Raw genomic sequence first — 57,671 nt, forward strand, 5'->3', positions numbered from 1 at the left:
CGGGGCGGGCCTGGCCGGGCTCACCGCCGCGACCGACCTGGCCGCGCGGGGCGTCGAGGTCACCGTCGTCGAGGCACGCGAACGGGTCGGCGGCCGTGTCCACGGCATCGAGGCCGCCCCCGGCAGCTGGATCGACGCGGGCGCCGCCTACCTGGGGGAACGGCACACCGCGCTGACCGCCCTGATGGCGCAGGTGGGCCTGCGGACCACGCCGACCGCCATGACCGGCGACAGCCGCTTCGCGCTCGGCGACGACGGCGACGGCCGTACCAGGCCCGGACGGTTCCCTCCGTTGTCGGCGGTCGCGCTCGGCGAGCTGTTCGACGCGCTGGACGAGCTGACCCGCGCGGTGCGCGCCGACGCGCCCTGGCTGTCGGCGGACGCCGTACGGCTGGACGCGACGACCGCGGACGAGTGGGCGCGTGAGCACCTGCGCCACCCCGACGCGCGGCTGTTCTTCCCGCTGTTCCTCGGGGAGATGATGGCCGCCGACCCCCGGGACGTCTCGGTCCTGCACATGGGGTTCTACCTGCGCTCGGGCGGCGGGGTCCGCTATCTCAACGCCTTCGCCGGCGGCGCGCAGGAGGACCGCGTCGCCGGCGGCGCGCACCGGCTGTGCGAACTGCTGGCCGGACGGCTCGGCGACCGGGTACGGCTCGGCGAGCCGGTGCGCGCCGTCCACCAGGACGACGAGGGCGTGACGGTGACGACCACGGCCGGTTCGCTGCGGGCCCGCGCCGTGGTGGTCGCGGTGCCGCCGTCGCTCGCCGACGCCGTCGACCACCACCCCGCGCTGCCGGTCCCCCGCTCCGGCGGGCGTACGGCGCCCGGCTGCGCGGTCAAGGTGCACCTGGTCTATCCGAGCCCGGCCTGGCGCGAACGGGGCCTGTCCGGCTGGTCGGTCAACGCGCGCGGGCCGCTGCTGTCCACGGTCGACGACTCGCCGCCCGACGGCGCGATCGGCGTGCTGACCGGTTTCGTGACCGGCAGGCAGGCGCACGACTTCGCCCGGCTGTCCCCCGGCGAGCAACGCGCGCGGGCGTTCGAGCAGGCCGCGCGGCTGTTCCCCGGGCTGCCGGAGCCGACCGGCTTCCACGTGACCGACTGGGTCAACGAGGACTACAGCCGGGGGTGCTACGCGGCCCTGTTCGGGCCCGGGGACTGGACACGGCTCGGCCCGCACCTGGTCACCCCGCACGGACGGGTGCACTGGGCCGGCACCGAGACGAGCACGGAGTTCTTCGGCCTGATGGAGGGTGCCATCCGGTCGGGTCACCGCGTCGCCGCAGAAGTGATCACGACTTACGACAGGAGAGACGAGCATGTCTGAGACCACCTCGATCGCCCCCCTGGAGGTCCGGCGGAGGCTGATGACCGAGCCGGGACTCGGCGCGGGCAACTTCCTGGACCACGCCCTGGCCGCCAACCCCAACCGGGACGTCCCCTTCGTCTACAGCCACCACGACGACCACCTCGGCCGGGTCGTGTTACGCGGCCACAGCCTGACCGACCTGGCGGCGCTGCGGGACCGCTACGCCGGGTGGTACCGGGCCAACGGCGTACGGCCCGGCGAGCCGGTCGGCGTCGTGGTCGGCGAGGGGCTCCAACCCCTCATCCACTTCCTGGCGCTCACCTCCCTCGGCGCCGTCCCGGCGATGGTCAACGACGCCATGCGGCCCGACATCATGGCCGGCTACCTCGCTCACGTGGGGGCCGTCGGCGTCGTCGCCGACGACACGACCCGGCTGCAGGCCGCCTACCGGAACAACCCGCGGGAGCGGCCCCGGTTCGTCGCGCCCTCCTCCGAGGTGCGGGCCCACGACGCGGGCTCCGGCACGCCTGACGGCGAGCCCTACCGGCACGCCCCCGACGACGTCGTCGGGCTGATCCACTCCTCCGGCACCACCGGCGTCCCCAAGTCGACGATCCTGGGCCACCTGCAGTTCTGGGACGGCAAACAGCCGAGGATGGTGCGTTTCCCCGCCGAGCCGTACGACAGGCTGATGTCGCTCATGCCGCACACCCACGCGGGCGGGCTGAGCTACTTCCTCACCGCGGTGCTGCTCGGGCTGCCGACCGTCGTCATGTCGGACTGGCGGCGCGTGGCCGTCGAACCGGTCATGGAGGCCTTCCAGCCGACGATGCTGGCCTCCTTCCCCAGGACGTTCGTCGAACTGGCCACCGGCGACCTGCCCGTCAAGGGCGCCGCCAAGGTGCACTCCTGGTTCAACACCGGCGACAGCGCGCACCACGGGCACATCAGGCGCCTGGTACGGCTCGGCGAACGGCCCGCGGGCCTGATCAAGCCGTGGCTGCTGCCCGGCGGGGCCGCCTCCGACGGGCCGCTGCCCGGCTCCCAGTTCGTCGACGGCCTCGGCTCCTCGGAGATGGGGATGGCGCTGTTCGGCCAGGTCACCACGCCGGAGACGCCGAGGAACGACCGCTGCGTCGGCAAGGCGCAGGAGGCCGTGACCCGCGCGGCGGTGCTGGACGAGGACGGTGAGGAGGTGCCCGACGGCACCGTCGGCCTGCTGGCGGTCATCACCCCCTCCAGGACCCCCGGCTACTGGAACGACCCGAAGCTGACCGGAAGCTTCGAGCTCAACGGCTACTGGCTGACCGGGGACGTGGCCCGCAGGGACGGCGAGGGCAACTTCTACCACCTCGACCGGACCATGGACGTCATCGACACCGTGGACGGCCCCGTCTACAGCCTGCCGGTCGAGGAGGTCCTCATCGCCGACTGCGCCGACCTCGTCCAGGACTGCTCGGTCATCGGCGTGCCGGGACGGCCCGGCGAGGGACAGCGCCCGATCGCCGTGGTCGTCCTCCAGGCGGAGGCAGGCGACGTCACCGCCGACGAGGTGCGGGAACGCGCCAACAAGGCCCTCGCGGAGGCGGGCCTGGCCACACTCGCCGCGGTGGTCGTCGCACGGGACGAGGCGGACGTACCGCTCGGCCCGACCGGCAAGGTGCTCAAGCGCGAACTGCGCACCCGGCACGCGACGCTGCTGGCCGGGTGATCCTCCGCATGAACGGCGAGGCCTCCCGGCCGTACGTCTACACGCGGCGGCCCCTCGTGGAACCCGACTGGCGGCGGCTGCCCGGCTGGCGCGGCGTCGGCGACGACCTGTGGCGCGACGCCCAGTGGCAGCGCGCCCACTGCGTGAAGAACGCCGCGCAGCTGCGCGCGGTCGTCGGCGACCTGCTCCAGGAGTCCTTCTACGCCGACCTGGCCGCCGACGCGCAACGGTTCGCGACCATGCCGACGCTGCTCACCCCGCAGCTGCTCAACGTGATGGCGCCGGACGCCGTGACCGGCCCCGCCTCCTTCACCGAGGCGTTCCTGGCCGACCCGGTCCGCCGCTACATGCTGCCGGTCTGCTCCGACCGCCACCCCGAGTGGCCGAGCCACCCGCTCGCGCGGCGCGACTCACTGCACGAGGCGGAGATGTGGGCCGTGGAGGGCCTGACCCACCGCTACCCGACCAAGGTGCTGGCCGAGCTGCTGTCCACCTGCCCGCAGTACTGCGGGCACTGCACCCGGATGGACCTGGTCGGCACCTCGACCCCGCAGGTCGTCAAGGCCGGCCTCGCCCTCAGGCCGGTCGACCGGCAGGAGCTGATGCTGGACTACCTCAAGCGCACCCCAGGCGTGCGGGACGTGGTGGTCTCCGGCGGTGACGTGGCCAACGTGCCCTGGCCCCGGCTTGAGGCGTTCCTGCTGCGGCTGCTCGAACTGGAGTCCGTACGGGACATCCGGCTGGCGACCAAGGCGCTGGTCGGCCTGCCACAGCACTGGCTGCGGCCGGACGTGGTCGAGGGAGTCGGCCGGGTGTCCGCCGTCGCCCGCGCCCGCGGGGTGAACCTGGCCGTGCACACCCACGCCAACCACGTGCGCTCGGTGACACCGCTGGTGGCCGAGGCGGCCCGCGCCCTGCTCGACGCGGGTGTGCGGGACGTGCGCAACCAGGGCGTGCTGCTGCGCGGGGTGAACGCCACCCAGGCCGACCTGCTCGATCTGTGCTTCGCCCTGCAGGGCGAGGCGGGCATCCTGCCGTACTACTTCTACCTCTGCGACATGATCCCCAACGCCGAGCACTGGCGGACGCCGCTGCACCACGCGCAGCGGCTCCAGGAGTCCCTCATGGGCTACCTGCCCGGCTACGCGACGCCACGGATCGTGTGCGACGTGCCCTACGTCGGCAAACGCTGGGTGCACCAGGTCGCCGAGTACGACCGGGAACGCGGCGTCTCCCACTGGACCGGCAACCACGGGGTCGGCCCCGGCCGGGACGGACCCTCCGCCCCGGGAGACCGCTTCCCCTTCTACGACCCGATCGACACCTTGCCCGAGCCGGGCCGCCTCTGGTGGACCCGAGGAGAGGGACGACGATGACCCTGCCCCCCGAGAGCACACTGCGTCGTATGTGCTGGATCTTCCCCGACCGGGAGTCGTCCAGGACCGGCGCCATGTGGCGCCACTACTTCTGGGACATGTACGCCGAGGTGGCCGAGGAGCTCGGCCTGACCTGGACCAGGCACGCCCCCGAGGCGGTGACCGTGGACGGCCTCGAACCCGGCAAGCCGCGTGTCTACGTGGACGACGAGCTCGTCACCCCGCAGGACACGCTCTTCATCACCGCGCTGTACTCGCTGCCCTACCAGGACATGGACGTGTTCAACCAGTACGGCCTGTACGCCGTGCTCGAACAGGCCGGTTTCTACCTGCCGTTCCCGCCGTGGCTGTCCCCGATCGCCAACGACAAGCTCGCCACCGTCCTGCACCTGCACGACTCCCCCATCCCGCCGATCCCCACGATCCGCGTCGGCAGCGGACGGGACGTGGGCAAACACCTGTACGAGGTGGCGCTGGACGGCCTCACCTACCCGGCCATCGTCAAGCCCGCCGGGTGGTGCGGCGGCGGCGGGGTCAACCTGGCCCGCGGCTCCGAGGACGTCAGAGGCCTGGCCAGCCTGGCGCAGGGCGGCGACACCACCCTCGTGCTCCAGCCCTACCTCGGCGACGGCACGGTCGACTACCGGGTCTACGTCGTGGACGGCAGGCCGTACGCGGTGCTGAAGCGGACCCCGGAGGCCGGGTCGCCGGTCGCCAACGCCAGCCGGGGCGGCGCGATGGAGTTCGCGCCCGTCCCGCCCGAACTGGCGGAGGCGACGGCCTACTTCCACCGCAAACTGCCCATCCCGTTCTTCTGCGTCGACTTCCTCCACGACGGCGAACGGTTCTGGTTCTCCGAGCTCGAACCCGACGGGGTGATCGCCCCCGACTTCGGCGACCCGGGCCGGGCGGTGCAGCGGGACGTCACCCGGGCGCGCTGGACGGCCTACCGGGACGCCCACGCCCGCTGGATGACGCGGGGCTCCTCGACGACCCACGAAAGCCGGTGACGACATGACCGAATCGTTCTCCCTGCCGCCGGAGGCCGCCGAGCCCCGCCTCGACGTCGCACGGCGCTCCCTGGAACGGCTCAGGGACGTGCCCGCGCTGGCGCCGCGCTACGCCGGCCACGGCAAGGTGCTCACCCTCGACGACCTCGCCGCGCTGCCCCCGCTGGTCAAGGACGACCTCAACGTGGCCCTGGCGCACCTGAGGCCCCGGGCGGAGCACGGCGCGACCTGGCTCTTCCAGAGCGGCGGCAGCACCGGAGAGCCCAAGGTCGGCCACGCTCCGACCGGGTTCTACATGCGCGGCGTCCACGAGCAGTGGCGACCGCTCGGGCGCGACGACGTCTTCGTCAACGGCTGGGGCGCGGGCCGGATGTGGGGCGCCCACTTCCTGGCCGCCGCCTTCGCCGACCTGTCCGGCTGCGAGGTCATCGCGCTCGGCTCGGTCTCCGCGCCGGAGTACGGCGACTGGCTGTCGTTCTTCGCCGCCAGGGGCGTGAGCGCGTTCGGCGGCACCCCGAGCGTGCTGCGGCTGTGGTTCGCGCACGCCAGGCAGGCCGGAATCCGCCTGCCCGCGCTGCGCAAGGTGCTCTGGCTCGGCGAGGCCTGGCACCCGCAGCTCGACGAGGACCTCGCCGAGGTCGCGCCGGACGCGCGCCGCTGGGGCATGTTCGGCAGCACCGAGACCTGGGTCGCGGGCACCAACACCCCCGACTGCCCGGCGGACGTCTTCCACCTGCTGCCCGAACAGCTCGTCCACGTGGACCAGGACGAGCTGCTGGACTTCACCACCCTCAACCCGGACATGCTCAACCCGGTGCTTCGCTACCGGACCGGCGACGCCGGACGGTTCACGACGTGCGAGTGCGGCAGGCCCGACCGGGCGCTGCGCATCCTGGGCCGCCGTGACTCGGTGGTGCAGGTGCGCGGACTCGGGCTCCATGTGGACGACATCGTCGCGCGGGCGGAACGGGAGCCCGGCGTCCTGCGGGCGCAGATCCTGGTCAACGAGCGGCGGGGCCGGGTCTCCTCCGTCGAGGTGCTGCTGCTCACCGCCCCGAACGCTCCCGAGGGCCTGGCCGTACGGCTGCGCGAGGACCTCATGTCCTCGACCTTCACCATCAGCACCGCCTTCCAGCACGACCCGGGGTCCTTCCGGGTCACGGTCGCCGACGCGCTGGTCGGCAACGAACGCACCGGCAAGACCGCCTCCTTCGTGGTGCGGGAGGAGCCGTGAGGCCGAGGACCTCCCTCGGCCGGGAGTTCAACCTGTTCTGGGGCGGCCAGACGATCAGCCTCGTCGGTGACCGCATCACGGTGTTCGTCGTGCCCACCCTGATGATCTTCGCGTTGCACGCCTCGCCGTTCGAGGTCGGCGTGGTCGCCATGGCGCAGTACCTCGGCATCCCTCTGCTCGGGCCGGTCGCGGGCGTGCTCGTCGACCGCTGGGACCGGCGCAGGACCCTGGTCGCCTGTGACCTCGTACGGCTGGCCGCCGTGGCGGCCATGCCCGTCACCTACTGGCTCGGCGTGCTGTCCACCCCGGTGCTGTTCGTCTGCGTGGCGCTGGTCAGCGGGGCGACGATCTTCTTCAACGTCGGCTACCTCGTCGCGGTGCCCACCACCGTCCCCGAGGACAAGCTGGTCAGGGCCTACTCCCGGCTTGAGGGCAGCAGGACCGTCTCCGAGGTCGCGGGCCCGTCGATCGCCGCCGGCCTGTACCACGCGCTCGGGGTGGCCGCGTTGCTCGTGGACGCCGCCAGCTACCTGGTCTCGGCCGCCTGCTTCCGCACCATGCGGCCCTGGGGGGCGGGAACCGTCCAGCACGGCTCCATCTGGTCACGGCTGGTCCTGGGATTCCGGCTCAACTGGACCGACCCGGTGCTGCGCCGGGTGGTGATCGCCGCGGTGACGCTGAACTCGGGCGGCCCCATCTTCGTCACGGTGCTGCCGGTGCTGGCCTACCAGGGCCTCGGCGTCCCGGTCGGCGTGTTCGGGGCGGCGATGTCGGCCGCGGCGGTGGGCGCGGTCCTCGGCGCGCTCGTCGCGCCCAGGATCGGCGCCCGGCTCGGCCTCGGCCGTACGCTGGCCTGGGCGCTCCTGCTGCACTGCCTGGTCGGCCTGGGCATCCTCGCCGCACCCGCGCTGCCCGCCGCGCCCGTCATCGGGGTGACGTTCGGCTGCTACGGCTTCTTCATGTCGTGCATCAACGTCTGCAGCGCCCCGATCCGCCAGTCGCGGATGACGGCCGACAACCAGGGCGTCACACACGCGGCCTTCCGCACCGCGACGTGGGGGGTCATCCCGCTGGCCGCGCTCGTGGGCGGACTGGCGGTCACCCTGCTCACCGGCGACCTGGGCGTGCTCAACGCCGCCAAGGCCGTCATGGTCGGCGGCACGCTGCTGGCCGCGCTCTCCTTCGTGCCCGCCTCCGGCGTCCAGGCGCTGCTCGACCGGGCCGCCGCCGAACAGCAGGAGGAGCCTCAGCTGTCCGGGAGCGCGTCGTGACGCCCCGGCGCGGAGTCCTGCTGGTCACGGGAACCTCCTCGGGCATCGGCCTGGCGACCGCGGTGAGCGCGGCGCGGGCCGGGTTCACCGTGGTCGCCACGATGCGCGACCCGGGCCGGGCGGACGAGTTGCGCGAGGCGGCCGGCCAGGCCGGGGTCACCCTGGACGTGCGGCGCCTCGACGTCACCGACGCCGGCTCCGTCGACACCTGCCTGCGGGAGGTACGGCTGACCCACGGACGCCTCGACGCCCTGGTCAACAACGCCGGGATCTCCAACTTCGACCCCACCATGGAGATGTCCACCCTGGAGGCCCTGCGGGCCAACCTGGAGGTGAACTTCTTCGGCGTCGTCGCCGTCAGCCGGGTCGCGATGCCGCTGCTGCGCGCCAGCCGGGGCCGCCTGCTGACCGTCGGCAGCGTGCACGGCGTCGTCGGACAACCCTTCAACGAGGCCTACGCGGCGGCCAAGGCGGCCGTCGAGGGCTTCATGGAGAGCCTGGCCCCGGTCGCCGCCCGGCACGGGGTCCGCGTCGGCGTGGTCGTGCCCGGCTTCGTGCCCGGCACCCGGTTCGGGATCTTCCCCGGCGTCAACAGGGAGACCGTCCGCGCCGCCTCGGGACCGTACGCGGAGACCTTCTCCGACTACCTGGCCTGGGTGACCGGCCAGGGGTGGGAGGGGGCGGGCCAGTCCCGCTGGGAGGTGGCCGAGGTCGTGGTGCGTGCGCTGACCGCCGAGGCGCCGCCGTTCCGCATCCCCACCAGCGACTGGGTCACCGCCTACCTGTCGCACAAACTCGCCGACCCGGACGGCTCCGCCGTGCAGAAACTGGCCGGGACCTGGGTCTCCGGCTCCGACGGGGCGGCCCGGTGAACGGCGGGGCCAACGGTGGGGGCAGCTGTGGGGGCGGCGCCGGAGACGCCGTGTGCCGCTCCCTGGGCATCACCGTCGAGGAGGTCTCCGTGGGAAGGGCCCGGCTGCGGATGCGGATCTCCGAGGACATGCTGAACGGCCACGGCCTGGCCCACGGCGGCTACCTGTTCCTGCTGGCCGACGCCGCCTTCGCCTACGCCGGCAACGCCCGCGGCCCGGTCACGCTGGCGCAGAGCGCGCAGATCACGTTCCTGCGCCCGGCCGAGGCCGGTGAGGAACTGCTCGCCGAGGCCGTCGAACGCACCAGGTACGGCAGGCAGGGCGTCTACGACGTGACCGTGCGGCGCCCCTGCGGCGAGATCGTCGCGGAGTTCCGCGGCCAGAGCGTGACGGTCTCCGGCAGGCCCGGTGGAGTGTCGTGATGAGCACGAGCACCGGGACGCACTGCCCCTACTGCGCGTTGCAGTGCGGGATGACCCTGACTCCGCTTCCACCGGCGGGCACGCGGGTCGGCCCCAGGGACTTCCCGGTGAACGAGGGCGCCCTGTGCCAGAAGGGGTGGACGGCGGCGGCGCTGCTCGACACCCCCGACCGGCTCACCCACCCGCTCGTCCGCCGCCGCAGGGACGAGCCGCTCCGGCCCGCGACCTGGCCGGAGGCCCTCGACCTGATCGCCGGGCGGCTGCGGGAACTGCGTGAACGGCACGGGCCGGACGCGGTCGCCGTCTTCGGCGGTGGCGGCCTCACCAACGAGAAGGCCTACCTGCTCGGCAAGTTCGCCAGGGTCGCCCTGCGCACCTCGCAGATCGACTACAACGGCCGGTTCTGCATGTCGTCGGCCGCGGCGGCGGGCATCCGGGCCTTCGGCCTCGACCGGGGGCTGCCGTTCCCGGTCACCGACCTGCGGGAGGCGGAGACGGTCATGCTGGTCGGGGCCAACGTCGCCGAGACGATGCCGCCGTTCGTCCGGCATCTGCGCCGGGCCAGGGACCACGGCGGTCTCGTCGTGGTCGACCCCCGGCGCACCGCGACGGCCGAACTGGCCTCACTGCACCTGGCGCCCAGGCCGGGCGCGGACCTGGCGCTGGCGCTCGGCATGCTGCACGCGGCGGTCGCCGGGGGGCACCTGCGGCACGACTACGTCGGCGCGCGGACCGGCGGGTTCGCCGAGGCGTGGCGCGTCGCCGCGCGCTGGCGTCCCGAGGAGGCCGAACGGGTCACCGGGGTCGCGGGCGCCGACCAGCGGGCCGCCGTCGAGCTGCTCGCCGGGGCGCGTAACGCCTACGTCCTGACCGGCCGGGGAACCGAACAGCACTCCAACGGCGTGGACACCGTCTCCGGCTGGATCAACCTGGCACTCGCCCTCGGGCTGCCGGGGCGTACGGGCTCCGGCTACGGCTGCCTGACCGGGCAGGGCAACGGGCAGGGCGGCCGTGAGCACGGGCAGAAGGCCGACCAGCTGCCGGGTTACCGGCGCCTCGACGACGAGGCGGCGCGCCGGCACGTGGCCTCCGTGTGGGGCGTCGCCCCCGAGGAGCTTCCCGGTCCCGGCCGCTCCGCCTACGAGCTGCTGGACGCGCTGGGCACCTCGACCGGGCCGAGGGCGCTGCTGCTGTTCGGCAGCAACCCCGTGGTCTCGGCGCCCCACGCCGCGCACGTGACACGCAGGCTCGCCGCCCTCGACCTGCTGGTCGTCGCCGACGTCGTCCCGTCGGAGACCGCGCTGCTGGCCGACGTGGTGCTGCCGGTCACCCAGTGGGCCGAGGAGGAGGGCACGATGACGAACCTGGAGGGGAGGGTGCTGCTGCGGCGCAGGGCCGTACCTCCCCCCGAGGGGGTCCGCGGAGACCTGACCGTCCTGCGGGAGCTCGCCGTACGGCTCGGGCAGCCCGCCGAGCGCTTCCCCGACGATCCCGAGGAGGTGTTCGCGGAACTCGCCCTGGCCTCCCGCGGCGGCGCGGCGGACTACTCGGGGCTCAGCCACCGGCGGCTGCGAGCCGGCGAGACACCGCACTGGCCCTGCCCGGAACCCGGCCATCCGGGAACGCCCCGCCTGTTCCTGGACGGCTTCGCCCACCCCGACCGCCGGGCGCGCTTCACACCCGTCGAGCACCGGGGACCCGCCGAGTCCCCCGACGCCGTCTACCCGCTGGTCGCCACGACCGGGCGGACGCTCGCGCACTACCAGTCCGGCGCGCAGACCCGCCGGGTCGCCGAACTGGTCAGAGCGGCGCCCGCGCCGTACGTGGAGGTGCATCCCGACACGGCCCGGCGGGCCGGGCTGGCCGACGGCGACCTGGCCCGTGTCGTCTCACGGCGGGGCGCGGTCGAGGCCGAGGTGCGCTGCGCGCCGGGGATCAGGCCGGACACGGTGTTCGTGCCGTTCCACTTCCCCGGCGCGGGCCGGGCCAACCTGATCAGCAACCCGGCGCTCGACCCCGTCAGCGGGATGCCGGAGTTCAAGGCGTGCGCGGTACGGCTCACCCCCGCCCGTGAATCCTCCGCCCGTGAGATCCCCGCCCACGAGGAGGGGTCGTGAGTCCCCGCAGGGTGGTGGTCGTCGGTTACGGCATGGCCGGAGCCCGCCTGGCCGAGCTGGTCAGGGAACGCGACCCACGGGGCGAGCTGGTCGAGCTGACCGTCGTGGGTGCCGAGTCCCGTCCCGCCTACAACCGGGTGCTGCTGCCCGGCGTGCTGGACGGCACGATGACCGCCGACGGCATCGCCCTGCACGGACGGGAGTGGGCACGGGACAACCAGGTCCGGCTGCTGCTCGGGGCCGTCGCCGTACGGCTGGACCGGGCGGCGCGCGTGGTCCACCTCGCGGACGGCCCTCCGATCGGCTACGACGCCCTGGTGCTGGCGACCGGCAGCAGGCCGTGGCTGCCGCCGGTCGGCGGGCTGACCGGCGAGCGAGGTGAGCCCGCGCGGGGCGTGGCCACCCTGCGCGGCCTGGACGACTGCGCGCGGATCGCGGCCGTGACCGGCCCCGGAGTCCCGGTCGCCGTGCTCGGCGGCGGGGTGCTCGGCGTGGAGACCGCGCTCGCGCTGGGCAGGCGCGGCGCCGGGGTCACGCTGATCCATCCCGCGCCCCACCTGATGGAACGCCACCTGGACCCGACAGCCGGGATGATCCTGGCCCGGCTGTGCCACGCGGCGGGAGTACGGGTCGTGACCGGCCTGACCGCGGTCAGGCACTACCCGGACGAGGGCGTCAAGCTGGAGGACGGCGCGTTCGTCCCGGCCGCGCTGACGGTGGTGACCACCGGGGTGCGCCCCGAGACGGACCTGGCCGTCGCCGCCGGGCTGGGCTCGGCGGAGGGCGTTCCGGTCGACGACCGGCTGCGCACCGCCGACCCGTACGTCCACGCCGTCGGCGACTGCGCCCGGACCGGTGACGCGCCGTCCGGCCTGCTGCGGCCCGCCTGGGATCAGGCGGCGGTGCTGGCCGACCTGCTCACCGGCGCCGACCCCACGGCACGCTACCGCGCGAGCCCTCCGGTCACCCGGCTGCGCGCCGGGGACGTCGACCTCACCGTGTTCGGCGCCTCGCACCTCGGGCTGGACAGCCGGGAGGCCGAGGTGCTCGGCTACGCCGACCCCGCCAGGGGGACCTACGCCAAGCTGACGCTCGACGGCGACCGGGTGACCGGGGCGATCGTGCTCGGGCTGCCCGGCGTCGGGGCGACGCTGACCCAGCTGTACGACACCGGGTGGCCCGCACCCGCCGACCGGCTCGCCCTGCTGCTCGGACGAACGCCGCCACCGGCCGTCGACGACGACCCCGCCCGCCTGCCCGGCTCCACGGTGATCTGCCGGTGCAACTCGGTGACCAAGGACGACCTGACCCGCGCGGCCCGCGCCACAGGCGGCGGCGTGACCGCGCTGGTCCGCGCGACCAGGGCGAGCACGGGGTGCGGTGACTGCCTGCCAAAAGTACGACGCCTCGCCGATCCACACGAGACGACAGGAACCCCGACATGAACGACAGACGCCCCAAGACCCGCAGAACCGGACGCTGGATCGACCACTGGGAACCGGAGGACCCCGGCTTCTGGGCGGCGACCGGACGCCGCGTCGCCACCAGGAACCTCCTGTTCTCCATCGTCGTCGAGCACCTCGGCTTCACGGTGTGGCTGCTGTGGAGCGCCGTCGTCGTCCTGCTGCCCGCCGCGGGCTTCCCCTTCGACGTCAACCAGCTCTTCTGGCTGGTCGCGGTGCCCAACCTGGTGGGCGCCGCACTGCGGCTGCCGTACACCTTCGCGGTCTCGGCCTTCGGCGGGCGCAACTGGAACGTGGCCAGCGCGCTCCTGCTGCTCGTCCCCGCCGGGCTGCTGACCTGGATGGTCTCCGACCCGCGCACGCCGTACTGGATGTTCCTCGTGGCCGCGGCCACGGCCGGGCTCGGCGGCGGGAACTTCGCCTCCTCCATGGCCAACGTCTCCTACTTCTACCCGGAACGGAGTAAGGGCTTCGCGCTGGGCGTGAACGCGGCGGGCGGCAACCTCGGAGTGGCCGTGGTGCAGCTGACGGTCCCGCTCGTCGCGGCCTTCGGCCTGGCCAACGCCGGTGCGGTGTGGGTGGTGCCGATCCTGGCGGCGGCCCTGTGCGCCTACCTGTTCATGGACAACCTGGCCGTGGTGAGGGCCGACTTCGCCTCACAGAGCAGTGCCTTCCGCCGTGGACACACATGGGTCATGTCCTTCCTCTACATCGGCACCTTCGGCTCCTTCATCGGCTACTCGGCGGCGTTCCCGCTGCTGGTCAAGGCGACCTTCCCCGAGGCCGCGGCCACCTACTCCGCCTTCCTCGGCGCCCTGGTTGGCTCACTGGCCCGCCCCCTCGGCGGCTGGCTGGCCGACCGTCACGGCGGGGCCAGGGTCACCGCGTGGTCCTTCACCGCCATGGCCGCCGGCGCCACCGGTGCCCTCGCCGGACTCGGCACGCGCAGCTTCCCGCTCTTCCTCGGCGCGTTCATGGTGCTGTTCGTCGCCTCGGGGACGGGCAACGGTTCCACCTACCGCATGATCCCGGCGATCTTCACCGCCCAGGCGGAACGTGACGTCGCCGACGGCGTGGAGCGCGAGCAGGCCCGGCTGCGCGCCAGGCGGGAGGCCGCGGCCGCCATCGGCATCGCCTCCGCGGTCGGCGCCTTCGGCGGCTTCCTCATCCCGCGCGGTTTCGCCGTCTCCCTCTCGCGGACCGGCTCCGTGGACGTCGCGCTCTACCTGTTCCTGGCCGCCTACGGCGTGTTCCTGGCCACGAACTGGTGGTTCTACCGCCGCCGGGTGCTGGCCCGAATCCCCAGCCTGGCCCACGCCCTGATCTGAACCCCTCTCCCGGAAGGAGCGGCACATGCCCGCCAAACCACTGCGCGACCTGATCGACTTCGCCCGGCGCAACTCCCCCTTCTACGCCGACCTCTACCGTGACGTACCGCACGGCACCGAGGACCTCACCCTGCTGCCGATCATCGACCAGACGGCCTTCTGGGCCGCGAACACCTGGCCGGACAACCGGCTGCTGACCGGACCGCTGACCGACGCCGGGGTCTACACCTCCGGCGGCACGACCGGCGCGCCGAAGTTCTCCCCGTGGACCCGTACCGAGCACACCGACTCGGTCAGCGCCTTCGGGGCGGGCATGGTCAGGTCGGGCCTGAGACCCGGTCACCGGGTGGCGAACCTGTTCTTCGCCGGCGAACTGTACGGAGGGTTCCTCTACATCGACAACGCCCTCTACCACGCCCCTGTCGAGAACGTCCGGCTGCCCGTCGCGGGCTCCGCGCCGGACGACTACATCGCCGACCTGGTCGCGGCCTTCGACGTCGAGGTGCTGGCGGGACCGCCGATGAAGCTCAGCGGGGTCGCCGACGCGATGAACGCCAGGGGGCTGACGGCCGAGTCGGTCGAACTGCTGCTGTTCGGCGGCGACCTCCTCTTCGACGACCTGCGCCCGCACCTGGCCAAGGCCTTCCCCCGGGCGGTGATCGCCTCGCTCGGGTACGCCTCCGTCGACGCCGGGCTGGTCGGCGCCCCGGTCGTCGGTGACGACGTGCGGGTGCACGAGGCCTTTCCCAACAGGACGCTGGTCGAGCTGGTCGACGAGGTGACCGGCGAACCGATCACCACCCCCGGCGTGCCCGGCCGGGTGCTCGTCACCAACCTGTTCCGGACCCTGATGCCGATCATCCGCTACCCGGTCGGCGACCGGGCCGAGTGGATCGACGACGAGTGCCGCCGGTTCCGGCTGGTCGGCAGGACGACGGAGGGCGCCAGGGTGGCGATGGTGACGATGCGCACCGAGGACGTCCGCGAGGTGATCGTCGCGGCCGACACCGACCGGGTACTGGCCGGGATGCAGCTGGTACAGCGCCGCTGGGACAACAAGGACGGCCTGGTGCTCCGTCTCGCCTACACCGAGGAACCGTCCGAGGCCCTGACCAGGCACTTCATCGAGGCCGTGCACGAGGCCCGCCCGATGTACCCCGAGTACGCGGCCAAGGGGTTCGTCCACCCCCTGAGCATCGAGTGGGTACGGCCCGCGGACCTGGCCACCAACCCCAGAACCGGCAAACTGATCCCCCTGGTCGACGAACGCCCCCACGCCTGACGATCTCCAATCGGGCTTCGGCGTCTTCGACGCCGGGGCCCGCCCCTTTACAACGTAGATCAAGAATCGAGGACCCGGGGACCGTCTCGGCCTGCGCCCGGGACGGCTCCGCCGCGCTCCCCCTCCGCAGGGTCCGCGCAGAGGGACCGGACGTAGATTGACCCATGTTCTCATAGCCAAAATGAACCATGCGATGGGTCTTTTCGGGCCCTAGATTCGGTTGTGCCGCCACGGAGAAACGTTCCTGCGGTATCACCGAACATCGGAGAGATCATGAACTTCGCCACCGCTGACCAGCCCGTTCTCGTCCGGTCCCTCGAAGCCGAGGCCCTGCGGGACGGCGCGAGCAGCCTGATCACCCTGCTCGCCGACTCCGGGGAAACCGGCGGTGCGCTGACCGCCAACAAGGCGACGTTCCTGAAGGGGTCGCCGGGTGCGCCCGCGCATTTCCACACCCGGGCCACGGAGATGTTCTACGTCCTGCGCGGTTCGATGCGGATCCTGCTGAACGACACGGTCGTGACCCTCGGCCAGGGCGACTTCCTCACCGTTCCGCCGACCGTTCCGCACGCGTTCGCCCCGTCGGCGGGGTCCGAGGCCGAGATGCTCGTCGTCTTCACGCCCGGGATGGACCGGTTCGACTACTACCGGCTGCTTGAGCGCGTCTACCACGGCGAAGCCTCCGTTCAGGAGATCCGCGACAGCTCCGAGCGCTTCGACAACCACTACTTCGACAGCCCCGTCTGGCAGCGGGAACTCGCCCGGCGCTGAAGCCCCTCCGCGAAGAAGTACTCCATCATGACCGCTCTGACCGCACCCGGTATCGCGGCCCGCCGACGGCCGGGCCTCGCCCTGGCGCTGCTGGCGTTCGCACAGCTGATCGTCTCGATCGACTACAACATCGTGTACGTGGCTCTGCCCGAGATCGGCTCGGCTCTCGGCTTCTCCGCCCAGAGCCTGCAGTGGGTGATCAGCACCTACGCGGTGGCCTTCGGCGGCTTCCTCCTGCTCGCCGGCGGGGGTGCCGCGATCGTCGCCGTCACCCTCTCTCCGGCCGCCCCCCCACCGCCGTCACCGGCGGCCTCCAGACCGCCATCGCCGTCGCTGGCATCGCCTTCACCGCCCTCGTCGCCCTCCGGCTCTGCGGCCCTCGCTGAGAGCCCGGTCACCGCCCCGTCCCCGGACGGGGCTTTCGCCGTCCCTGCGGTTCACGGGATGGGTGGAAGGATCTCGCAGAGGGCGGCGAGGGCGGCGGCGTAGGCGTGGTCGGACGGGGTCGCGTAGCCGACGACGAGGCCCTCAAGGTCGGCGGGGGTGTCGGGGTGCCGGAATCCGGCCAGGCCGTCCAGGGACACACCGCGCCAGGCGGCGGCCCTCAAGGTGGCGGCCTCGGTGCCGTACGGCAGGCGCAGGACGGCGTGCAGGCCCGCGGCGATGCCGGCCACCTCGATGTGCGGAGCCTGGCCGGCGAGGGCCTCCACCAGCCGGTTGCGGCGTTCCCGGTAGCGCTGGCGCATGTGGCGGATGTGCCGGTCGTAGGCGCCGGAGACGATCAGGTCGGCGAAGGTGAGCTGGTCCACGACGCCGGTCCAGCGTTCGCGCTGACCCTTCACCGCCAGGACCGGGTCGACCAGACGTTCGGGGAGCACCATCCAGCCGAGCCGGAGGGCGGGCGAGATGCTCTTGCTCGCCGAACCGACGTACAGGACGTGCTCGGGATCGAGCGCCTGGACCGCGCCCACCGGTTCCCGGTCGTACCGGAACTCGCCGTCGTAGTCGTCCTCGATCACGACGCCGCCGCGCTCGCGTGCCCAGTCGACGGCGATGTTGCGGCGTGCCGGGGTGAGCGGACCGCCGATGGGGAACTGGTGGGCGGGGGTGAGCAGCACCGAGCGGACACCCCGTCGCCCGGCCAGGTCCTCGGTTCTGGTGCCGTGGTCGTCCAGGCCGAGCGCCACCGTCCTGACCCCGTCGGCGGCCAGCAGGGAACGGTGGAACGCCAGGCCGTACGCTTCGACGGCCAGCGTGCCGCGCAGCACGCCGCCGCCGAACAGCAGGCGTAGCGCGTCGGCGAAACCGGCGCAGATCACGATGCGTTCCGGAACGGCCCGCACCCCACGGACCCGGGCCAGATAGTCGACGAGCGCGGTGCGCAGCTCGATCCGCCCCTGGGGATCACCCGGCCCGAACGCGTCGTTCGGCGCGGCGGCGAGAGCACGGCGGGTCGAGGCGGACCAGGCGTTCCTGGGGAACGACGACGCGTCCGGCTGCCCCTGCGACAGGTTGTGCGCCGGGGTGGCGGGCACGGCCCGCGGCCTCCTCGGCACCCGCGCCGTCTTCGCGGGAGCCGCGCGTTCGGCGACCCGGGTTCCCGAGCCCTGCCGCGCGGTCAGCCAGCCCTCGGCGACCAGTTCGGCGTAGGTGTCGGCGACCGTGTTCCTGGCGATTCCGAGGTCGACCGCGAGCGACCGATAAGGAGGCAGCCGCACCCCCGGGGCGAGCCGCCCGTCCTGGATCGCCGCCCGCAGCGCCCGCCCGAGAGCGGCTCGCCGTGATCCGGTTCCGTCCAGCTCAAGATGCAGGTCAGAACCGATGCGTTCCGCCGAATTGACCCAAGATTCCGACAGTGGAATGCACCTCCTGAGCGGTCTATCAACTCCCTAGGTTAGTGCGCATGACGGACACCGCGCCCCGCCTCAACTTCGCCGCCGCCGCCCCGAAGGCGTTCAGATCCCTGATCGGCTTCGACGCCGCCGCCCGCGACGGCCTCGACCCCGCCCTGGCCGAGCTGATCCAGATCCGTTCCTCCCAGCTCAACGGCTGCGCCTACTGCCTGCACATGCACGTCACCGACGCCCGCAAGGCCGGTGAGGACGACCTTCGTCTCCACATGATCGGGGTCTGGCGCGAGGCGAGGCACTTCTTCTCCTCCAGGGAACAGGCCGCGCTGGCCCTGACCGAAGCGGTCACCCTGATCGCCGACGCCGGCGTCCCCGACGAGGTCTACGCCGCAGCCGCCGCCCAGTTCGAAGAGGCCGAGTTGGCCCACGTGCTCGCCGTCATCCTCACCGTCAACACCTGGAACCGCGTCGCCGTCACCACCGCCAAGATCGCCGGAACAGACGAGCGCCGATGACGATCGTCGCCTCCATCCGGATCCGCATCGCGCGCCCCTCCCTCGACCAGGCCTTGCTCGACCGGCTCCTGTCCGCGGGAGGCGTCCGCGTTCCCGCCCACAACCCCTACTGGGACGCCCACGGCGTCACCCTCACCGACCCTGACGGCCACCGCCTCGTCCTCAGCACCCGCTCCTGGAGCCCCGGCACGGTCTCACAACGGTGAACCCTTCTCGTCCTCGGGTGGTCCGCGCGCCTCCGCGACTCTGGAGGACGGCGACGGCCTCGCAGAGGTGACCGGTCTTGCCGGGGCCACGGCGTAGCTTGAGAATCCTCCAGCTCTTCAGCCGGGCGTCCGCGTGTTCGCCGAGTCCGCGTAGGCGGGCACGGCGATGCCTGCCGGAGAAGCACGGCCGGTCGGCGGCGATCCGGCCGATGTGGTCAGGTGCCGTCCAGCCCGAGGTGGCGCAGGCCGTCCTGCCTGGCCCGGCGCAGGGCCCGGCCAGGCTTGGGTGAGCGCGCCGAAGGCGGCGTCACAGCCGGCGGGTCTACTTGTGCCTGAAGTAGACGAACAGGCGGCCGTGGTTCTTGGAGTCCTTGTCGATGCGGTGGTAGAGGGCCTTGATCTCCTTCTGTTCGAGGAAACGCAGGACCTTCTTCTTGAGCTGACCTGACCCCTTGCCGGGGATGATCTCGACCTCGGTCGCCCGCTTCCTGATGGCCTCGTCGATGATGTCCCGCAGTGCCCGGTCGATCTCGCCGCCGCGGTTGAAGATCGGGTGGAGGTCCAGCTTCAGTTTCACGGTTCCAGCCTCTCATCGCACGTGCTCGCGGACGAGCCCACCCGGGACCGGGCCAGCTATCTCGATGATTGCCGAAATTTCCGTATCTAGGCAAACAAAGGGGCTCTAGCTAGGCTCCCATTCATGATCAGCCGCCCATATCGGGCGGCCGTTCCCTCGTCACCCAGCGGGGAGAGCCGAGGCCTCCTCAACCGCGCCCGGACGCGGCGGGTGACCGGGCGCCTCCTTGCGGTGTGACACGCTCACGCGTCCCCCAAGGAGGTCCCCAGTTGTCAAGCACGTCCCCCTCGCCACGGACCCGGCGCCTGGTCGCGGCCGTCGCGGGCGCCGGGCTCGTCGCGATCATGATCCCGCCGGCTCACGCGGACCCGGCTCCCTCTCCTCCCGGCCGGGGGAAGTGGACGGTGACCCCGCTGACCGGCGGCGAGCCGATGCAGGGCGCCAGGTCCGAGACCGGCAGGATCGCCAGGAGCGACCAGGCGCTGCTGCGCTCCACCTCCGACGCGACCGTCAACGTGATGGTCAAACTCGACTACGACTCCTACGCCGCCTACCGGGGCGGGCTCGACGGCCTGCCCGCGACGAGCCCCGCCGAGACGGGAAGGGCCCTCGACGTCCGCGGCGCCGAGGCCAGGAGGTACACCGGGCACATCGAGCGGGTCGAGGACGACTTCCTGACCGCGCTGGCCAGAGAGGTCCCCGGCGCCAAGGCCGGACAGCGGCTGCGGACCGTCTACGGCGGGATCGCGCTGCGCATCCCGGCCAGTAAGGCGGCCCTGGTCGCCCGGCTCCCCGGGGTCGCCGCCGTGCAGGAGGACAAACCGGAGCAACTCCTGACCGACTCAAGCGCCTCCTTCATCGGGGCGCCCACGGTCTACGGCAGGCTCGGCGGCGCCTCCTCCTCGGGCAAGGGCGTCGTCGTCGGCGTCCTCGACTCCGGCGCCTGGCCGGAACACCCCCAGTTCGCCGACCCCGGCACGCTGCCCGCGGTGCCCCCTACCAAGGACGGGACTCCGCGTGCCTGCGCCTTCGGCGACAACCCGCTGACCCCGCGGACCGACCCGTTCACCTGCAACCGCAAGCTGATCGGCGGTGCGCCCTTCCTGGAGACCTACAACTCCGCCTATCCGGGGGAGACGTACCCGGACAGTGCCCGTGACTCGAACGGCCACGGCACGCACACCGCGACCACCGCCGCGGGCGGCCCGGTCTCCGGCGCCACCCTGCTCGGTGTCGACCGGGGCCCGCTGCACGGCGTCGCCCCCGCCGCGCACGTGTCGGTCTACAAGGTCTGCGGGCAGCAGGGCTGCTTCCCCTCCGACGCCGCGCAGGCCGTCGGCCGGGCGATCCTCGACGGCGTCCAGGTGATCAACTACTCCGTCTCGGGCGGCGCCTCCCCCTACAGCGACCCGGTCGAACTTGCCTTCCTCGACGCCTACGCGGCGGGAGTGTTCGTCGCGGCCTCCGCGGGCAACACGGGGCCGAAGGCGGGAACCGTCAACCACGCAGGCCCGTGGGTGACCACGGTCGCGGCCTCGACGCAGAGCCGTACGTTCCAGTCGGCGATCACGCTGGCGGGCGCGGGCGGGGCGAGCGTGACGCTGAAGGGCCTGTCCGTCACGACGGGCGTCGTCTCCCCGCTGCCGGTGGTGCTCGCCTCCGCGGCGCCGTACTCGAACGCCTCCTGCTCGGCGCCCGCGCCCGCGGGCCTGTTCACCGGGAAGATCGTCGCCTGTGACAGCGCGGGCGACCGGATTCTCAAGGGCCACAACGTACGGCAGGGCGGCGCCGCGGGCCTGATCGTCTACGACGCCAGGCCGCTTGACCCGATGGCCGACAACCACTGGCTCCCGGCGATCCACCTCGGCAAGCCGGAGGCCGACGCGATGCTGGCCTTCCTGTCCGCGAACCCGGGGGCGACCGCGACGTTCACCCAGGGCGCCAAGGCCGCCGCGCAGGGCGACGTGATGACCTCCTTCTCCTCGCGCGGCCCCGCCGGCGACTTCCTCAAGCCCGATGTCGGCGCGCCCGGTCTGCACATCCTGGCCGGGCAGACGCCGGTCCTGGAAAGCCCGTCCGGCGGCCCGCCCGGCAACCTGTACCAGGTCATGTCGGGCTCCTCGATGGCGGCGCCGCACGTGGCGGGCGCGGCGGCCCTGCTGTTCGCGCTGCACCCGGACTGGACGCCGGGGCAGGTCAAGTCGGCGCTGGTGACCACGGCGAAGACCACGGTCACCAAGCAGGACCGCCTCACCCCGGCCGACCCCTTCGACGTCGGCGGCGGCCGTGTCGACCTGACCAGGGCGGGCGATCCCGGCCTGACCCTGAGTGAGAGCGCGCGGAACTTCGCCGCCTCGGCGGCCGACGAGCTGAACCGCGTCGACCTGAACCTGCCCTCGGTGAACGCCCCGGTCATGCCGGGTGTCCTCACGGTCAGGAGGACGGTCACCAACGTCACGAACAGGACCCTCCTCTACCGGGCCACCGGCACGACGGTGAGCGGGGCGAGCGTCACGGTGCTGCCGCCGATCCTCAGCGTCGGTCCGGGCAGGAGCGCGAAGGTCAGCGTCGTGATCGCCGCGCCCGAACTGCCGGACGGGCAGTACTTCGGCCGGGTGGACCTCAAGGAGATCGGCGGTAGCCGTGACCTGCACCTTCCCGTGGCGTTCTTCCGCAGGCAGGGGGCGGTCCCGGTCGAGCAGAACTGCGCTCCCTCGGTGATCCGGCGTGGCACCGAGGAGGCGACCTGCACGGTCACCGTGCGCAACGACACCTTCGACAAGACCGAGGTGACGGCGGTCAGCACGCTGGACGGCAGGCTCAGGCTGAACGGCGTGACCGGCGCCGTCAAGATCGGCTCGCAGCTGGCCACGACCAAGGCGACCCTGGCCCCCAGGCAGCCCGACAGGCCGGACGTCGCGCCCGGCACCGGGCCCGCGCCGTACCTCCCGCTGGACGCCTTCGGAGTCAAGCCGACGCCGATCGGCGACGAGCAGGCGCTGAACTTCACCGTCCCGGCGTTCACCTACGCGGGCAGGACCTACACCAGGATCGGCGTCGTCTCCAACGGCTACACGGTCGCGGGCGGCACCTCGGATCCGGCCGACATCAGTCCCGTCCCGCAGTCACTGCCCGACCCGGCGGCGCCGAACAACGTGATCGCCCCCTACTGGACCGATCTGGACGGCACCGACGCGCCCGGCGTCTACGTCGGCACGCTGGCCGACGGCCCCAGCAAGTGGCTGGTGATCGAATGGCGGCTCAGGGTTCGCGGCACCCCGGACACCAAGGTGTTCCAGCAGTGGGTCGGGCTCAACGGCACCGAGGACATCACCTACACCTACGATCCGGACAGACCGCCCGGCGCCCCGTCCGGGGACCTGGGCCTGACCGTGGGCGCGGAGAACGCCGACGGTACGGCGGGCGGCCGGATCTCGGGGCCGCCCACCGGGGACCTGCGGGTCACCAGTGTGCCCGGGGCCCCGGGCGGGAGCCTGACCTACACGTTGAAGGTCAGGGGGGTCAGCCCGGGAACCGGGACGGTGACGACGGGGACCTCGACACCGCAGGTCAAGGGCCTGACCGTCGAGACCGGCAAGGTGATCGTGCGATAGCGGTCCGGGTGGGGTCCGCACCGGGACCCCACCCGGAGAGGGTCAGCGGTGGAGGTAGTCGACGAGGTGGGCCCGCTCGGTCTCCAGCGTCTCGATGGAGCTCTTGACCACGTCGCCGATGCTGACGATCCCGGTGAGCCGCCCGTCGGTGACCACCGGGACGTGCCGGATGCGGTGTGTCGTCATGGTCTGGCGCAGGTCGTCGGCGTTGGCGTCCGGCGAGCAGGTACGGACCTCGGTGGTCATGATGGAGGAGACCGGGGCTCCCAGCACGCCGGGCCCGTGCTCGTGCAGCCGCCGTACGATGTCACGCTCGGACACGATGCCGACGATCGAGAAACCGTCCTCGGACACCACCGCGGCGCCGATGTTGTGCTCGGCGAGCAGCCCGAGCAGGTCTGTTACCGTCGCGTCGGGGCGGACGGTCGTCACCACGGAGCCCTTGGCCTGCAGAATCTTCCCAATCAGCATGGAAACCACCTCGGTTCGGCGTGGCTGGGGTATCCCTGGGTTTTGCCCTGGCCGGGTGCGCCCTAAGCATGAGCAGGACGGCCCCTGCGACCGTTATGTCACACATGGTGGTGGGATGCGCGTCCCGCCCCAGATTAGTAACGTGTGAAATACCACAATCTCACCACGGGGAAACGATGACCGACAAGCTCAACACCGGCAGCCACGACCTACCGGTCTCCGAGGCCCTCGCCGCGTTCATGGGCACGGGCTGGGCCGACACCCACCGGGACGACCTGGCCGCGCTGCCGCAGGCCGCCTACACCGCCAAGCGCCGTGCCGCACTGGCCGCGCGCTTTCCGGGCGAGCGGCTGGTCATCCCGTCCGGCACGCTCAAGGTCCGCAGCAACGACACCGACTACCGGTTCAGGGCGCACAGCGCCTTCGCCTACCTGACCGGGGACCAGGAGCCGGACGACGTCCTGGTCGTCGAGCCCTCGGGGACCGCGACCCTGTTCCTGCGTCCTCGTTCGCCGCGCTCGGCACCGGGACGGGCCGGGCAGGAGTTCTACCGCGACCGCCGCTACGGCGAGTTCTGGGTCGGCAGGCGCCCCGACCTGGCGGAGGCCGAGTCGCTCTACCTGATCGACTGCGCGCCGATCGATCGCCTCGGCGAAGCGCTCACCGGGCCCGCCAGGGTGCTGCGCGGGGTCGACGCCTCCGTCGACGCCCTGGTCTCCCCGCACGAGGGCGACGCGGAGCTTGAGACGTTCCTGTCCGAGATGCGGCTGATCAAGGACGAGTGGGAGGTCGCCGAGCTCCAGTTCTCCGTCGAGGCGACCGTCCGCGGCTTCGAGGACGTGGTCAGGGCGCTCCCCCAGGCGATGCGGCACCGGCGCGGCGAGCGCTACCTGGAGGGGGTCTTCGGGCTCCGCTCCCGTCTCGAAGGCAACGCCGTCGGCTACGACAGCATCGTGGCCTCCGGCGCGCACGCGTGCGTCCTGCACTGGATCCGCAACGACGGCGCCCTGAACGGCGACGACCTGCTCCTGCTGGACGCCGGCGTCGAGACCGACTCCCTCTACACCGCCGACATCACCAGGACTCTGCCGCTCTCCGGCCGCTTCAGCCCGGTCCAGCGGCAGGTCTACGAGCTGGTCCTGCAGGCGCAGGACGCGGCGATCTCCACCCTGCGTCCCGGCGCCAGGTTCCGTGACTTCCACATGGCGGCCATGCGGGTCATCGCCGAGGGGCTGCACGACTGGGGAGTGCTGAAGATCGGCGCCGACGAGGCCCTGGAACCCGGCAGCGGCCTGTACCGCCGCTACACGCTGTGCAGCAGCGGCCACATGCTCGGTATCGATCTGCACGACTGCGCCAAGGCCCGTGCCGAGACCTACCTGGACGGCGTGCTCGCGGAGGGGCAGGTGCTCACCGTCGAACCCGGCCTCTACCTCCAGCCCGACGACCTGACCCTTCCTCCCGAACTGCGCGGCATCGGCGTGCGCATCGAGGACGACCTCGTCATCACCGCCGACGGCGCCCGCCTGATGTCCTCCGGGCTGCCCCGCCGCCCGGACGAGATCGAGGAGTGGATGGCCGGGCTCCTCTCCTGACCCAGGCACCCACGACCCGCCGCCCGGACGGGCCCTAGTCTGGGCGGATGCCTGATTGCCTGGTGCTGGCCGGTCCGACCGACGAGATCTACTCCCCCGCCGCGCTGGACCTGCTCACCGAGGTGGAGCGGGAGCGGGCGGCGCGCTTCCTCAAGGAGGCCCACCGCCGCGACTTCGTGGCCGCCCACCTCCTGGTACGGCGCTGCGCCGCCCGGGTGACCGGAGTGCCCGAGGAGGAGCTGACGCTGCTGCAGCACTGCGACCGCTGTGGCCCGGGGCACGGCAGGCCGTCCCTGGCGGAGTTCCCCGAGCTCGGCGTCAGCCTCTCCCACACCGGGGGGTACGTGTGCGCGGCGGCGGGCCCGGGGCGGATCGGCGTCGACGCCGAGCGGGTGCCCGGGGGCCCGTTTGAGGAGTCCCTGGCGGCACAGGCGCTGTCCCCCGAGGAAAGGGCCCTGGTCGCCGACAACGAGTCGCTGATCCGCCTGTGGGTCCGCAAGGAGGCCCTCATCAAGCGCGGGGAGCTCGCCCTCGACGGCCTGCGCTCGGCCGACCTGTCCGCGCTTCCCCTCGACGGCGCCGGGGACGGACGGCGGCGCCTGGAGTGGGAGGGCAGGCATCTGCTGGAGTGGCGCACCGCCTCAGGCGTCGCGGTCAGCGTCGTCACCGACCGCCCGGCCACGTTTGGCCTGTTCCCCGGGAGTCGGGTCGAGGAAGACCTGTGAGATGGCCGGGAAGCGTTCGGCGAGCGTGCGCTCGACCCGGTCCGCGGCGCGTTCGAGCGCGCCCGCCGTGCTCTCGTCGACGAAGTCCACCCGGGCGGCGACCATGATCTCATCGGGGCCCAGCATCATGGTCAGCAGCTCGACCACCGCCTCGACCTTGGGCATCGCGAGCAGTTCGGCCCTGATCTCCCGCTCGACCCGTGCCGGTGCCGACTGGCCGATCAGCAGGGAGGCGTTGGCGCGGATGAGGTTGAGCGCCACGCCCAGGAGCAGCAGGCCGATCACCACGGAGGCGGCGCCGTCCCACAGGGAGGATCCGGTCACCTGGTAGCCGAGCAGTCCGGCCGCGGCGATCAGCAGGCCGACCAGCGCGGCGGCGTCCTCGAAGACGACGGCCTTGAGCGCGGTGTCCGGGGTCCTGGCGACGTAGCGCCCCGGGCTGACCCGCAGTCTCCTGGCCTGCCCGCGCACCTGCGACAGGGCCTTGAGGAGGGAGATCCCCTCGACGACGAAGGCGATCGCCAGGACCAGGTAGGAGAGCCTCAGGTCGGCCAGTTCCTCGCCGTGGGCGATCTCGTGCACGCCATGGGTGATCGAGAACCCGGCTCCGCCGATGAGGGTGGCGAAGGCGGCCATGAGCGCCCAGAAGAAGCCCGCCATGCCGTACCCGAAGGGGTGGCGGGCGTCCGCGGGGCGACCGGCCCTGCGCACCGCGATGAACAGCAGGACCTCGGTGACCGTGTCCGCGGCCGAGTGCGCGGCCTCGGACAGCATCGCCGAGGAGCCGCTGACCAGTCCCGCCACCAGCTTGGCCAGGGCGATGGCGAGGTTGGCCAGCCCCGCGACGATCACCGTGCCGAGGCTCTCCTGCTTGTCCTCCACCCTTCACCTCCTCCCCGCCGTCCGGTCGTGACGCACGTCTCCTGCCCACCGTGGAATAGTTGAATCTTCACCTATGTTGACGGCAGAGAACGCCAGAAACCGTGCATATAACCCACAAGGGGTGAAACATGTCGCTCGTGCTCTCTCCCGAGGCCCAGGACCTGCTCTTCCGTGAGGCCCGTACGGCCAACACCTTCACCACGGAACCGGTGAGCGACGAACAGGTGCGAGCGATCTACGACCTGGTCAAGTACGCCCCCACCGCGATGAACCAGCAGCCGCTGCGAGTCGTCCTGGTGCGCTCGCCGCAGGCCCGGGAACGCCTGGTCCACCTGATGGCGCCGGGCAACCAGGCCAAGACCGCGGCCGCCCCGCTGGTCGCCATCCTCGCCGCCGACCTCGACTTCCACGAGGAGCTGCCCAAGGTCTTCCCGCACCGGCCGCAGGCCAGGGACGCCTTCGCCGCCGACGAGGCGCTGCGCTCCCGCACCGCGACGTTCAACGCGGCGCTGCAGGTCGGCTACTTCATCCTGGGCGTACGCGCGGCGGGTCTCGCCGCGGGCCCGATGGCGGGCTACGACGCCGCCGGCGTCGACAAGGAGTTCCTCGACGAGGCCCACACCGTGCTGGCGGTCGTCAACATCGGCAGGCCCGGCCCTGACGCCTGGTTCGACCGCCTTCCCCGCCTGACCTACGAGGAGGTCGTAACCACCGTCTGAGGTAAGTTCTGCTCTATGAGCCAGGAGCGATCACGGCACGGCGGGCGAAACGGCCAACCCGTGGCGGCCTCCAGCACGACGAGCGAGGAACGGGTGATAGCAGCAGTGAACGACGAGGAGCCCCGCTGGCTCTCCACGATGGAGCAGCGGGCCTGGCGTGCTCATCTGGCCGCGCACAAACTACTTGAGCACCGCCTCGATCGTGACCTGCAGACCTTCGGGCTTTCGGTGAACGACTACGAGATCCTGGTCAACCTCTCGGAGAGCCCGGGCCACCGGATGCGCATGAGCGACCTCGCCGACGCCACGATCCAGTCCCGCAGCCGCCTGTCCCACCAGATCTCCCGGATGGAGGCGGCCGGACTGGTCGCCAGGGAGACCTGCGTCGACGACAGGCGCGGCACCTTCGCGGTGCTCACCGAGCACGGCTGGGCCACGATCCAGCAGGTCGCCCCGCATCACGTGGCCAGCGTACGGCAGCACTTCATCGACCTGCTGACCGACGACCAGCTGCGGGAGCTCGAAGCCGCCTACAGCCCGGTCGTGACCCACCTCAAGAGCCTGCGCTGAGCCCGTTCACCGGGTACGGCGCGCGCCGTACCCGGTGAACGGGTCACTTCTTCTTCTGGCCCTGCCGCTTCTCTCTGATCTTCATCGTGACCTCGATCGGGGAGCCCGCGAAGCCGAACTCCTCACGGATCCTGCGCTCGATGAACCGGCGGTAGGTCTCCTCAAGGAAGCCTGAGGTGAACAGCACGAACCTGGGCGGCTCGGTCGTCGCCTGGGTGGCGAAGAGGATCTTGGGCTGCTTGCCGCCCCTGACAGGGGGTGGGGTCGCCGCGACCAGCTCGGTGAGGAAGGCGTTGAGGCGGGCGGTCGGCACCCGGGTCGACCAGGACTCCAGCGCCTTCTCCAGAGCGGGGACGAGCCTGTCCACGTGCCAGCCGGTCTTGGCGGAGATGTTGACCCGCAGCGCCCACGGAACGCGGACGAGCTGACGGTCGATCTCCTTCTCCAGGTAGTAGCGGCGGTCCTCGTCGAGCAGGTCCCACTTGTTGAACGCCACGACCATGGCCCGCCCCGACTCGATCACCAGGGAGATGATCCGCAGGTCCTGCTCGGTCAGCGTCTCACTGGCGTCGATGAGCACGACCGCGATCTCGGAACGCTCCAGGGCCGACCTGGTGCGCATGCTGGCGTAGAAGTCGGCGCCCTTCAGCTCGCGGTCACGCCTGCGGATGCCCGCGGTGTCCACGAAACGCCAGGTCTTGCCGCCCAGCTGGATCAGCTCGTCGACCGGATCGCGGGTGGTGCCCGCCATCGGGTCGACCAGGACGCGCTCCTCCCCCGCCAGCTTGTTCAGCAGCGAGGACTTGCCCACGTTCGGCTTACCGAGCAGGGCCACCCTGCGCGGTCCCCGCTCCTCGCCGAAGCGCTGCGGCGGCGTCTCGGGCAGGCTGTCGAGGACCACGTCGAGCAGGTCACCGCTCGACCGGCCGTGCAGAGCCGAGACCGGGTGGGGCTCGCCCAGGCCGAGGGACCACAGCCCGGCGGCCTCAAGCTCCATCTGCTGGTTGTCGACCTTGTTCGCGGCGAGGATCACCGGCTTGCCCGAGGAGCGCAGCACGTGCCCGACGATCTCGTCGGCGTCGGTCACGCCGACCGTCGCGTCGACCACGAACAGGATCACGTCGGCCAGCTCCGCGGCCACCTGCGCCTGCTCGGCGATCCTCAGCGCCATACCGGTCGCGTCCGGGTCCCAGCCTCCGGTGTCGACGACCGTGAAGCGCCGTCCACGCCAGGTGGCGTCGTAGGTGACCCGGTCCCGGGTCACGCCCGGTACGTCCTCAACGACCGCCTCACGGCGGCCGATGATCCGGTTGACCAGCGTGGACTTGCCCACATTGGGACGCCCGACCACGGCGACGACCGGCTGAGGACCGGCGTCCCGCCAGTCCTCCTCTGAGCCTTCCCCGGTACCTGGATCGACCGGCCCCGCGTCGATCCAGCCGCTGTCTTCTTCGAATTCCCCTGTCACGTCTTTTCCTTAATCAAACGCAGGATCTCGGCGACGACCTCGTCGAGGTTGAGCGCCGTTGTGTCGAGTTCTACGGCGTCGGCCGCCATCGCGAGCGGGTCCGCCTTGCGTGTGGAGTCCAGGGTGTCGCGCCTGGCCATCGCGGCCTTCTGCGCCTGCACCGTGGTGCCCGCCAGCTCCGCCGTACGGCGCAGCGCCCTGGCGTCGGCGCTCGCGGTCAGATAGATCTTGACCGGGGCGTCCGGGACGACGACCGTGCCGATGTCGCGGCCCTCGACGACGATGCCACCCTCGCCGATGATCTCACGCTGCTCGGCCACCAGCCTGCGCCGCACCTCGGGCACCGCGCTGACCGCGGAGACGGCCGCGGTGACCTCGGCGGTGCGGATGGGAGCCGCCACGTCGGCGCCGTCCACGGCGACCGAGGGGGCGTCCGGGTCGGTGCCGAGCGTCAGCACCGGGCCGAGCGCCCTGGCGGCGATCGCCTCCTGGTCGGAGAGATCGACGCCCTGCTGGAGCATCCACCATGTGATCGCCCGGTACATCGCCCCGGTGTCGAGATAACGCAGCCCGAGCGCCCGCGCGACCCCACGCGACGCGCTCGACTTGCCCGACCCCGAAGGACCGTCCATCGCGACGACCAGTCCGGTCACGACGCCTCTCCCTTGCAGCCCGCTTCAGTTGTCCGTACGAGGCTACCGGGAACGGAGAGGCGATCGCGCATCGGACGACCCACGGCCCGCCGCGAACGGGCCGTGGGGACCGCTTCTAGGGAAGCTGCCAGCCGCCCGCCCGCAACGCCTCCGACAGGGCCGGTACGGCCTCCGGCTGGACCTGCAGTTCGGCGGCGCCCAGGGGCAGCCCCGGGGTGTGCTCAAGACGGACGTCCTCGATGTTGACACCCGCCGCCTCGGCCACCTGGAACAGCCGGGCCAGCTCTCCAGGGCGGTCGCCGATGACGACCTGGACGCTCGCGTAGGCACGCGCGGGACCGCCGTGCTTGCCGGGAATCCTGGTCGTGCCCACCACACCGCGGCGCAGCAGGCCGGTGACGCCGTCCATGCCGGCGTTCCCGTCCGCCGGGGCTGCGGCGGCGCGCAGCGCGGCGGCGGCGGTGGCCAGATCGTCCGCGATCGCCTCGAGCACGTCGGCGACCGGCAGCGCGTTGCCCGACAGGATGCCGGTCCACAGCGCCGGGTCCCCCGCCGCGATGCGGGTGACGTCACGGACCCCCTGACCGGCCAGGCCGAGCGCGGTCCCGGAGGCCTCGGCGAGCCTGGCGGCCACCGCGGAGGCGGCCACGTGCGGGGCGTGCGAGACGACCGCGACGGCCCTGTCGTGCTCGTCCGCGCCGACCTCGACGGCCTCGCCGCCGCAGAGCTTGATCAGGCCGCGCAGAGCCTCGACCGCGTCAGGCGAGGTCTCCTCCGTCGGGCACAGCGCCCACGGCCTGCCCAGGAACAGGTCGGCCCTGGCCGCCGCCGGGCCCGAGCGCTCCCTGCCCGCCAGGGGATGCCCCGGCGCGTAGGTGCTCAGGTCGCAGCCGAGCGCCGCCGCTCCCTCGATCGGCAGCCGCTTGACGCTGGCCACGTCGGTGTAGAAGCGCGCCGCGCCCTCCCGCTGCAGACGGGCGATCTGGTCGGCGACGAGGTGCGGCGGGACCGCGACGACCGCGAGCCCGACCCGCCGCCCGTCCCACTCGACGCCCGCGCCGAGTTCCCGCGCCAGCCGTACGGCTCCCGCGTCGCGGTCGGCCAGGTGGACGGGGACGTCGTGGCCGCGCAGGGCGAGGGCGACCGAGGTACCGATCAGGCCCGTGCCGACGACGAGGACGCTCTCAAGGCCGTTCACACGCACTCCTCCGGCGTGACGCTTGGACGGGGGTCACTGGGCGATGTCGACCCGCAGGGCCGCCGCGCCGTGCAGGTAGACATGGTGGATCTCCTGACGCGGCCGGTCGGTCTCCACGTGCGCCATCAGCCGTACGACGCGGGGCAGCGCGCCCGGGACGTCGATCTCCGAGGCGCAGATCAACGGGACGTCGTGAAAGCCGAGCTTGCGTGCCGCCAGGGCGGGGAACTCGGCGTTCAGGTCGGGCGTCGCGGTGAAGATCACACTGATCACGTCGTCGGTGGTGAGCCTGTTGCGTCCCATCACCTCCGTGACCAGCTCGGTCACCCCGGCCAGGATCGCGTCCCTGTCGTTCGCGTCGACCTGGACCGCCCCGCGGATCGCCCGCACCATCGTCGCTCCTTCGTGTCCTGAACGTGTATGTCGGGGAAGGTTACCGGCCTCGGGTCACAGACCCACGGCGGCGTAGAGTTCCCCGACCTCCTTGAGGGTCAGCGCGCGGATCGTCCCCGGCTTGAGCCTGCCGAGTTTGACCGGGCCGAACTCGATACGGGCCAGGTCGATGACCGGGTGCCCGACCTCCTCCAGCATGCGGCGGACGATGTGCTTGCGCCCCTCGTGCAGGACGATCTCCACCAGGGCCTGCTGGCCGTGCTCCTGGACGATGCTGAAGGAGTCGGCCTTGGCGATGCCGTCCTCAAGCTCGACGCCCTTCTTCAGGCGGTGACCCAGGTCACGCTCGATCCTGCCCGGCACCTTCGCCCAGTACTTCTTCTGCACGCCGTAGCTGGGGTGGGTGAGCCGGTTGGCCAGTTCCCCGTCGTTGGTGAGCAGGATGAGGCCCTCGGTCTCGGTGTCGAGACGGCCCACGTGGAACAGCCGCTCGGTGCGGTCGGCCACGTAGTCGGCCAGCGAGGGGCGGCCGTCGGGGTCGGACATGGTGCTGACGACGCCGAGCGGCTTGTTGATGGCGAGGTAGACGAGGTCGGGCATCGTCGGCAGACGCTTGCCGTCCACGTGGATGACCTGCTTGGCGGGGTCGACCCTGGCGCCGAAACGGCGGACGGTCTGGCCGTCGACCGTCACCCTGCCCGCGCCGATCATCTCCTCGCACGCCCTGCGGCTTGCGACGCCCGCCTGGGCGAGGACCTTCTGCAGCCGCACACCGCCGGGGACCTCGGTGGTGTCGCGCTCGTCGACGTAGTCGGAGTCGTAGAAGTCGAAGTCGCGCTTGGGCTGGCGGGCGGTCTTGAACCGGTCGTTCTCGATCCCCCCGGGCCGCAGAGCGGGCTTCTGGCCCTGCCGGTCCTTCGCCGAGGCGCCCTTGGCGGGCGCGGGACGGCGCTCGCCGTAGGAGTCGGCCCGGCCGCCGCCGATCGTACGGACCTCCGCGCCACGGCCGGTCTTGCCGTAACGACCTCGGGAGCCGCCACCGCGGTTCTCCCTCTGACCGCCCTCCGGCCTGCCGTACCGGCCGCGCGAGCCGCCGCGCTCGTCGGAGAACCCACCACGGTCATCACGACGGGGACCTTCAGAACGGAACCCACCACGGTCCTCGGAACGGAAACCGCCCCGATCATCACGACGCGAGCCCTCAGAACGGAACCCACCCCGATCGTCACGACGGGGACCCTCAGAACGGAACCCACCACGGTCCTCGGAACGGAAACCGCCCCGATCATCACGACGCGGGCCCTCGGAACGGAACCCACCACGGTCATCGCGACGAGGGGAATCCTGCCGGAAACCGCCCTCCGGCCTGCCGTACCGGCCGCGTGAGCCGCCGCGCTCGTCGGACTGGAACCCGCCGCGTGACCCGCCGCGCTCCGCGCGGAAGCCTCCACGGTCCTCGGAGCGGAAGCCACCCCGATCATCGCGACGCGGGCCCTCGGAACGGAACCCGCCGCGATCGGCGCGGAAACCACCGCGATCGTCGCTCCGGGGACCGCCACGGGAGGCGCCTCGGGAGGCGTCCGGGCGGAAGCCGCCCTGCGATCCGCCTCTGGAGTCGCCGCTCCCGCGGTAGCCGCCACCGCGCGGGGCGCCGCCACGGCCTCGACCGCGTCCATCACCGGACGGGGTACCACGCCTGCTGTTCACTGCTTCTGCTCCTCTAGGTTTTCCACGTCGTCTGGCAGGAAGGGCGCGAGTTCCGGAAGCTCTTCGAGCTCCCGCAGGCCCATCCGCTCAAGGAAATATGAAGTCGTCCGGTAGAGCAACGCCTGCCCCTCCGGATCGGTGCCGGCCTCCTCGACCAGCCCCCTGGCCACCAGCGTGCGCATGACGCCGTCGCTGTTGACCCCTCGGATGGCCGCCACCCTGGCCCGGCTGACCGGCTGGCGGTAGGCGACCACGGCCAGCGTCTCAAGCGCCGCCTGGGTGAGCCGCGCCTGCTGGCCGTCACGGACGAACCGTTCGACAAGGGCCGCGCATCCGGCCCGCGTGTAGAACCGCCAGCCGCCCGCGACCTCTCTCAGGTCAAAACCCCGGCCCTGGGCCGTGTATTCCGCCGCCAGCGCCCGAAGCGCGGCGGAGATCTCGGGAACGGGCCGTTCCAGCGCCTGGGCGAGGATCGTCTCGGCGACCGGCTCGTCGACCACGAGCAGGATCGCCTCAAGCCCGGCGCGCAGGCCGGGGCCGGACGCCTCATCGGTCATCGGAGGGCTCCTTACCCGCGCTCGCGTCGTAGTCGTCGGCGACGGTCACATCACCGTCGTCGCTGCCGGTCCAGGTCACATGCAGCTCGCCGAGGGGCTCGACCTGCTCGAAGGAGACCGCCGCCTCCCGGTAGAGCTCCAGGACGGCCAGGAAACGAGCGACAACCTCGAAGGTGCCCGTGCAGTCGGAGGTGAGAGCGCGGAAGGTCGCCCGGCGCATGCGCCGCAGCCGCTGGACAAGGATAGCCGCCTGTTCGCGGACATTGGCGAGCGGTTGGTAGATGTGGGCGACGGAGACCGCGGGGGGAACCCTGGGTGCGAAGGCGCGCCGGGCCAGCTCCGCCAGCCGTTCCGGGCCGACGCCGAGGACCAGCGTGGGCAGCAGGTTGGCGAACCTCGCCTCCATCGGCACGATCCTGGGGAAGCGCAGGGCCTCCTCCGCCATCCGGGAGGAGAAGACCTTCACGACCTCCTTGTAGGCGCGGTACTGCAGGAGGCGGGCGAACAGCAGGTCCCTGGCCTCAAGGAGCGCGAGGTCCTCCTCGTCGTCGACCTCTCCCGAGGGCAGCAGCCTCGCCGCCTTGAGGTCGAGCAGGGTCGCGGCCACGAGGAGGAAGTGGCTCGTCTGGTCGAGGTCCCATTCGGGACCCCTGGCCCGGATGTGGGCGATGAACTCGTCGGTGACCTTGCTGAGCGAGACCTCGGTGATGTCCAGCTTGTGCTTGGAGATAAGGCCGAGCAGCAGGTCGAAGGGACCCTCGAAGACCTCCAGGTGCACTCTGAAGGTGTCGTCGGCCGTCTGTGCCTGCTCGGTCATCCCGTCATTGTCCCGCACCGGGATCCCGGTCACCGCGGGTGAGGGGTGGTTACTCGGCGTTCCACCTGGCGAGGACCTCGCGGGCCAGCTCCCGGTAGGCGCTCGCGCCGAGTGAGGAGGGGTCGAAGCTGGTGATGGGCTCTCCGGCGACCGTGGCGTCGGGGAAGCGGACCGTCCGGTTGATCACCGTGTGGTAGACCTTCTCGTCGAACGCCTCGACCACCCGGGCGAGCACCTCACGGCCGTGCAGGGTACGCGCGTCGTACATGGTGGCGAGCAGGCCCTCGATGACCAGGTCCTCGTTGATGCGCTGCTGGACCTTGATGATGGTGTCCATCAGCAGCGCGACACCGCGCAGGGCGAAGAACTCGCACTCCAGCGGCACCATGACGCCGTGCGCGCAGGCCAGCGCGTTGATCGTGAGCAGGCCCAGGGACGGCTGGCAGTCGATCAGGCAGACGTCGTACTCGGGCAGCAGGGGCTTGATCACCCTGCCGAGCACCTGCTCGCGGGCGACCTCGGTGACGAGCTGGACCTCGGCCGCCGACAGGTCGATGTTGCTCGGCAGCAGGTCCATGCCCTCGACGCCGGTCTCCATCAGCACGTCCCTGGCGGTGATCTGCGGCTCCATGAGGAGGTTGTAGACCGTCAGATCGAGCTGGTGGGGGTTGATGCCGAGGCCGACGGACAGGGCGCCCTGCGGGTCGAAGTCGACCAGCAGCACCCTCAGCCCGGCCTCGGCCAGCGCCGCGCCCAGGTTGATGGTCGTGGTCGTCTTGCCGACGCCGCCCTTCTGGTTGACCATGGCCACGACGCGCGCCGGTCCGTGCACCGTACGAGGGGATGGGTCGGGGAACACCGGGCGAGGCCGCCCGGTGGGGCCGAGAACGCCCCCGCTCCGGGGGGTGCCGGTGGTCTTGGTGTCCCCCCATGGATTCTCGGGGTTTCCAGGGGCCGTCCCCCGGCCAGAACCGTCGGTGGTCACAGTCACCAGTCGAACCTCCCTGACGGCCTCGAACCGGACCGTCCGGACGGACACTATGGCGTCAACACGTATGCGGCAAGGCGGCACGCCCGGACACGACAAAGGTCAATGCCGCACGCGCGGATGCGCGGCGGCACAGGCCTCACGGAGTTTGTCGACCGTGACCAGGGTGTACACCTGGGTGGTGGTCACCGAGGCGTGGCCGAGTAGTTCCTGAACCACCCTAACGTCCGCGCCCCCGTCCAGGAGGTGTGTTGCGAACGAATGTCGCAAGATATGGGGGGAGATTCCCGCCAGCCCTCCGCGTTCGGCCGCCGCCTGCAGCACCTCCCAGGCCCCCTGCCGGGTGAGCCTTCCGCCTCTGGCGTTGAGGAAGAGCCCCGAACCACCCCTGCCGTGGGCGGCGATGCCGGGACGGGCGCGGGTGAGGTAGACCCTGAGCGCCTCCCTGGCGAAACGGCCGAGTGGCACCAAACGGGAGTGTCCGCCTTTGCCCCGCAGCCTCACCCGCTGGCTGGCCGGGCTCAGGTCGACGTCCTCGACCGCGAGCCCGACCGCCTCGGAGATGCGGGCTCCCGTGCCGTACAGCAGTTCGAGCAGCGCCCGGTTGCGCATCGTGAGCGGCGCCCCCTCCGGGCCCGAGGCCGCGATCAGACGCTCGACCTCGTCCACGCTGATCGCCTTGGGCAGGCGCCTGAGCTGGCGCGGCGGACGCACCCTGCGGGTGGGATCGTGATCGCACACGCCCTGACGCAGGGCGAAGCGGTGCAGACCCCGCACCGAGGAGACCGCGCGCGCCGTCGAGCTGTCCACGAGCGCCCGATGCTCCTCGTCTCCCTCCCGCAGCGCGGTGAGGAAGGCGGCGACGTCGGCCTCCGCGACCTCGCCGAAGGTGGCGCGGCCGCGGTTCCTCAGGTGTTCCAGGTATCGAAGGAGGTCACGACGGTAGGAGGCCAGGGTGTTGGCCGCCAGGCCCCGCTCCACCGCCAGGTGGGCGAGGTAGCTGGCCAGGACGACCTCCGTCTCGCTCAGGGCTCCTCCTGTCATGCCTCCGGTGCGTCGGCGGGCCGCAGCGAGGCGAAAGCATCCGCCGAAGCGGCGTATGCGGCGAGAATACCGGCCACGGCTTGGGAATTGTGGATCATTCCCGCCAGGGCACGGCGAACCGCGTCTGACAGGGGGATCCAGACCACCGGCATGTCGGACTCCTCGTGTCGTCCGACGAAGTCGAACTCCCCCTCGGGGATGAGGCTGAGGTCCCTGGCCAGGAAGATCCTGGTCCGCTCCCCCGTCATCCCGGGCGAGGTGAAGGCGTCGACCAGGGTGTGCCAGGTCCGTGCCCGGTAGCCCGCCTCCTCTGCCAGCTCCCTGGCTGCCGCCTCCTGCAGCGGCTCGTCCTCGACGTCCCGCAGGCCCGCGGGCAGTTCCCACAGCAGATGCCCGGCCGCGTGGCGGTACTGCCTGAGCAGCAGCACACGGTCCTGGTCGTCGAGCGCGACCACCGCGACGGAGCCGGGGTGGAGCGCGTAGTCACGGTTGACGACCTCTCCGTCCGGCATGACCACGGCGTCGGTCACCACGGTGATGACGCGCCCGCTGAAGTGCCTGACCGAGGAGACGACCTTCCACTCCTCGGGGACGTCCACGACGTCCCCGGCGTTCAGGGCCTTGACGGTGTCGCTCACTTGCTCCTGCCCGCCTTGGCCGCGGTGCCGCGGATGTCGGCGTAGGTCAGGGCCGCCCCGATCAAACCCTTGAACAGGGGGTGCGGGCGGGTGGGGCGGGAACGGAACTCGGGGTGCGCCTGGGTGCCGATGAAGAACGGGTGCACGTCGACGGGAAGCTCGGCGTACTCCACGAGACGGCCGTCCGGCGAGAGCCCGGAGAAGACCATGCCGATCTTCTCAAGCTGCTCGCGGTAGGAGTTGTTGACCTCGTAGCGGTGCCGGTGGCGCTCCTCGACCTTGGCCATGCCGTACAGCTGGCGGGCCAGGGAGCCCTCGGAGAGTTTGGCGGGGTACAGGCCGAGGCGCATGGTGCCGCCCATGTCGCGCTCGCCGGAGACGACGTCCTCCTGGTCGGCCATGGTCGAGATGACCGGGTGGGTGGTCTCGGGGTCGAACTCGGTGCTGCCCGCGTCCTCGACGCCCGCAAGGTTGCGGGCGGCCTCGATGACCATGCACTGCATGCCCAGGCAGATGCCGAGCAGCGGGATCTTGGTCTCTCTCGCGTGCCGTACGGCGCCCAGCTTGCCCTCGATGCCGCGCACACCGAATCCGCCGGGGATCAGCACACCGTCGACGCCGTCGAGCTCACGGGCCGCGCCCTCGGGGGTCTCGCAGTCGTCGCTCTTGACCCAGCGGATGTTGACGCGGGCGTCGTTGGCGAAGCCGCCCGCGCGCAGCGCCTCGGTGACCGACAGGTAGGCGTCGGGCAGGTCGATGTACTTGCCGACGAGGGCGATCGTGACCTCCTTCGCCGGGCGGTGCACCCGGCGAAGGAGCTGCTCCCACTCCTTCCAGTCGACGTCGCGGAAGGGCAGGCCGAGGCGGCGCACCACGTAGGCGTCCAGGCCCTCGGAGTGCAGCACCCTGGGGATGTCGTAGATGCTCGACGCGTCGACGGCGGAGACGACCGCGTCCTCGTCGACGTCGCACATGAGGCTGATCTTGCGCTTGAGGGAGTTGGTGATCGGCCGGTCGGAGCGGCACACGATCGCGTCGGGCTGGATGCCGATGCTGCGCAGCGCGGCGACCGAGTGCTGCGTCGGCTTGGTCTTCAGCTCGCCGCTCGGCCCGATGTACGGCAGCAGCGACACGTGCAGGAAGAAGACGTTGTCCCGGCCCACCTCGTGGCGGACCTGGCGGACCGCCTCAAGGAAGGGCAGCGACTCGATGTCGCCGACGGTGCCGCCGACCTCGGTGATGACCACGTCGACGTCGGGGCCCGCCATGGCCCGGATGCGGTCCTTGATCTCGTTGGTGATGTGCGGAATGACCTGGACGGTGTCGCCGAGGTACTCTCCACGGCGCTCCTTGGCGATGACGTTGGAGTAGACCTGGCCGGTGGTGACGTTGGCGGAGCCGTGCAGCTCGGTGTCGAGGAAGCGCTCGTAGTGGCCGACGTCGAGGTCGGTCTCGGCGCCGTCGTCGGTCACGAAGACCTCGCCGTGCTGGAACGGGTTCATCGTCCCGGGGTCCACGTTGAGGTAGGGGTCGAGCTTCTGCATGGTGACCCGCAGGCCCCGCAGCTTCAGGAGGCGGCCGAGGCTGGAGGCCGTCAGTCCCTTGCCGAGGCTGGAGGCGACGCCGCCGGTGACGAACAGATGCTTGGTGTGTGCGGCGCTGCGCAAGGAGTCTCCCGTGGTCGTCATAGATCAGTCGGCGCGTCCTGCTGACGGCCTACATGTCCACGGGCTCTCAGAATATCAAACGGTTCCCGTGATCGGCCCGTACATCCCCTGACCCGCATTTCGCCGCCATATGACCTGACGGTACCTTGGGCCGCTATGTCACTTCGTGGTGTGGTACGGCGTGCCATGGGCAGCCTTGTGCACCGTGTCTGGTCCGCGGTCCGCACCGTGGGCGCGGTGAGCGCCACCAGCCCCGCGGGCTACCGCTTCCGCCGCATCGGCGAGGGCGCGTGCCTCGCCTTCCCCATGGGGGCCGTCTTCGGCGAGGCCTGGATCGAGATCGGCGCCCACACCCTGGTCGGCGAGCGGGTGTCGATCTCCGCGGGCATGGGCCCCGGCGTCGACCTCGGCCCCGTCTCGATCGTGCGGATCGGCGAGAGCTGCTCGATCGGCAGGGGCAGCCACATCGTGGGACACCAGTCGATCGACATCGGCGACCATGTCTTCACCGGCCCCTACGTGTACATCACCGACCAGAACCACGTCTACGACGACCCGGAGACGCCGATCGGCCGTCAGTGGCCGCGCAACAACCCGGTGGTCATCGGTTCGGGCTCCTGGCTCGGCACCGGCGCGATCATCCTGCCGGGGACCAGGATCGGCAGGCAGTGCGTGGTCGCGGGCGGCGCCGTGGTCCGCGGCGAGTTCCCCGACCACAGCGTGATCGCCGGGGTGCCCGCCCGGGTCGTGCGCCACCACGTGCCGGGGCGGGGATGGTTGCCGCCCCACCTGGACGGTACCTCGGCCGGCCGTGCCGGGACCGTGGCCGCGGACCGGGCCCTCGGCGCGTCGGCCGCGCCGGCGGGCTCGACACCGCCGTGACCCCCGCGCCCGGGACCGGTCCGTCAGCCGTCGGCTGAGAGGCGCCGGCGGGGTCGTCCGCCGGGAGACGGAGGGACGGTCACCCGCCCGGGGGAAATCGCCGCACAGCAGGGTGGATTGTGGCGTTTTTTCCTTGTGAGCGACCCGAAGAAGCTCATAGCTTTCCGGGTGTTCGCCCCGGCTTGACGGATATGGCGGGGATCGTGGAGGGGATTGCGTTGAGCGGAGTTCGTATCGGCCGCAGGCTGCTCGCTGCTGCCACAGGAGGAGTCGCGGCACTGGCCGTGACGGCCGGTCCGGTGACGGCGGCACGGGCGGACGGCGGCGCGCCCGAGGTCGTCGCCAAGGGCCTCGACAGCCCGCGCGGCATCTCCTTCGGTCCCGACGGTGCCCTCTACATCGCCGAGTCCGGTCACGGCGGCAAGGTCAAGTGCGCCATGACCCCCGCCAAGAAGGGGGAGAAGGCGGAGAAGATGTGCTTCGGCCTGACCGGGCGAATCAGCGTCCTGAAGGAGGGCAAGACCTCCGTGCTGGTCGGCGGCCTGCCCTCGGCTGCCAGCGGCCCGTTCGCCCTCGGCCCGCACGACGTGGCGGTCACCCCCAAGGGCGACCTGCTGGTGACCGTCGGTTTCTCCGGCGACACCGCCTTCCGTGCCAAGCTCGGCCCCAAGGCCAGGACCCTGGGCACGCTGCTGACCCTCTCCACCAAGGGCAGGCGGCTGTCCTTCGCCGACCTGGCCGCCCACGAGACCAGGCACAACCCGGACCGCAAGGACAAGGGCAGCGCCGTGGACTCCTACCCGTTCGGCCTCGCCCCGCTGCCCGGCGGCGGCGCGCTGGTCACCGACACCGGCGGCAACTCCGTGCTGCGGGTCGACCGCAAGGGCAGGGTCAGCACCGAGGCGGTCCTGCACGCCAGGTCCGTCGCCGCTCCCCCGGCGCTCAAGATGCCCAAGGGCAGCAAGATCCCGATGCAGTCGGTGCCGATGGGCATCGCCAAGGGCCCCGACGGCGCCTACTACGTCGCCGAGCACGGCGGATTCCCCAACCCCGAGGGGGCGGCCCGGGTCCTCCGTCTCAAGGACGGCAAGGTCACCACCGCCGCACGCGGCTTCACCACGGTCGCCGACGTGGCCTTCGACGCCAAGGGGCGGCTGATCGTCCTGGGATCCGCCGGACCGCTTCCCGCCAACGGCATGAGCAAGACCACCGTCTACCGCGTCGAGGGTGACGGCACCCGTACCGAGCTTCTCAAGCCCGGCACGCTGACCACCCCCCTCGGCGTGGCCGTAGGCCCCGACGGCGCCGTCTATGTGGCCGACAAGGCCATGGCGCCCGGCAAGGGCGAAATCCTCCGGATCCCCGTTTCGGAGTAGCCCGCGGGAACAGGCGGGGGCGTGTCCATCACGGACACGCCCCCGCCGCCGTTTCGCCCGGCACCGGAACCCGGCGGGATCCACCGGTGCCCCAAGGACGTTGAATGGGAGGACCGAGACACCACGGAGGCACGATGCTCGCGGCACTGACAGGCCTTGGACTCTCCACCGCGGCGGGGCTGAACGCCTACATACCGCTGCTGGTCGTCGGCCTGCTCGCCAACCTCACCGACCAGGTGCGGCTGCAGCCGGAGTTCGCCTGGCTGGCCAACGGCTGGGTGCTCGCGATCGTCGGCGTGCTGCTGGTCGCCGAGTTCGTCCTCGACAAGGTCCCGGTGGTCGACAGCGTCAACGACATGATCCAGACCGTGATCCGCCCGCTGTCCGGCGGCGTGGTCTTCAGCGCGACCGAGGCCGCGGCCCGGCTCGACGGCTCCGACTGGATGACCCACAACCCCTGGGCCGGCTGGGTGCTCGGCATCGGCGTCGCGCTCGCGGTGCACGTGATGAAGGCGACCGCCAGACCGGTGGTCAACGCCACGACCGCCGGGGTGGGGGCACCGGTGGTGAGCACGATGGAGGACGTGGGGTCCCTCGCCATGGCCCTGGTCGCGATCTTCCTCCCGGTCCTGGTCGTGATCGCGGTTGCCGTGCTCGCGGTGTTCGCCTGGTGGACCGTCCGCCGCCTACGGCGCCGCCGCGCCCTGCGGCGAAGTCCCGTCTGAACCCCGGCACCCCGAGGCGGACACCGGCGGGGTGCACGGCGAGGTCCCTTCGGCTCCCGGCCGGACCCCGCGCACGTCGCGAACCCCCGTGTGCACGGGCAGGCGGGCTATGCTCGAAACACCTGTTTCCCCCGCCGGGAGGTGATCAAGATCACCACTTTCCTCACCATCGTGCTGGTGCTCATGGTGCTGTTCCTTCTCGCCGGAGGTGTGGGCGTCTACCTCCTGGTCAAGCTCGGCAAGAAGGCCACGAAGAAGGCCAGGAAGGTGACCGAGCGGGTGGCCTCCCAGGTGGCGGCGATGGACCCGGGCCAGGCCGGTGAGACCGAGCGGATGCGCCTGGACCTGCGCAAGGAGGTCTCCCTGACCCGGCAGGCCGTCGACCAGGCGCTCCAGGCCGGATGGGGGCTGGGTGACCTGCCGCGGCTGGTGGCCGAGATCGGCGTGCACGCCGACCAGCTGGACGGCCAGCTCGCGCTCTACGCCCGGCACAGCCGGAACTCCGCCTACGTCGACCATGCCTCCCTCGGCCGTCTGCGCGAGCACCACGCCAAGCTGACCACCTCGTGCGCCAGAATCCGGGCGGACCTGCTCAACGACCAGATGACGCACTCCGCGAACGGCATCGACGACATCCGGGACCGGACCGACCTGGAGATCGAGGCGCGCCGCCGCGCTCCCGACCCCCTGGACGAGATCGACGAGCTCTACCGCCGCACCGCGGTGCCCCGTTTCCCCGACGACGAGCGCCGCTCAGACCACCGCTGAGAGGCTCCGCCGAGGCGGGCGGGGCCGTACGGCACCCGCCCGGGTTCCGGCGGGCCGGGTCAGGAGACCCCCGCCTCGCGCATGTCGCGGACCTCGCGCTTGAGCTCCTTGATCTCGTCACGCAGCCTGGCGGCCACCTCGAACTGCAGGTCCGCCGCCGCCTGGTGCATCTGCTCGGTGAGCGACTCGACCAGGGCCTCAAGCTGCGCCCTGGGCATCTCCCCCGCGATCGCCCTGGCGTGCTGACCGGCCTGCTTGACCGCGAAGCCGGGGACCGGGGCCTTGCCGCGCGACTGCTGACGGCCGCTGCCCCCGAGGAGCTGGGCGGTGTCGGCGTCCTCCCGGTTGAGGGAGTCGAGGATGTCGGCGATCTTCTTGCGGAGCGGCTGGGGGTCGATGCCGTTGGCCTCGTTGTAGGCCGTCTGCTTGGCCCGGCGCCGGTTGGTCTCCTCGATCGCCCGCTCCATGGAGGGGGTGATCCGGTCGGCGTACATGTGGACCTGGCCGGAGACGTTACGGGCCGCGCGGCCGATGGTCTGGATCAGCGAGGTCTCCGAGCGCAGGAAGCCCTCCTTGTCGGCGTCGAGGATGGCCACCAGGGAGACCTCCGGCAGGTCCAGGCCCTCACGGAGCAGGTTGATGCCGACCAGCACGTCGTACTCGCCCAGCCGCAGCTCGCGCAGCAGCTCGATGCGGCGCAGCGTGTCGACCTCGCTGTGCAGGTAGCGGACCCTGATGCCCAGTTCGAGCAGGTAGTCGGTGAGGTCCTCCGACATCTTCTTGGTCAGCGTGGTGACCAGGACGCGCTCGTCCTTCTCCGCGCGGGTCCTGATCTCGTGGACCAGGTCGTCGATCTGCGACTTCGTGGGTTTGACGACCACCTCGGGGTCGACCAGGCCGGTCGGCCTGATCACCTGCTCGACGACGTCGCCACCGGAGCGGCCCAGCTCGTAGGAGCCGGGCGTCGCCGAGAGGTAGACCGTCTGGTCGATCCGCTCCAGGAACTCCTCCCACTTCAGCGGGCGGTTGTCCAGGGCGGAGGGCAGCCGGAAGCCGTGCTCGACGAGCGTGCGCTTACGGGAGGCGTCCCCCTCGTACATCGCGCCGATCTGCGGGACCGTCTGGTGCGACTCGTCCAGCACCAGCAGGAAGTCCTCGGGGAAGTAGTCGAGCAGGGTGTTCGGCGCGCTGCCCGGGGATCGGCCGTCCATGTGCCGCGAGTAGTTCTCGATGCCGGAGCAGGTGCCGATCTGGCGCATCATCTCCAGGTCGTAGGTGGTGCGCATGCGCAGCCGCTGGGCCTCAAGGAGCTTGCCCTGGCGCTCCATCCGCTGCAGGCTCTCTGCCAGCTCGGCCTCGATGTCCCGCACGGCCCGTTCCATCCGCTCGGGGCCCGCCACGTAGTGGGAGGCGGGGAAGATGTAGAGCTCCTCGTCCTCGGTGATCACCTCACCGGTCAGCGGGTGCATGGTGGACAGCTTCTCGATCTCGTCACCGAACATCTCGATCCGTACGGCGAGCTCCTCGTACTTCGGGATGATCTCGATCGTGTCGCCCCGCACCCGGAAGGTGCCGCGGGTGAAGGCCAGGTCGTTGCGGGTGTAGTGCATGTCGACCAGGCGCCGCAGCAGCGTGTCGCGCTCGATCTCCTGACCGACCTTCAGGGCGGTCATCCGGTCGACGTACTCCTGGGGGGTGCCCAGGCCGTAGATGCACGAGACCGAGGCGACCACGACCGTGTCGCGGCGGGTCAGCAGCGAGTTGGTCGCGGAGTGGCGCAGCCGCTCGACCTCCTCGTTGATGGAGGAGTCCTTCTCGATGTAGGTGTCGCTCTGCGGGACGTACGCCTCCGGCTGGTAGTAGTCGTAGTAGGAGACGAAGTACTCGACCGCGTTGTTGGGCAGCATCCCCCGCAGCTCGTTGGCGAACTGCGCGGCGAGCGTCTTGTTCGGCTGGATGACCAGGGTCGGCCGCTGCAGCCGCTCGATCAGCCAGGCGACCGTGGCCGTCTTGCCCGTGCCCGTCGCGCCCAGCAGGACGGTGTCCTTGTCACCCGCCCTCACCCGCCGCTCAAGCTCGGCGATCGCGGCCGGCTGGTCGCCGGAGGGGGTCATGTCGGTGACGACCTCGAAGGGGGCCACCTTGCGCTGCAAATCTGTTACCGGCCTCACCTCACCCACTGTAGGACGCCCCACCGACATTCCCGTCCCCTCTCCGGGAACCCCGTAGGACACGGCGTTCAGCACCCGTTCAATCGGCTGTCAAGCCATCCGCAAGCCACATGTTCTTTACTGGCATCCCTGCAGGCAATCACAAAGCGTGATATATCGGGCTTTCGGACAAGACCCACGGAGGTGTGATGTCGCGGCCAAAAGAGGCCATCCAGGCGGCGGTCGCGGCCGCCCAGGCGTACGGCCAGGGCGGAGACCTGCGCCAGATCGCCGGGCAGGTCGCAGGCCAGCTCACCGGTCAGGTGACGGGACAGGCAGGGGAACAGGGCTTCACGCTCAACCCCACCGACTTCCTCGCCGCGCGTGAGCAGGGCGCGTCCGTCGGCACGCTGATCGAAGCCCGCAGCGCCTCACTGAACGAGGCCGGGGAGATCGTCAACCGCAGCTTCAGCGGCAGCGGCCAGAACGGCGAGGCGGTCCACGTGATCTCCCCCGTGGTGATCCCCAAGAGCACCACGGCACGGGTCGTCATCCCTCTGGTCGTCCTGGCGGGACTCGGCCTGGTCGGCCTGATCGCCAACGGCCTGCCCGAGGGCGCGCGGGTGCTGTTCGGCCCGCACTACTGGGCCGTCCTGGTGCTGGCCGCGGCGTTCCTGTGGTGGCGGCGCAGCGTCGTCATGGTCCCCGAGGGCTGCAAGGCGCTGATCACCAAGTTCGGCAAGCTCGTCCAGATCGCCGAACCCGGGCGGGTGACGCTGCTCAACCCGTGGAAGCGGGTCAGCTACATCGTCAACACCACCCGTGAGTACCCCTTCAACGCCCCCATCCGCGAGGCCCCGACCCAGCAGGGCGTCAAGGCGAGCGTCGACCTCTTCCTGCAGTTCCGGATCGAGGACCCGGCCGAGTTCATCTTCGTCCTCGGCTCGGTCGGCGGCTTCCAGGCCAAGCTGCAGAACGCGATCAGCGAGGTGACCCGCTCCCTCATCTACGCCCAGCGCGCCGAGGACATCTACGACCTGGTCGGCGAGAGCACCCTGGGCATGCTGGACAGCCTCAACCAGCAGTTCCTGCCCGCCGTACGGCTCACCGACGTGAACATCACCCACGCCGAGCCCTCCAGCCAGGAGTACCGGATGGACCTGGCGGCTCCGGAGATGATCAGGGTCGCCAAGGAGGCCTACACCTACGAGTACGAGCTGCAGCTGCGCAAGGAGCAGAACGAGGGCGACCTGGTCAAGGAGCTCGCCGGGCTGCAGGAGCAACTCTCGGCCATCCACGCGGAGATCGCGGGCTACCAGGCCCGGATGGACACCGCTCTGGAACGCGCCTCGAACCAGGCCAAGGCCCAGGCGGGCCAGCGGCTGGTCGAGGCCGAGTCGACGGCGAAGGCCAACGCGGCTCTGCTTGAGGCCCAGGCGCTGGACATCAGGGCGCTGAGCGCGGCGCAGGCGCCGGAGATCCTGGACCACCGCTTCCAGCAGGACCTGCTCGACAGGCTCGAATCCGTCGCCGCCCACCTGCCCCGCGTGGTGCAGGTCGGTGAGACGACGGACATCGACCTGCTCGCCCTGGCCGGGCAGCTCGTCGGCGGCGGGGAGGCCCGGCTGTTCTCCGAGGCGGACACCGCCGCGATCCGGGCGCGGATCACCGAGATCAGCCGCCGTGTCGAGGACCGCGAGGCCGAGATCACCGCCCTGCTCAGCCAGGACGCGGGCCAGGAGACCGGCCAGGGCGCCGGCCGGGAAACCGCCCAGGTCACCGATGGGGAGCCCGCGCACGCCCCGCACGCCGTACCGCCCGCCGCGCAGGAAGACGCCTGAAGATGAGCAGAGAGTTCTCCAAGATCAAGGAATCGCTGGCCTCCTGGTCGGAGATCCGCCAGCTGCTGCGCGGCGGCGAGTCCGGCCAGATCGTCCCGGTCGTGATCCCCAAGGATCGCAGGGGTTTCGCCTGGGTCGCGCTGCTGATGTTCGCGCTCTACCTCGTGGGCACCGCTCTGCTCGGCGGTGGCGGCGTCCTGTCCGCCCTGGCCGCCGTGGGCGCGGTGTTCTTCCTGCTGACCGCCCTGGTCTGGCTGTGGCGCAGGGCCATCGTCGAGATCGAGGAGGGCACGACCGGCGTGCGCAGCCGGTGGGGGGCGATCGTCGGCACCCTGCCCCCCGGCCGTCACTACCTGTGGCTGCCCTGGGACCGGGTCGACGCGGTCGTGGACACCTCGACCGAGATCCCCTACTCGGCGCCGATCGCGGCCTGCCCGACGGCGGAGAACGTGCCGCTGAAGTCGATCGAGTTCTTCCTGAAGTTCCGCATCGTCGATCCGGTCGCCTTCGTCAGGACGATCGGGGCGGGCAACTTCGACCTCGTGCTCAGCAGCGCCGTACAGGACGCCATCCGCCAGCGCAGCCGCAGGGTCCACACCGAGCGGGCCTACGACCTGCGCGGCTCCGACGTGGGAGACATGCAGGAGCTGCTGACCCGCCAGCTCGGCAGGTACGGCGTGCGCATCACCGGCGCGAACATCCCCGACGTGCAGCTGCCCGACCAGTACCAGCAGCACCTGGCGACCCGGGAGAAGGTCGCCAAGGAGCTGTCGGCCTTCGAGCGTGAGTGGGAGCTGACCCGCAAGCGCCGCATCGACACCCTGCTCATGGAGATCGAGCGGGCCAAGAAGACCAGGGACGCCCGTATCGTCGAGGTCAGGGCCGCGGCCAACACCGCCCGCAAGGACGTCGCCCGCATGCTGGAGGAGCACGAGACGCAGGCCCAGCGGGTGCGCTGGGAGATCGAGGCCAGGGGCAGGGCCGAGCTGACCTCGGCGGAGAACGAGGCCAAGGGGCTGCGCAGGCTCGCCGACTCCTACCGTGACAACCGTGCCGTGCTCCAGTACGAGCTGGCCCGCCGCCGTCTCGACGTGGGCGCCAAGCTCGCCGAGAACGCCCCCCGCCCGATCGTCGTGCGCACCGGCGGCGCCTCAGGCGAGACCTCTCCGCTGGCCACCCTGCTCCTCGCCCAGCTCCTGCCGCAGCTCAGCGCGGACGGCGGCGCGGGGAACGGCCAGGCCAAACCGTCCGTTGAACCCAACTGAAACATCTCAACCCCGGGAGTCCCCCAATGGTGTTCCGTAAACTCATGGCCGCCTTCGGCGCCGGCGTCGAGGTCGACACGGTGCTGCTGAACTCCAACGTCCGCCCCGGCGAGACCCTGCGCGGACAGGTCAACTTCCGCGGCGGCGGCTCCGACTACCGGGTGGAGGGCATCTTCATCGACTTCACCGCGGTCGTCGAGGTCGAAAGCGGCGACAACGAGTACAAGACCACCTACAGCTTCCTGCGCCAGCAGATCACCGGTTCCTTCCACCTGGCCGCGGGCGCGCCGCAGTCGGCCCCGTTCGAGATCCCCGTCCCGTGGGAGACCCCGATCAGCGCCATCGGCGGCCACCCGCTGCGCGGCATGCAGCTCGGTGTCTCCACCGAGCTGTCCCTGGCCGGGGCGCTGGACAAGGGCGACCTCGACGCGCTGTTCGTCAACCCGCTGCCCGCCCAGGACCACGTGCTCGGCGCGCTCGACAACATGGGCTTCCGCTTCAAGAAGGCCGACCTGGAGCGCGGCACGCTGCACGGCTCCCGGATGCCGTTCTTCCAGGAGATCGAGTACTACGTCGGCCCCGAGTACTCCCGGCACTTCAGCGAGCTCGAACTGACCTTCATCGCGGGCCCGCGGGCGGTGGACGTCATCCTGGAGGCCGACAAGCGCGGCGGCTTCCTGACCTCAAGTCACGACACCTACAACCGGTTCACGGTCCACTACGACGACCACCCCGGCCAGGTGGAGCAGTCGCTGCGCGCGGGCCTGCACTCGATGGCCCAGCGCCGCGGCTGGTTCTGACCCGCCTTTCACGGCTGCGCCCCGGCCGCCTCCCGCCGACCGGGGCCGCTCCCCCGCCCCCCCCCCCCCCGGGCGCGCCCCCTCGCCGTGACGTCCCTCACGGCGAGGCCGCGCCGGGGCCGCGGTACATCCGCCGCAGCCAGGCGTCGTAGCGGCGGCCCGAGCCCGCCCGGTAGTCGTGTCCCCGGTAGACGGCGAAGGCCTCGCGCTTGATCTCGTGTTCGGCGGGGGTGAGGTTGGGGGGCAGGGGCAGCGTGGTGTAGCCCCGGTAGACGACCACCCTGACGCCCGGCGGGGCGGCCGCCGCCGCGAACCTCGCGGCGGCGATGTGGTCGGGGTGGTCGGCGACGCCCGGCGGCGGGTCCGGATCGAGGGTGTTCAGCACCGAAGGTCGGAAGACCCGCATCAGCCCGCGGAGCGCCTCCAGGACGTCGGAGCGGGACAGGCAGACGGAGGGCCTGGTGAAGGGGCGCACGCAGCTCAGGTCCCCTGAGGCGGCCCACAGGCGGCTCAGGGCGCTCCTTCCGCCGTCCGCCCTGGGGTCGCCGCCGTCGGGCAGGCCGGCGAAGACGAGCCGGACCTGTGGCCGGTCCGCCAGCGTGTCCACCTCGGCCCGGATCCTGCCCACGGTCATCAGGTTCCGCCGCCACCGGTCACGAACCCCGGCGGCCCAGGCGTAGGCGGCCCTGACCCCCCGCTGCCTGTCGATGCTGTACCGCCTGGGCGGGTGCCCGTCGCCGACCCCCGCCGTCCCCTCCCCCGCGGTGAGATAGACGGTGACGGTGCTCGCGCCACGCGCGAGCAGCCTCAGCAGGTCGGGGCTCATGAAGAGCAGGTCGTCGTCCGGATGGGCGGCGATCTGGAGGTGGAGGCCCTCGGGCGTCCCGCCGGGCATCAGGCTTCCCGGCCCGAGCAGGCCGGGGCTCGGCGACAGCAACGGCGCGAGGAGAAGAACGACGGCCGTCACGGCCGCCATGATCCCGCCCACGCCTCGAACGCCCCGCACGTCGCCCCCCGCCGCCGATGAAAGTAACTCGACGGTAAAGGAGCGGATCCCCCGACCACCTGAGCCGATTGGACGATTTACGGTAAGGCGTCCTCATCCAAGAGGATCGTCCTTTCTCGTCCCATAGGCGGAGCCCAGCCGTACGCCCTCGCGCTCAGGCCTTCGCGCGTGCGGCCAGATCGGCCCACAGAGCCTCCACCCGGGCCTCCAGCTCCTCCAGGGACCCCTCGTTGGGCACCACGACGTCGGCGGCCCTCAGCCGCTCCTCACGGCTCGCCTGGGCGGCGATCCTGGCCCTGACGTCGGCCTCGGTCATGCCGCGCAGCGTCAGCAGCCGTCCGGCGCGCGTCTCGTCGGCCGCGTCGACGACCACGACCACGTCGTACATCGGGGCGAGGTTGTTCTCGACCAGCAGCGGCACGTCGTAGACGACGATGGCGTCCTCGTCCGCCTGGCTCTGCAGCTCGGCGACGCGCTCCCCGACCAGCGGGTGCACGACGGCGTTGAGGGAGGCCAGTTTCTCGGAGTCGGCGAAGACGATCGAGCCGAGCCGTCCCCGGTCGAGCGAGCCGTCCTCGCGCAGGACGTCCGGCCCGAAGATTGCGACGATCCGTTCCAGCCCCTCGGTTCCCGGCTCGACCACCTCACGGGCGATCATGTCGGCGTCGATCACCATGGCGCCCCTGGCGGCCAGGCGCCGTGACACCTCGCTCTTGCCGGAACCGATCCCTCCGGTGAGCCCCACCTTCAACATGGTCCGCAGAATACGCGCCGCTACCGCTGCCTGCGCAGGTGGACCAGGGTCAGGTGGTCGCTCATCCGCTCCCGGTGGGTCTCACGGTAGCCGCGCCGGCGGTAGAGCCGCAGGTTGCCCTCCGACAGGTGCCCGGTGAACAGGTCGAACGCCAGGGCGGAGCCCATCTCCCCGTGAAGGGCGTCCAGCAGGGTGCCGCCGACACCCCCGCCCTGCAGGTCGGGCGCGACCACCAGGCGGCCGACCAGGCAGGTGGTGCCGGACATCTGCCCGCGAACCGCCCCGGCGATCCGTCCGTCCCGCCTGGCGACGAGCACGACACCGGTCCGTATCGCCCGCTCGACCTGCTCGGCGGACTCGACCAGAGGCGGGATGAACGGATCGCCGTAGAGCTGGGCCTCGCTCACGTACGCGGCCCGCTGGACCGTGAGGATCTCTCCCGCGTCCGCGGGGGCCGCCCGCCCGATCATGGTCACCCGCCAACCCTAGCGTGGCCGGCGACGGGTGAACCCGGCCCCCGGCACCGGACAGGCCGGGAGCGCGCCCCGGGCGGACCGGCGGGCACGAAAAAGGGCCCCGCCTGAGCGGGGCCCTTTCTCGGATCTTCAGATCGCCACATCAACCACTGGAAGAGGTCAGCTCTGACCGCCCGCGAGCTTCTCCCGCAGGGCGGCGAGAGCCTCGTCGGAGGCAAGAGCGCCCGCCGCCGGAGCGGAGGAGCTCGAACCGGAGGCCGGGGTCTCGCCCGAGTAGGAGGTGGGGGCTGCCTCGCCCGCCTCCGCCTCGGCCTTGCGGGCCTCCTCGATCTGACGCTTGTGCGCCTCGAAGCGGGTCTGGGCCTCGGCGTACTGCCGCTCCCACTCCTCGCGCTGGCGGTCGAAGCCCTCAAGCCACTCGCCGGTCTCGGAGTCGAAGCCCTCGGGGTAGATGTAGTTGCCCGAGTCGTCGTAGGTCGCCGCCATGCCGTACAGCGTGGGGTCGAACTCGACGTCGGCGCCCAGCGCGCTCTCGTTGGCCTGCTTGAGCGACAGCGAGATCCTGCGGCGGTCGAGGTCGATGTCGATGATCTTCACGAAGATCTCGTCGCCGACCTGGACGACCTGCTCGGGGATCTCGACGTGGCGCTCGGCCAGCTCGGAGATGTGGACCAGGCCCTCGATGCCCTCCTCAACGCGGACGAACGCGCCGAACGGCACCAGCTTGGTGACGCGGCCCGGCACGACCTGGCCGATCTGGTGGGTGCGGGCGAACTGCTGCCAGGGGTCCTCCTGCGTCGCCTTGAGCGACAGCGAGACCCGCTCGCGCTCCATGTCGACGTCGAGAACCTCGACGGTGACCTCCTGGCCGACCTCGACGACCTCGGAGGGGTGGTCGATGTGCTTCCAGGACAGCTCGGAGACGTGAACCAGTCCGTCGACGCCACCGAGGTCCACGAAGGCACCGAAGTTGACGATCGAGGACACGACGCCCTTGCGGACCTGGCCCTTCTGGAGGGTGTTGAGGAACGTCTGGCGAACCTCGGACTGGGTCTGCTCCAGCCAGGCACGGCGGGACAGGACCACGTTGTTGCGGTTCTTGTCCAGCTCGATGATCTTGGCCTCGAGCTCACGGCCCACGTAGGGCTGCAGGTCGCGGACCCGGCGCATCTCGACCAGCGAGGCGGGAAGGAAGCCGCGCAGACCGATGTCGAGGATCAGGCCGCCCTTGACGACCTCGATGACGGTGCCGGTGACGATGCCGTCCTCGTCCTTGATCTTCTCGATCGTGCCCCAGGCGCGCTCGTACTGGGCGCGCTTCTTGGACAGGATGAGACGGCCTTCCTTGTCCTCCTTCTGGAGAACAAGGGCCTCGACGTGCTCGCCAACCTCGACGACGTCCGCCGGGTCGACATCATGCTTGATCGAGAGCTCACGCGAGGGGATGACGCCCTCGGTCTTGTAGCCGATGTCGAGCAAAACTTCGTCTCGATCGACCTTGACGACGGTGCCCTCGACGATGTCGCCGTCGTTGAAGTACTTGATGGTCAGGTCGATCGCTGCGAGGAACTCTTCCTCGGAGCCGATGTCGTTGACCGCTACCTGCGGGGTGCTCGAGGTGGCCTCAGTGCTGCTCGTCATGTGTGGAATTGCTCCGAACGCGGACAGATGTCGATGTGGCGAACACGCGGCAGGCCTCTTATCGTTCAGCCGGGAATCCACCGGCCTGATCGAGCGCGAGCCCACTCGGTCCGAGACACACGCGAGCCCACAGCGCAGCGATCAGCATATGAGAACAGACGAGCCTGGTCAATCCGGTAGCACGACACACCGATGACAAAGCCATGGCTCAACGCCGTCAGTAGGCATTGATCCGCTGCTTCCACTGCGGGCTGATATTACCCCGAAGTTCCCGTGGAACGGAGATGCGTTCGGGATCCCCGTCGGCCGTGTACCGCTTGCCCGGGTGCTTGTTGAGCCACTCCAGCCAGTACTGCGAGCACCACTTACGGCATTCGCCCTTCTTGCCGTTGCTCTGGACCCGCTGGATCGCCCGCCAGTCGTAGTCCTTGGTGAACGGCGAGACCGACGGCTGCGCGCCGGCCAGGAAGACGCCCTTGAAGGCGAAGGAGGTGCCGTCCCACTTGCCCTTCTGGACGGTCGACCGTTTGCGCGGCATGGCGCCGAACGGCAGCGCCAGCGTGTCCGGGGTGCCCGCGCCGTACTTGGCCAGCATCCGCTGGACGCGGACGAGCTGCTCGGCGACCCGCTTCTTCGACAGGCCCGGCAGGTAGGGGTGGTCCCAGGTGTGGTTGGCCACCTCGAAGCCGTGCGAGGCCAGCCACCGCACCGCGTTCTCCTGGGCGCGCGCGTCCCGCAGCCCGAAGGGCTGATGATTTACCCAAAATGTCGCGACAGGCCGAAAATCTGGGTACTTCTTGGCCACCTGATAGATGATTCCGACCGCGGTGTCCTTGAGCGGCACGCCCGACTTGTCGAGCGCGAAGTGGCTCGGGTGACCGTCGTCGAAGGTCAGCACGACCGGGTGCTTGCCCGCCGGAACACGGATGTCGCCGGTGACGAACTCGTGCGCGGTGATCGGCACGTAGCCGTCCCTGGCCAGCCGCTCCATCTCCTGGCGCACCTGGGCGGGGGTCCTGTCGATGGAGGCCAGCCGCTTCTTCTGGATGCGGTGGTACATCAGCACCGGGACCACTCCGGCCTCGTTGGCCTTGACCTGCCGGGCGAACTCCGGCGAGGCCACCACCGGCGGCGGCAGCTCCGCGGAGGGCAGCGTGACCGCGGGCGAGGGGCCGGGCGACGGCGGCGGGGAGGGGGTCTGGGCGGGCGGTGTCACCGGCGGTGTGCTGAGCGGCGTCGCCGTACCCGCCAGTGAGACGGAGGTCGGCGCCGCGTCGGGGCGCACCAGGAGCACCACCACCGCGGTGATCACAACCACCACGTTGGCGAGCATGATGATCTGCGTCAGTGGCGCTGAACTCCGCACAAAACTCCCGTACCCATCGAGATCTCGACTGGATTACCACCCTAGAACAGACTCGGGCAGGCCGGGCAAACAACCAATGATCTACCTGGTCACCACTGGGTGTCCGCACGGGAACCACATCGTGACGACGCCCGCCCCGCGGAACGTCGCGGGGCGGGTGCGGAGGATCGAACCGGGAAGGCGGCCCTCAGTGGCCCGCGTCCTCCCAGGTGCGGCCGACCCCGACGGAGACCTCAAGGGGGACGCGCAGCGAGTAGGCGGCGTTCATCCGGTCGACGACCAGCTCACGCAGGGTCTCCAGCTCTCCCGGCGCCACCTCGAACACCAGCTCGTCGTGGACCTGGAGCAGCATCCGCGAGCGCAGAGCGGCCTCCTTGACCGCGTCGTGCACACCGAGCATGGCGACCTTGATGATGTCGGCCGCCGACCCCTGGATCGGCGCGTTGAGCGCCATCCGCTCGGCCATCTCCCTGCGCTGCCTGTTGTCGCTGTTGAGGTCGGGCAGGTAGCGGCGGCGGCCCATGATGGTCTCGGTGTAGCCGTCCTGCCTGGCCTGGACGACGATCGCGTTGAGGAAGTCGCGGACGCCGCCGAACTCCTCGAAGTACTCGTCCTTGAGGGCCCTGGCCTCCTGCACCGGGATGCCGAGCTGCCCGGAGAGCCCGAAGTCGGACAGTCCGTAGGCGAGGCCGTAGTTCATCGCCTTGATCTTGGCCCGCATCTCACCGGTGACCTGCTGGGGCTCGATGTCGAAGACCCGCGCGGCGGTCGCCTGGTGGAAGTCGTGCCCGGACTCGAAGGCCGCGATCAGCGACGCGTCGCCGGACAGGTGGGCCATGATCCGCAGCTCGATCTGGCTGTAGTCGGCGGTCAGCAGGGTCTCGTAGCCCTGGCCGACCACGAAGCCCTGCCGGATCCTGCGGCCCTCGGCGGTGCGGATCGGGATGTTCTGCAGGTTGGGCTTCTCCGAGCTGAGCCGCCCGGTGGCCGCCATGATCTGGTTGAACGTGGTGTGGATCCGGCCGTCGTCGGCGATCTCCTTGATCAGCCCCTCGACCGTGACGCGCAGCTTGGCCTGGTCACGGTGTCTGAGCATGATGGCCGGCAGCTCGTGGTCGGTCTGCGTGGCCAGCCAGGCCAGCTGTTCGGCGTCCGTGCTGTAGCCGGTCTTGATCTTCTTGGTCTTGGGCAGCCCGAGCTTGACGAACAGGATCTCCTGGAGCTGCTTGGGCGAGCCCAGGTTGAACTGCTCCCCGACGGCGGCGTGCGCGGCGTCGACGGCCTGCTTGACCGCGGCGCCGAACTCGGCCTCCAGGCCGCTGAGGTAGGGACCGTCCGCGGCGATCCCGGCCCGTTCGAGCTCGGCCAGGACCGTCACCAGGGGCAGCTCGACGTCGCCCATCAGGTGGGTGCCGCCCCGTGGTTCGAGGAAGTCCTCAAGGGCGTCGGCCAGCTCCCGCACGGCCATGGCCCGCAGCCCGAGGTCGTGGGCGGCGTCGGTCTCCTGGTCGTCGAACAGGCTGGCCTGGCCGCTGTTGTCCTCCTCCCCGCGCAACTCCCGGCGCAGGTAGACCCGGACGAGGTCCTCAAGCGGGAACGAGCGCTGGCCGGGCATCGCCAGGTAGGCCGCCAGCGCCGTGTCGCTGGTCAGCCCGCGCAGGTCCATCCCCTGGGCCCACAGCGCCAGGATCAGCCCCTTGGCGTCGTGCACGGCCTTGGGCCGCGACGCGTCGCACAGCCACTCGCGCAGCGCCGCCTCGTCGGCCTCGGTGAGCGTCGTCTGGTCGATGAAGGCCGCGCCGCGCCCGCCGTCGCCGGGCGCGGCGATCGCGACGCTGTCGACCCGCCCGGTGCCGCTGCCGTGGGAACCCCGGAAGGCCAGGCCCGCCCGGCCCTCCGGCATGGCCCGCAGCCAGGGCCCGACCTCGTCCGGCCCGAGCACGACCGTCTCGACCTCGAAGCCCTCGCCCGTCTCCGGCTCGGCCGAGGAGAGGGTCTTGAACAGCCGGTCGCGCAGCTCGCCTCTGAACTCCAGCGTGTCGAGGATCTTGTCGATCTCGGCGCGCTCGCCCTGGCCGACCGTCAGCGCCGTGACCTCGGCTTCGAGCGGGACGTCCCGGGTGAGCTGGGTGAGACGGCGGTTCAGCAGGACCTGGTCGAGGTGGTCGCGCAGCTTGTCCCCGACCTTGCCCTTGACCTCGTCGACCCGGTTGACCAGTTCCTCCAGCGAGCCGAACTCGCGGATCCACTTGGCCGCAGTCTTCTCGCCGACACCGGGGATGTTCCTGAGGTTGTCGCTGCTGTCGCCTCTGATGGCCGCGAAGTCGGGATACTGGGCGGGGGTGAGCTCGTACTTCTCCAGCACGGCCTCGGGCGTGAACCTGGTCATGTTGCTGATGCCGACCCTGGTCATCAGCACCGTGATGCGCTCGTCGACCAGCTGGAGCGCGTCGCGGTCACCGGTGACGACCAGCACGTTCATGTCCTGCGCGGCGGCGCGGGTGGCGAGCGTGGCGATCAGGTCGTCGGCCTCGTATCCGGCCAGCGACAGGTACGGCACGCGCAGGGCGTCGAGCATTTCGTGGATCAGGCTCATCTGGCTGCGGAAGCTGTCCGGGGCCGCGCTGCGGTTGGCCTTGTACTCCGGGTACTCCGTATGCCGGAACGTCGGCTCTGACCGGTCGAAGCAGACCGCCACGTGCGTGGGCCGCTCGTCACGGAGCACGTTGACCAGCATGGAGGTGAACCCGAAGACGGCGTTGGTCGTCTGCCCCGTCGTGGTGGAGAAGTTCTCCTCGGGCAGGGCGTAGAAGGCCCGGTATGCCAGGGAGTGTCCATCCAGCAGCAGCAGACACGGACGCGAGGGGGTCGCTTCGTTCTTCGGCACAGGGGAAGCCTAGTCTCCTGATACGACAGAAAACGCTGGTCCCGCGACAAGGAGACGCCCCCTTGACCATGACAGACCCACAGGAAGTCGCCCGGATCCTCGAAGAGACCCTCGGCGGCGCCGGTGGCGCGCTCGTCGAGCGGATGGGCATCGAGCTGACCGGGGCCTCCCCCGAGCGGGTCACGGGCCGCATGCCCGTCGAGGGCAACACCCAGCCGTACGGCCTGCTGCACGGCGGGGCCTCATGTGTGCTGGCCGAGACCCTGGGCTCGATTGGGGCGGCCCTGCACGCGGGCCAGGGGCGTGTCGCGGTCGGCATCGAGATCAGCGCCACCCACCACCGTGCCGTCAGCTCCGGCCACGTCACCGGCGTCGCGACCCGGGTGCACGGCGGCAGGAGCGTGGCGACCTACGAGATCGAGATCACCGACGAGCGGGGCCGCAGGGTGTGCAGCTCACGCCTGACCTGCATGCTGCGCGACGCCTGAACGGGAACTCACCGGTTTTCGATCATTACCCGACCTCCCCTTTTTGCACTCTTGCCACAGGAGTCGCTACGGTGGGTGACATCGATGCCCGTGGGGGAGCCGAGTAGAAAACGCGCAGGGTCGGGGAAGTCCTGCGCGGCGCCAAAGGCTCTCCCCGGGCTCGTGTTCGCTCGGCCCCGTACGGCCCGCTCCGGGCCCTTCCGGGCTCGGGCCGTACGGGGCC

Annotated in this window: 51 protein-coding genes and 1 pseudogene (1 of these 52 only partly in view); 29 read left to right on the forward strand and 23 right to left on the reverse strand. The window is 71.1% G+C overall.

Annotated features, from left to right (window positions below; genetic code table 11):
* The 14 genes from ABZ470_RS33325 to ABZ470_RS33390 all read left to right on the forward strand — a co-directional run.
* Positions 1–1,330 carry the 3' portion of an FAD-dependent oxidoreductase gene (locus ABZ470_RS33325; RefSeq protein WP_362916415.1) on the forward strand. It extends 17 nt beyond the left edge of the window, so the window shows 1,330 of its 1,347 coding nt (coding positions 18–1,347); the start codon falls outside the window, past its left edge; the stop codon is at positions 1,328–1,330.
* On the forward strand, positions 1,323–3,023 hold the full coding sequence (locus ABZ470_RS33330; RefSeq protein WP_362916417.1) for a class I adenylate-forming enzyme family protein: 1,701 nt from the start codon (positions 1,323–1,325) through the stop codon (positions 3,021–3,023). Before ABZ470_RS33325 ends, ABZ470_RS33330 begins: the two co-directional genes overlap by 8 nt.
* Positions 3,024–3,031: 8 nt before the next feature.
* Positions 3,032–4,399 carry a lysine 2,3-aminomutase gene (locus ABZ470_RS33335; RefSeq protein ID WP_362916419.1) on the forward strand — a complete coding sequence of 456 codons (1,368 nt, stop codon included), beginning with the start codon at positions 3,032–3,034 and terminating at the stop codon, positions 4,397–4,399.
* Entirely contained in the window at positions 4,396–5,409 is a 1,014-nt protein-coding gene (locus tag ABZ470_RS33340) for a hypothetical protein (protein WP_362916421.1), read from the forward strand. Before ABZ470_RS33335 ends, ABZ470_RS33340 begins: the two co-directional genes overlap by 4 nt.
* A gap of 4 nt (positions 5,410–5,413) precedes the next feature.
* On the forward strand, positions 5,414–6,643 hold the full coding sequence (locus ABZ470_RS33345; RefSeq protein ID WP_362916423.1) for an AMP-binding protein: 1,230 nt from the start codon (positions 5,414–5,416) through the stop codon (positions 6,641–6,643).
* A complete protein-coding gene (locus ABZ470_RS33350; protein ID WP_352009121.1) occupies positions 6,640–7,914 on the forward strand; it encodes an MFS transporter in 1,275 nt (424 codons plus the stop codon). Before ABZ470_RS33345 ends, ABZ470_RS33350 begins: the two co-directional genes overlap by 4 nt.
* The gene (locus ABZ470_RS33355) at positions 7,911–8,786 is read left to right on the forward strand and encodes an SDR family NAD(P)-dependent oxidoreductase (protein ID WP_352009120.1); all 876 of its coding nucleotides are present in this window, start codon (positions 7,911–7,913) and stop codon (positions 8,784–8,786) included. The genes ABZ470_RS33350 and ABZ470_RS33355 overlap by 4 nt, the downstream gene beginning before the upstream one ends.
* 50 nt (positions 8,787–8,836) lie before the next feature.
* Positions 8,837–9,208, forward strand: a complete 372-nt coding sequence (gene paaI / locus ABZ470_RS33360) for a hydroxyphenylacetyl-CoA thioesterase PaaI (RefSeq protein ID WP_352009119.1) — start codon at positions 8,837–8,839, stop codon at positions 9,206–9,208.
* Positions 9,208–11,325, forward strand: coding sequence for a molybdopterin oxidoreductase family protein (locus ABZ470_RS33365; protein ID WP_362916426.1), 2,118 nt, complete (start codon positions 9,208–9,210; stop codon positions 11,323–11,325). The genes paaI and ABZ470_RS33365 overlap by 1 nt, the downstream gene beginning before the upstream one ends.
* A complete protein-coding gene (locus ABZ470_RS33370) occupies positions 11,322–12,770 on the forward strand; it encodes an FAD-dependent oxidoreductase (RefSeq protein ID WP_362916428.1) in 1,449 nt (482 codons plus the stop codon). Before ABZ470_RS33365 ends, ABZ470_RS33370 begins: the two co-directional genes overlap by 4 nt.
* Positions 12,767–14,116 (forward strand): MFS transporter, encoded by a 1,350-nt coding sequence (locus ABZ470_RS33375; RefSeq protein ID WP_362916430.1) that lies wholly within the window; start codon positions 12,767–12,769, stop codon positions 14,114–14,116. The genes ABZ470_RS33370 and ABZ470_RS33375 overlap by 4 nt, the downstream gene beginning before the upstream one ends.
* A 25-nt stretch (positions 14,117–14,141) precedes the next feature.
* Positions 14,142–15,398 (forward strand): hypothetical protein, encoded by a 1,257-nt coding sequence (locus ABZ470_RS33380; protein WP_362916432.1) that lies wholly within the window; start codon positions 14,142–14,144, stop codon positions 15,396–15,398.
* Between the two features lie 273 nt (positions 15,399–15,671).
* Positions 15,672–16,169 carry a cupin domain-containing protein gene (locus tag ABZ470_RS33385; protein WP_362916434.1) on the forward strand — a complete coding sequence of 166 codons (498 nt, stop codon included), beginning with the start codon at positions 15,672–15,674 and terminating at the stop codon, positions 16,167–16,169.
* A gap of 27 nt (positions 16,170–16,196) precedes the next feature.
* Positions 16,197–16,658: a hypothetical protein gene (locus ABZ470_RS33390; RefSeq protein ID WP_362916436.1), complete on the forward strand. Its 462-nt coding sequence runs from the start codon at positions 16,197–16,199 to the stop codon at positions 16,656–16,658.
* Here ABZ470_RS33390 and ABZ470_RS33395 read toward each other — a convergent pair.
* Positions 16,607–18,031: a PLP-dependent aminotransferase family protein gene (locus ABZ470_RS33395; protein ID WP_362916584.1), complete on the reverse strand. Its 1,425-nt coding sequence runs from the start codon at positions 18,029–18,031 to the stop codon at positions 16,607–16,609. The genes ABZ470_RS33390 and ABZ470_RS33395 overlap by 52 nt on opposite strands.
* A 41-nt stretch (positions 18,032–18,072) precedes the next feature.
* Between ABZ470_RS33395 and ABZ470_RS33400 the strand changes: the two genes are divergently transcribed.
* Together ABZ470_RS33400 and ABZ470_RS33405 are read left to right on the forward strand one after the other, a co-directional pair.
* Positions 18,073–18,534, forward strand: a complete 462-nt coding sequence (locus ABZ470_RS33400) for a carboxymuconolactone decarboxylase family protein (RefSeq protein WP_362916438.1) — start codon at positions 18,073–18,075, stop codon at positions 18,532–18,534.
* The gene (locus ABZ470_RS33405; protein ID WP_362916440.1) at positions 18,531–18,740 is read left to right on the forward strand and encodes a hypothetical protein; all 210 of its coding nucleotides are present in this window, start codon (positions 18,531–18,533) and stop codon (positions 18,738–18,740) included. Before ABZ470_RS33400 ends, ABZ470_RS33405 begins: the two co-directional genes overlap by 4 nt.
* A gap of 37 nt (positions 18,741–18,777) precedes the next feature.
* Here ABZ470_RS33405 and ABZ470_RS33410 read toward each other — a convergent pair.
* Positions 18,778–18,900: pseudogene (locus ABZ470_RS33410) on the reverse strand (IS5/IS1182 family transposase); the annotation flags it as partial.
* 162 nt (positions 18,901–19,062) lie between these two features.
* The gene (locus tag ABZ470_RS33415) at positions 19,063–19,317 is read right to left on the reverse strand and encodes a Smr/MutS family protein (RefSeq protein WP_184714345.1); all 255 of its coding nucleotides are present in this window, start codon (positions 19,315–19,317) and stop codon (positions 19,063–19,065) included.
* Between the two features lie 269 nt (positions 19,318–19,586).
* Here ABZ470_RS33415 and ABZ470_RS33420 point away from each other — a divergent pair, with 269 nt between their 5' ends.
* Positions 19,587–22,931, forward strand: a complete 3,345-nt coding sequence (locus ABZ470_RS33420; RefSeq protein ID WP_362916443.1) for a S8 family serine peptidase — start codon at positions 19,587–19,589, stop codon at positions 22,929–22,931.
* Between the two features lie 42 nt (positions 22,932–22,973).
* On the opposite strand, the gene ABZ470_RS33425 is transcribed toward ABZ470_RS33420, so the two are convergent.
* Entirely contained in the window at positions 22,974–23,402 is a 429-nt protein-coding gene (locus tag ABZ470_RS33425; protein WP_352009109.1) for a CBS domain-containing protein, read from the reverse strand.
* A 176-nt stretch (positions 23,403–23,578) separates the two neighbouring features.
* On the opposite strand from ABZ470_RS33425, the gene ABZ470_RS33430 reads away from it, so the two are divergent.
* A complete protein-coding gene (locus ABZ470_RS33430; RefSeq protein ID WP_362771607.1) occupies positions 23,579–24,997 on the forward strand; it encodes an aminopeptidase P family protein in 1,419 nt (472 codons plus the stop codon).
* 47 nt (positions 24,998–25,044) lie between these two features.
* Positions 25,045–25,722 carry a 4'-phosphopantetheinyl transferase superfamily protein gene (locus ABZ470_RS33435; protein ID WP_362916445.1) on the forward strand — a complete coding sequence of 226 codons (678 nt, stop codon included), beginning with the start codon at positions 25,045–25,047 and terminating at the stop codon, positions 25,720–25,722.
* Here the strand turns inward: ABZ470_RS33435 and ABZ470_RS33440 are convergent.
* A complete protein-coding gene (locus ABZ470_RS33440; RefSeq protein ID WP_362916447.1) occupies positions 25,639–26,604 on the reverse strand; it encodes a cation diffusion facilitator family transporter in 966 nt (321 codons plus the stop codon). The genes ABZ470_RS33435 and ABZ470_RS33440 overlap by 84 nt on opposite strands.
* 128 nt (positions 26,605–26,732) lie before the next feature.
* On the opposite strand from ABZ470_RS33440, the gene ABZ470_RS33445 reads away from it, so the two are divergent.
* Together ABZ470_RS33445 and ABZ470_RS33450 are read left to right on the forward strand one after the other, a co-directional pair.
* Positions 26,733–27,323, forward strand: a complete 591-nt coding sequence (locus ABZ470_RS33445) for a malonic semialdehyde reductase (RefSeq protein ID WP_362916449.1) — start codon at positions 26,733–26,735, stop codon at positions 27,321–27,323.
* Positions 27,324–27,338: 15 nt separating this feature from the next.
* On the forward strand, positions 27,339–27,893 hold the full coding sequence (locus ABZ470_RS33450; RefSeq protein WP_352009104.1) for a MarR family transcriptional regulator: 555 nt from the start codon (positions 27,339–27,341) through the stop codon (positions 27,891–27,893).
* A 43-nt stretch (positions 27,894–27,936) separates the two neighbouring features.
* Here ABZ470_RS33450 and der read toward each other — a convergent pair whose 3' ends face one another.
* The 11 genes from der to ABZ470_RS33505 form a co-directional block, all read right to left on the reverse strand.
* A complete protein-coding gene (gene der, locus ABZ470_RS33455; RefSeq protein WP_362916451.1) occupies positions 27,937–29,361 on the reverse strand; it encodes a ribosome biogenesis GTPase Der in 1,425 nt (474 codons plus the stop codon).
* On the reverse strand, positions 29,358–29,993 hold the full coding sequence (gene cmk, locus ABZ470_RS33460; protein WP_352009465.1) for a (d)CMP kinase: 636 nt from the start codon (positions 29,991–29,993) through the stop codon (positions 29,358–29,360). Before cmk ends, der begins: the two co-directional genes overlap by 4 nt.
* Before the next feature lie 136 nt (positions 29,994–30,129).
* Positions 30,130–31,212 carry a prephenate dehydrogenase gene (locus tag ABZ470_RS33465; protein WP_352009102.1) on the reverse strand — a complete coding sequence of 361 codons (1,083 nt, stop codon included), beginning with the start codon at positions 31,210–31,212 and terminating at the stop codon, positions 30,130–30,132.
* Positions 31,213–31,245: 33 nt separating this feature from the next.
* Complete coding sequence (gene aroH, locus ABZ470_RS33470) at positions 31,246–31,605, reverse strand: chorismate mutase (RefSeq protein WP_352009101.1); 360 nt, start codon at positions 31,603–31,605, stop codon at positions 31,246–31,248.
* Between the two features lie 54 nt (positions 31,606–31,659).
* Positions 31,660–33,312 carry a pseudouridine synthase gene (locus tag ABZ470_RS33475; protein WP_362916453.1) on the reverse strand — a complete coding sequence of 551 codons (1,653 nt, stop codon included), beginning with the start codon at positions 33,310–33,312 and terminating at the stop codon, positions 31,660–31,662.
* Positions 33,309–33,869, reverse strand: a complete 561-nt coding sequence (gene scpB, locus ABZ470_RS33480; protein ID WP_352009099.1) for an SMC-Scp complex subunit ScpB — start codon at positions 33,867–33,869, stop codon at positions 33,309–33,311. Before scpB ends, ABZ470_RS33475 begins: the two co-directional genes overlap by 4 nt.
* A complete protein-coding gene (locus ABZ470_RS33485; RefSeq protein WP_352009098.1) occupies positions 33,859–34,686 on the reverse strand; it encodes a segregation/condensation protein A in 828 nt (275 codons plus the stop codon). Before ABZ470_RS33485 ends, scpB begins: the two co-directional genes overlap by 11 nt.
* A 49-nt stretch (positions 34,687–34,735) precedes the next feature.
* The gene (locus ABZ470_RS33490) at positions 34,736–35,677 is read right to left on the reverse strand and encodes a ParA family protein (protein ID WP_352009097.1); all 942 of its coding nucleotides are present in this window, start codon (positions 35,675–35,677) and stop codon (positions 34,736–34,738) included.
* Positions 35,678–35,776: 99 nt separating this feature from the next.
* Positions 35,777–36,718 (reverse strand): site-specific tyrosine recombinase XerD, encoded by a 942-nt coding sequence (locus ABZ470_RS33495; RefSeq protein WP_352009096.1) that lies wholly within the window; start codon positions 36,716–36,718, stop codon positions 35,777–35,779.
* Positions 36,715–37,356: an NUDIX hydrolase gene (locus tag ABZ470_RS33500; RefSeq protein ID WP_352009095.1), complete on the reverse strand. Its 642-nt coding sequence runs from the start codon at positions 37,354–37,356 to the stop codon at positions 36,715–36,717. The genes ABZ470_RS33495 and ABZ470_RS33500 overlap by 4 nt, the downstream gene beginning before the upstream one ends.
* Positions 37,353–39,023 (reverse strand): CTP synthase, encoded by a 1,671-nt coding sequence (locus tag ABZ470_RS33505; RefSeq protein WP_352009094.1) that lies wholly within the window; start codon positions 39,021–39,023, stop codon positions 37,353–37,355. Before ABZ470_RS33505 ends, ABZ470_RS33500 begins: the two co-directional genes overlap by 4 nt.
* Positions 39,024–39,179: 156 nt before the next feature.
* On the opposite strand from ABZ470_RS33505, the gene ABZ470_RS33510 reads away from it, so the two are divergent.
* The 4 genes from ABZ470_RS33510 to ABZ470_RS33525 all read left to right on the forward strand — a co-directional run bounded on the left by ABZ470_RS33510 (position 39,180) and on the right by ABZ470_RS33525 (position 42,774).
* Entirely contained in the window at positions 39,180–39,905 is a 726-nt protein-coding gene (locus ABZ470_RS33510) for an acyltransferase (protein ID WP_352009093.1), read from the forward strand.
* A gap of 218 nt (positions 39,906–40,123) precedes the next feature.
* On the forward strand, positions 40,124–41,281 hold the full coding sequence (locus ABZ470_RS33515) for a ScyD/ScyE family protein (RefSeq protein ID WP_362916455.1): 1,158 nt from the start codon (positions 40,124–40,126) through the stop codon (positions 41,279–41,281).
* Positions 41,282–41,415: 134 nt separating this feature from the next.
* A complete protein-coding gene (locus ABZ470_RS33520; protein WP_352009091.1) occupies positions 41,416–42,006 on the forward strand; it encodes a DUF4126 domain-containing protein in 591 nt (196 codons plus the stop codon).
* Between the two features lie 141 nt (positions 42,007–42,147).
* Positions 42,148–42,774: a hypothetical protein gene (locus ABZ470_RS33525; RefSeq protein ID WP_362771598.1), complete on the forward strand. Its 627-nt coding sequence runs from the start codon at positions 42,148–42,150 to the stop codon at positions 42,772–42,774.
* Between the two features lie 59 nt (positions 42,775–42,833).
* On the opposite strand, the gene uvrB is transcribed toward ABZ470_RS33525, so the two are convergent.
* The gene (uvrB, locus tag ABZ470_RS33530) at positions 42,834–44,945 is read right to left on the reverse strand and encodes an excinuclease ABC subunit UvrB (RefSeq protein ID WP_352009089.1); all 2,112 of its coding nucleotides are present in this window, start codon (positions 44,943–44,945) and stop codon (positions 42,834–42,836) included.
* Between the two features lie 188 nt (positions 44,946–45,133).
* Between uvrB and ABZ470_RS33535 the strand changes: the two genes are divergently transcribed.
* Genes ABZ470_RS33535 through ABZ470_RS33545 form a run of 3 tightly spaced genes read left to right on the forward strand, consistent with a single transcriptional unit; the run spans position 45,134 to position 48,830 of the window.
* Positions 45,134–46,765 (forward strand): SPFH domain-containing protein, encoded by a 1,632-nt coding sequence (locus ABZ470_RS33535; RefSeq protein ID WP_362916457.1) that lies wholly within the window; start codon positions 45,134–45,136, stop codon positions 46,763–46,765.
* A 2-nt stretch (positions 46,766–46,767) separates the two neighbouring features.
* On the forward strand, positions 46,768–48,030 hold the full coding sequence (locus ABZ470_RS33540) for an SPFH domain-containing protein (RefSeq protein WP_352009087.1): 1,263 nt from the start codon (positions 46,768–46,770) through the stop codon (positions 48,028–48,030).
* Between the two features lie 26 nt (positions 48,031–48,056).
* Positions 48,057–48,830, forward strand: a complete 774-nt coding sequence (locus ABZ470_RS33545; RefSeq protein ID WP_352009086.1) for a sporulation protein — start codon at positions 48,057–48,059, stop codon at positions 48,828–48,830.
* 97 nt (positions 48,831–48,927) lie between these two features.
* Here the strand turns inward: ABZ470_RS33545 and ABZ470_RS33550 are convergent, their stop codons facing one another.
* From ABZ470_RS33550 to polA, 6 genes are all read right to left on the reverse strand, one after another.
* Positions 48,928–49,797: a PIG-L family deacetylase gene (locus ABZ470_RS33550; RefSeq protein ID WP_362916459.1), complete on the reverse strand. Its 870-nt coding sequence runs from the start codon at positions 49,795–49,797 to the stop codon at positions 48,928–48,930.
* Positions 49,798–49,990: 193 nt separating this feature from the next.
* Positions 49,991–50,590, reverse strand: a complete 600-nt coding sequence (gene coaE / locus ABZ470_RS33555) for a dephospho-CoA kinase (RefSeq protein ID WP_362771591.1) — start codon at positions 50,588–50,590, stop codon at positions 49,991–49,993.
* A 20-nt stretch (positions 50,591–50,610) separates the two neighbouring features.
* The gene (locus ABZ470_RS33560) at positions 50,611–51,060 is read right to left on the reverse strand and encodes a GNAT family N-acetyltransferase (protein ID WP_362916586.1); all 450 of its coding nucleotides are present in this window, start codon (positions 51,058–51,060) and stop codon (positions 50,611–50,613) included.
* 165 nt (positions 51,061–51,225) lie between these two features.
* Positions 51,226–52,707, reverse strand: a complete 1,482-nt coding sequence (gene rpsA / locus ABZ470_RS33565) for a 30S ribosomal protein S1 (RefSeq protein WP_352009083.1) — start codon at positions 52,705–52,707, stop codon at positions 51,226–51,228.
* Positions 52,708–52,924: 217 nt separating this feature from the next.
* Positions 52,925–54,073, reverse strand: coding sequence for a polysaccharide deacetylase family protein (locus ABZ470_RS33570; protein ID WP_362916461.1), 1,149 nt, complete (start codon positions 54,071–54,073; stop codon positions 52,925–52,927).
* Positions 54,074–54,260: 187 nt separating this feature from the next.
* Entirely contained in the window at positions 54,261–56,960 is a 2,700-nt protein-coding gene (gene polA, locus ABZ470_RS33575) for a DNA polymerase I (RefSeq protein ID WP_352009081.1), read from the reverse strand.
* A 68-nt stretch (positions 56,961–57,028) separates the two neighbouring features.
* Here polA and ABZ470_RS33580 point away from each other — a divergent pair, with 68 nt between their 5' ends.
* On the forward strand, positions 57,029–57,448 hold the full coding sequence (locus tag ABZ470_RS33580) for a hotdog fold thioesterase (RefSeq protein ID WP_362916463.1): 420 nt from the start codon (positions 57,029–57,031) through the stop codon (positions 57,446–57,448).
* Positions 57,449–57,671 lie beyond the last annotated feature (223 nt).

It is taken from the genome of Streptosporangium sp. NPDC020072, from assembly GCF_040631445.1.
Classification (GTDB): domain Bacteria; phylum Actinomycetota; class Actinomycetes; order Streptosporangiales; family Streptosporangiaceae; genus Streptosporangium.

Excerpts from the sequence above, each read along its gene's own strand:
- ABZ470_RS33330 (WP_362916417.1), top strand. The coding sequence starts at position 1,323 with ATGTCTGAGACCACCTCGATCGCCCCCCTGGAGGTCCGGCGGAGGCTG.
- ABZ470_RS33335 (WP_362916419.1), top strand. The coding sequence starts at position 3,032 with ATGAACGGCGAGGCCTCCCGGCCGTACGTCTACACGCGGCGGCCCCTC.
- ABZ470_RS33340 (WP_362916421.1), top strand. The coding sequence starts at position 4,396 with ATGACCCTGCCCCCCGAGAGCACACTGCGTCGTATGTGCTGGATCTTC.
- ABZ470_RS33345 (WP_362916423.1), top strand. The coding sequence starts at position 5,414 with ATGACCGAATCGTTCTCCCTGCCGCCGGAGGCCGCCGAGCCCCGCCTC.
- ABZ470_RS33365 (WP_362916426.1), top strand. The coding sequence starts at position 9,208 with ATGAGCACGAGCACCGGGACGCACTGCCCCTACTGCGCGTTGCAGTGC.
- ABZ470_RS33375 (WP_362916430.1), top strand. The coding sequence starts at position 12,767 with ATGAACGACAGACGCCCCAAGACCCGCAGAACCGGACGCTGGATCGAC.
- ABZ470_RS33380 (WP_362916432.1), top strand. The coding sequence starts at position 14,142 with ATGCCCGCCAAACCACTGCGCGACCTGATCGACTTCGCCCGGCGCAAC.
- ABZ470_RS33385 (WP_362916434.1), top strand. The coding sequence starts at position 15,672 with ATGAACTTCGCCACCGCTGACCAGCCCGTTCTCGTCCGGTCCCTCGAA.
- ABZ470_RS33390 (WP_362916436.1), top strand. The coding sequence starts at position 16,197 with ATGACCGCTCTGACCGCACCCGGTATCGCGGCCCGCCGACGGCCGGGC.
- ABZ470_RS33400 (WP_362916438.1), top strand. The coding sequence starts at position 18,073 with ATGACGGACACCGCGCCCCGCCTCAACTTCGCCGCCGCCGCCCCGAAG.
- ABZ470_RS33405 (WP_362916440.1), top strand. The coding sequence starts at position 18,531 with ATGACGATCGTCGCCTCCATCCGGATCCGCATCGCGCGCCCCTCCCTC.
- ABZ470_RS33425 (WP_352009109.1), bottom strand. The coding sequence starts at position 23,402 with ATGCTGATTGGGAAGATTCTGCAGGCCAAGGGCTCCGTGGTGACGACC.
- ABZ470_RS33430 (WP_362771607.1), top strand. The coding sequence starts at position 23,579 with ATGACCGACAAGCTCAACACCGGCAGCCACGACCTACCGGTCTCCGAG.
- ABZ470_RS33435 (WP_362916445.1), top strand. The coding sequence starts at position 25,045 with ATGCCTGATTGCCTGGTGCTGGCCGGTCCGACCGACGAGATCTACTCC.
- ABZ470_RS33445 (WP_362916449.1), top strand. The coding sequence starts at position 26,733 with ATGTCGCTCGTGCTCTCTCCCGAGGCCCAGGACCTGCTCTTCCGTGAG.
- ABZ470_RS33450 (WP_352009104.1), top strand. The coding sequence starts at position 27,339 with ATGAGCCAGGAGCGATCACGGCACGGCGGGCGAAACGGCCAACCCGTG.
- cmk (WP_352009465.1), bottom strand. The coding sequence starts at position 29,993 with ATGGACGGTCCTTCGGGGTCGGGCAAGTCGAGCGCGTCGCGTGGGGTC.
- aroH (WP_352009101.1), bottom strand. The coding sequence starts at position 31,605 with ATGGTGCGGGCGATCCGCGGGGCGGTCCAGGTCGACGCGAACGACAGG.
- scpB (WP_352009099.1), bottom strand. The coding sequence starts at position 33,869 with ATGACCGATGAGGCGTCCGGCCCCGGCCTGCGCGCCGGGCTTGAGGCG.
- ABZ470_RS33485 (WP_352009098.1), bottom strand. The coding sequence starts at position 34,686 with ATGACCGAGCAGGCACAGACGGCCGACGACACCTTCAGAGTGCACCTG.
- ABZ470_RS33495 (WP_352009096.1), bottom strand. The coding sequence starts at position 36,718 with ATGACAGGAGGAGCCCTGAGCGAGACGGAGGTCGTCCTGGCCAGCTAC.
- ABZ470_RS33510 (WP_352009093.1), top strand. The coding sequence starts at position 39,180 with ATGTCACTTCGTGGTGTGGTACGGCGTGCCATGGGCAGCCTTGTGCAC.
- ABZ470_RS33520 (WP_352009091.1), top strand. The coding sequence starts at position 41,416 with ATGCTCGCGGCACTGACAGGCCTTGGACTCTCCACCGCGGCGGGGCTG.
- ABZ470_RS33535 (WP_362916457.1), top strand. The coding sequence starts at position 45,134 with ATGTCGCGGCCAAAAGAGGCCATCCAGGCGGCGGTCGCGGCCGCCCAG.
- ABZ470_RS33540 (WP_352009087.1), top strand. The coding sequence starts at position 46,768 with ATGAGCAGAGAGTTCTCCAAGATCAAGGAATCGCTGGCCTCCTGGTCG.
- ABZ470_RS33545 (WP_352009086.1), top strand. The coding sequence starts at position 48,057 with ATGGTGTTCCGTAAACTCATGGCCGCCTTCGGCGCCGGCGTCGAGGTC.
- coaE (WP_362771591.1), bottom strand. The coding sequence starts at position 50,590 with ATGTTGAAGGTGGGGCTCACCGGAGGGATCGGTTCCGGCAAGAGCGAG.
- ABZ470_RS33560 (WP_362916586.1), bottom strand. The coding sequence starts at position 51,060 with ATGATCGGGCGGGCGGCCCCCGCGGACGCGGGAGAGATCCTCACGGTC.
- rpsA (WP_352009083.1), bottom strand. The coding sequence starts at position 52,707 with ATGACGAGCAGCACTGAGGCCACCTCGAGCACCCCGCAGGTAGCGGTC.
- ABZ470_RS33580 (WP_362916463.1), top strand. The coding sequence starts at position 57,029 with ATGACAGACCCACAGGAAGTCGCCCGGATCCTCGAAGAGACCCTCGGC.